Raw genomic sequence first — 55,589 nt, forward strand, 5'->3', positions numbered from 1 at the left:
AAGGCCGGCGCTTCTGGCGCGGCTTTCATCAGGCGCACATGGCTGACCAGGAACAGCGCGGCCTGGGTTACGCCCCAGATGCCCATCGCCACTGCCAGGCCGACGGGCGAATGAATGTTCGGCACCAGCGAGACCATGCCGGCGATCATGAACGCACAGAACAACACCGACGCCCCCAGCGGATGCCGATCCACCGCACGCCCACCGAGCGAGTTGCCGATCAGGCCGACTGCGCCGAAGGCCATCAGGCACCAACCGACCACAGTACCGTTGAAACCGGCGAGGCGTTCGAGGATGTCGGCGAGGTAGGTGTAAGCGGTGAACATGCCGCTGAACACCAGGATCGACAGGACGATATGGCCGATCATCAGCGGGCTGCGCAGGATCTTGAATTGCGAACGGAAGCTGACCTGATGCTGGTGCAGACTGGTTTTCGGCAGATAGACGAACAGCAGCAAGGCTTTGGCAAAGGCGATCAGCGCCAGAATGCCAAACGCGCTGCGCCAGCCGAACGCGTCGGAAATCAACGTGCCGACAGGTATGCCGAACACCGTGGCGCAGACAATACCGAAGCCGATCTTGGCAATCGCCCGACCAGCGAAATCCGGACCGACGATGTCCACCGCCGTCTCGCTGGCCAAGGCCCAGAACACCGGCAAACCCAGCGCCGGGATCAAGCGGGCGATGGCCATCACCCAGATGTTCGGCGCCAGCGCAGCCACGGTGTTGGCCAGGCCGAACATGATCAGAATGCTGATAAACAGTTTGCGACGTTCGAAACGGGCGAAATACGCGGTCAGGAACGGGCCGAACAGCGCCACGGTAAAGGCGAACAAGGTCACCAGCAGCCCGGCTTGCGGGATGGTGACTTCGAGGTCTCGGGCAATTGCCGGCAACAGGCCGACAATGACGAATTCCGTGGTCAGCACCGTGAATCCCGCGGCAGACAACAGAAGAATAGGCAACAGCATGCGCAACTCCAGCAAAACGACGACACCAGCGTTGACCCGAGGGCCCGCTGGCAGAACTTGAAAATGAGGATGGCGAATCTTAGCAGAGTGTGTCCGCACTGAGTTGCCCAAAACTGCCGATCTGCCCGCTCGATCCGGTGGCAGATCGTCACAGGCCTGAAGGTTGGCGCCTACGCTGTGATAAAGTCCGCGCCCTGAAAATCGCACAGCTGTTCAACGTGCCGTTTGGCGGCGTTGATGTCACTTCGACAGGCGTTTCGTGACTGCCCACGACGCTTCGCACCCTATAAAAAACAGAGATGCCGTTATGACCGCTTCGTCCCCTTCTCTTTTGCAACGCCTGAAAAACCTCAGTCTGGTCAGCCAGATCGTCATCGGCCTGATCGCCGGCATCGCCCTGGCGCTGTTCGCCCCGGAAGCGGCGAAGTCCACCGCGTTCATCGGCAAGGTGTTCGTCTCGGCGTTGAAAGCCGTGGCGCCGATTCTGGTGTTCGTGCTGGTGATGGCTTCGATCGCCAACCATAAGCACGGCCAGGAAACCCACATCCGGCCGATCCTGTTCCTTTATCTGCTGGGCACTTTCGCCGCAGCGGTGGTGGCCGTGGTTGCCAGCATGAGCTTTCCGTCGAATCTGGTGCTGTCGACGGAAAACGTTGCGGTCACCGCGCCCGGCGGCATCACCGAGGTCCTGCAAAGCCTGCTGCTGAGCGTTGTCGACAACCCGGTCAGCGCGCTGATGAATGCCAACTTCATCGGCATTCTCGCCTGGGCGATCGGCATGGGCATCGCCATTCGCCACGCCGGCGATACCACCCGCGAAGTGCTCGATGATCTGTCCAACGGCGTGACCCTGATCGTGCGCGTGGTGATCCGCTTCGCGCCGCTGGGCATCTTCGGCCTGGTAGCGTCGACGCTGGCCACTTCCGGTTTCGGCGCGCTGCTCGGCTATGCGCACCTGCTGGCGGTGCTGCTGGGCTGCATGCTGTTCGTTGCGCTGGTGATGAACCCGCTGATCGTGTTCTGGAAGCTGCGCCGCAACCCGTACCCGCTTACCCTGATGTGCCTGCGCGAAAGCGGCATCACCGCATTCTTCACCCGCAGCTCGGCGGCAAACATTCCGGTTAACCTGGAATTGAGCAAGCGCCTGGGCCTGCATGAAGACACCTACTCGGTATCGATCCCGCTCGGCGCCACCATCAACATGGCCGGCGCGGCGATCACCATCACCGTGCTGACCCTGGCGGCCGTGCACACCTTGGGCATCGCCGTGGACATCCCGACCGCGATCCTGCTCAGCGTCGTCGCAGCGATCTGCGCCTGCGGCGCTTCGGGTGTGGCCGGTGGTTCGCTGCTGCTGATTCCATTGGCGTGCAGCCTGTTCGGCATCCCGAGCGAGATCGCCATGCAGGTGGTAGCGGTGGGCTTCATTATTGGCGTGCTGCAGGATTCGGCGGAGACCGCGCTGAACTCCTCGACAGATGTACTGTTTACCGCGGCGGCTTGCCTGGGCGAGGAAGAGAAGGCTCAGCGTACGGCGTAATTTCTCGCGCAACGAAAAGCCCGCCTTGGTGTGAATCTTGGCGGGCTTTTTTGTGGCTGGAATCTACCCCCTCACCCCAGCCCTCTCCCCCAAGGGGGCGAGGGGGAAAGGGAGCCGATCTGTGTCGTTTTCACACCTGAGTTCGGCTTGATAGCTCACGTCAGCGTATCTCGGGCAAACACCACGGTCAGTCCCCTCTCCCTCCGGGAGAGGGTTAGGGTGAGGGGCTTTTGCAGGCTTAGAACGCGCCCATGTAATCGCGCTTGCCCACTTCAACGCCGTTATGACGCAGCAGCGCATAGGTGGTGGTGACGTGGAAGAAGAACTGCGGCAAGCCGTAAGTCAGCAGATACGCCTGACCACTGAAGCGCTTCTCTTTCGGCGTGCCCGGACGGGTCACGATTTCGATACCTTCCTTGCCGTCGATCTGCTCTGGCTTGATCTCGCCGATGAAGGCCAGAACCTTGGCAATCAGCGCTTGCAGCTCGGCGAAAGTGGTTTCAGTGTCGTCGTACTTCGGCAGTTCGACTTCCGCCAGACGCGCCGACACGCCTTTGGCGAAATCCACAGCGATCTGCACCTGACGCACCAGCGGGAACATGTCCGGGTACAGACGCGCTTGCAGGAAGGCGCTCTGGTCGATGTTTTTCGCGCTGGCGTGGGCTTCAGCCTTCTTCAGCACATCGCTCAGGGCGTTGAGCATTTGTTGAAAAACCGGGACGGATGCGGCGTACAGTGAAATGGTCATGGCAGTCTCATGTGATGGCTGGGTAATACGTGGTGGCGATTATAGCCATGCTTGATGAGCACACGGCTTGCCTTTTGTTTGGCAAGGATTAGGCTAGGCGGCTTCGACTGCAGAGGGAACGCGCGATGAGCAACGAACAAGAATCCACCTCCGAACAGCCTCGGCTCAATGCCACGGAAATCCGCATTCTCGGTGCGCTGATCGAAAAACAGGCCACCAGCCCGGAAACCTATCCGCTGACCCTCAACGCGCTGGTGCTGGCCTGCAATCAGAAAACCAGCCGCGAACCGGTGATGAACCTCAATCAGGGCCAGGTCGGGCAGAGCCTGCGTGCGCTGGAAGGTCGAGGTTTCACCCGGCTGGTCATGGGCAGCCGTGCCGACCGCTGGGAGCACAAGGTCGACAAGGCGCTGGAGCTGGTGCCGGCACAGGTGATTCTCACGGGTTTGATGTTTCTGCGCGGCCCGCAGACCGTCAACGAACTGCTGACCCGCAGCGGGCGCATGCATGAGTTCGAAGATACCGAGCAGGTCGTGCATCAGCTTGAACGCCTGATCGCGCGTGGGCTGGCGGTACTGATTCCGCGTCAGGCCGGGCAGCGCGAGGATCGCTATACCCATGCGCTGGGCGACCCGGCGGATATCGAGGCGATATTGACGGCGCGGCACAATCCTGGGGAGCGTTCGAGCAGTGGCGTTTCGCTGGAGCGTATCGAAGAACTCGAGGCCCGCATTGCAGCGCTGGAAGAACGCCTGGCCCGTCTCGAATAACCAACACAGGGCCATTGTGGGAGCGAGCCTGCTCGCGAAAGCGTAGTGTCAGTCACCTCTGATCTTGAATGACCCGCCGCCTTCGCGAGCAGGCTCGCTCCCACAGGGGACATCTGCAAATTTCAGATTTTATTCCCCATCCCAATAATCCACACCCTCCGCCTGCCGCGCGACGGCAACAAATCCCGACGCATTACCCTCCGCATCCATCGCGAAATTATCCATCACCGCATATTTATTCGAATCCGGATACTCGCAAATCTCCGGCTGCTGCTGAGTGCTGATCGCCAGATAACGCAATTCACCGGCGCTGGTATTGATGATTTGATGGGCGTTCTCCGACCCGCCCGGTGGACAGGCGATCACATCACCGGCGCGGATCGGAAAACGCTCGGCCCCCAACCGCACCTCGCCCGCCCCGGCCACCACGTAGAACATTTCCTCATTGACCCGATGGCTGTGGAATGGGCTGCCGCGCATGCCCGGCGGCAGCGCATAAAGGCGATAGCCGAGTTTCTGCGCACCCAGTTGCTGGCCGATCCGCGCAAATTGCTGCTGATAACGCCCGGCGGTTTCGCCTGGGGGGGCGAGCGCTTCGGGCAGGGATTGAAGTTCGACCTCGTTGAGGTTGAGGATGGGCGGATGCATGGGCGGCCTCGGTTGTGGTTTTTGTGGTGGGCACATCTGTGCGTGCTGGCGAGAATTATAGAGAGTGATCCAGAACCGCAGCGCGGCCTTCGCGAGCAGGCTCGCTCCCACATTCAATCGCATTCCAGCGCAACCTGTGGGAGCGAGCCTGCTCGCGAAGAGGCCCGTTCAGCCACTACAAAAATCAATCAGCTACGGGCAAAATCCACCGCCGCCGCAAACTGCGCCTCATTCGGACGCACGCCGGTGTACAGCACGAACTGCTCCAGCGCCTGTATCGCAATCACCTCAAGCCCGGTGATCACTCGCTTGCCTTCGGCCCGCGCCCGCACGATCAGCGGCGTTTCCGAAGGAATCGCCACCACGTCGAATACGGTATCCGCCGCTTTGATCACCTCAGGCTCGAACGCCAGTTGCCCCGCCTCAGGCCCGCCGTCCATGCCCACCGGCGTAACATTGATCAGCATCTGCGGGCGCTCGTCGCCGAGCTCGACCTGCCAGCGATAGCCCAGCGAATCCGCCAAGGCCCGTCCGGCCCGCTCGTTGCGGGCGACGATCAAACCGTTCCTGTAGCCGCCATCGCGCAGGGCGCTGGCCACCGCTTTGGCCATGCCGCCGCTGCCGCGCAGGGCGAACGTCGAATCTTTCGGCACCGCGTGGCTCTTCAGCAACTGCGCGACGGCGATGTAATCGGTGTTGTAGGCCTTGAGGTGGCCGCCAGTGTTGACGATGGTGTTGATCGACTGGATCGCCGCCGCCGAGGCATCCAGCTCATCGACCAGAGCAATGCAGGCTTCCTTGAACGGCATCGACACGCCGCAGCCGCGAATGCCCAGTGCACGGATGCCGCCGACCGCGCCGGTCAAGTCCTGGCTGCTGAACGCCTTGTAATAGAAATTAAGGCCCATCTGCTCATACAAATGGTTGTGAAAACGCAGACCGAAATTCCCCGGCCGCCCGGACAGGGACATGCACAATTGGGTGTCTTTGTTCGGGTTCATCTGCATGAAACTTCTCCTTCAAACGCACTTTCGGATGGACGGGATTGGCCAGCCCACCGGGTTCTGAATCATCATTGCGGCTTGTTCGAGGCGCCGCGCTGTCGAGTAAAAAAGCCGCTACAGACCTTACACAAAATTTACCCAGCGGCTGTGCTGAATTTCGCAAATTTGCTGTCTTAGCTGTATCCCCGCGACAACTGTGGGCCTGGTTCAGGCCCAGCCGCCGGGTCGAAGAACCGAGGACTTATCATGATTCGTAAACTTCCCATCATGGCTTTGTTGATTGGCGCACTCGCCGTCACCGGCCAGGCTGAAGCGGGTGGTGGCCATGGCTGGCAGGGCCCTGCAGTGTTTGGCGCGATCGTCGGCTCGGCCATCATCGGCTCGGCACTGATCAACCAGGATCGGCCGGTGTACGTGCAGCAACAGCCGGTTTATGTTCAGCCGCAACCGGTCTACGTGCAGCAACCGCCGCCACCGGTCTACTACCAACCGGCACCGGTGTATGTGCAGCAACCGGTTTACGTGCAGCCGGCCCCTGTTTACTACGGCCCGCCTCGCGGTTACTACGGTCGGCCCCATGGCTACTATGGCGGCCCGCATGGTTACTACGGCGGTCCACGCTGGTAAGCGCAACACAGAGCCCCGCTTTCGAGCGGGGCTTTTTTATGACCGCTGGTCGGCGAAGGTCCGAAAAAATCTCGCCGAGGTCGCTGTGAGGACAGTTCGAGCAGCTAAAGTCGGCATGATGGAATCGACCGTTGGGCTTTTTTTCATCAAACGGTCACCGCTTTGTCATGACGGAACCGCAATCTGAATCCGTCCGTAAACAACAGATCGATAACAACAAGGACGACTGTATGCCCACACAAAATCCGCACCGCATCGTCGGTTTGTGCACCTCGAGCAAAGTGTACAGCGCGCTCACCGAGCTCAAGCATCTGGAAGGCCATCGCTGCGCCAAGCTGCTGTCCCTGCTCGCCGAAAACCTTGTGCACAAGGGCCTGCTCAATGAACGCGAAGTCATGCACATGCTCGATCAGGTGGTCGAGTGACGCCAGACCTCACTGGCATCAATGACCACTATCGAAAGCGTTGATTGTCCGCAGCGCTGGCAAATCCCTAAGGTAGCCCCATCAGTTTGATGGAGGTTTTCCCATGGCTCAGGTTCAAATCATGTCGGTGATCGGCAGCGCAGTTCCCGCTTCGCTGCGCGCGTCGGGCTTGCTCGCCTGCTGGTATCTGGTGCGCGATGGCGAGCCGATCAGCGGCCCGCTCACCTCTTTGCCAGCCGCGCAGGCCCTGTCGCAACAAGTCACCAGCACCGCGTTCCGTGCCTAAGGCAGTTGCACCTTTGGTTTGGTCTCGACGAACAGCGCCCAGCTCGACAGGAATAGCGCGGCAATCAGCGGCCCGATCACGAAGCCGTTGAGGCCGAATACCGCGAGACCACCGAGGGTCGAAACCAGAATCAGGTAGTCGGGCATTTTCGTGTCCTTGCCCACCAGAATCGGGCGCAGCACGTTGTCGACCAGGCCGATCACAAAAACCCCGAACAAGCCCAGCACCACGCCTTGCCAGATCATGCCGCTGAGCAGGAAATACACCGCCACCGGCGCCCAGACAATCCCCGCGCCCACTGCTGGCAACAGCGACAGAAACGCCATCAGCACCGCCCAGAGCAACGCGCTGGGTATATCGAGAAACCAGAAAATTGCCCCGCCCAGCGCACCTTGGGTCACGGCCACGACCACGTTGCCCTTGACCGTCGCGCGCACCACGCGGTTGAACTTCAGTTGCAGGCGGCGTTTGTGGTTTTCCTCCAGCGGCACCGCGGTGCGCATCTTGCGCGCCAGCTCTGGGCCGTCACGCAGAAAGAAAAACAGCAGATAAAGCATGATGAAAAAGCTCACCACGAATTCGAACGTGCCCTGGCCGAAACTGAACGCCTGAGTCGCCAGCACCTGGCTGCCCTGCATCGCCGTCTTGACGATTTTCTCCCGCAGGCTGTCGAGTTCGCCCATGCCAAAGCGATCGAGCAAGTGCTGAAAGTACGGCGGCAGGCTGTGCTTGAACTGTGCCAGATACGCGGCGATGTCCAGCTCACCGCTTTCGATGTTCTTGTAGACCGTCGCCCCTTCCTGCACCAGCAAAATGCCGACGATGATCACTGGCAGAATCGCGATCACCAGACACAGGCTCAAGGTGCACAGCGAGGTCAAGTTGCGTGGCCAGCCGAATTTCAGCTGCACCTTGCGCTGCACCGGCGCAAACAGAATGCCGAGGATGACAGCCCAGAACACCGCGCCGTAAAACGGCAGCAGAATCCAGATAAAAGCTACCGTGACCAGCACCAGCAGCACCGTCAGGGATTTGAATTGCAGACTCTTTTCGTTCATATCCGGTCCATGTCAGTCAGGCGTCACGCACGCCCGCCCCACTTAGTCAGCCGCCGCGCGCGCGAGTGCCATGTTTATTCATGGAGCATAGATGCAGATCGATAAACCCTCGCGACAGCTGCCCTTCGAGTTGGCACCGGATGGATTTGCGCTTTGCGTTGCCTGATGCGGGATTTGGTGGGTACCTGAAAAGCCCCTCACCCTAGCCCTCTCCCGGAGGGAGAGGGGACTGACCGAGGTGTCTGGCGCCATACATCGACCTGAAATATCGAGTCGATTATGGATTCGCTAAAGCGCTTTCAGGTCGGCGTAACTCACTACAAATATCTCTCGGTCGGCCCCCTCTCCCTCCGGGAGAGGACTGGGGTGAGGGCCGCTTTGCTAGTGGGCAAACTCCTCCCGCAACATCCCCACAAACGCCTCCCGCGCCGGATGCACTCCGGCGTTTTCATGCCAGTAAAACAAATTCTCGATCGCCATCAGTTCGGCAAATTCATGACCCACGCAGCCCGCGCCTTTGGCGTATTGCTCGAACACCCCCTTGGGCACCAGCGCCACTCCGGCGCCGGCACTGACGCAGCCGACAATCGCCCCGTAACTGGCCAGGCTGACAATCGGCAGCGCGTGCCCCTGGCGCAGCAACCAATGCTCGAGCGCTGCGCGGTAAGGGCAACCCGGCGGCCACATGAACACGGTTTTGCCTTGCAAATCGCCTATGTCACGCACCGGCCCGAATGACGTCGAGGCGATCAGCAGCAATTCCTCACGATACATCGGCGTACGGTTGAGCTGAGCACGTTCGACATCCACCGCCACAATCGCGCCATCGAGTCGATGGTTGACGGTGTCGTCGAGCAACTGGCTCCAGGTTCCCGTGGTGAGTTCCAGCGCCACTTGCGGATAGCGCTTGTGGAATTTCGCCAACAGGCGCGGCAAGCGCCCGGTCGCCGAGGACTCGATGGCGCCGATACGCAGCGGTCCGGATGGCTCGGCGGCGGGGTCGAGCGCGCGTTTGGCTTCGACGGTCAGGGCCAGAATCTTTTCCGCGTAGACGAGAAAGGTCTGCCCCGCCGGGCTGATGCGCAACCCGCGCCCCTCGCGCAAGAACAGCGCCACGCCCAACTCGGCTTCCAGCGCTTTGATCCGCGCAGTGATGTTCGACGGCACGCAGAACAGCCTTTCAGCGGCCCGGGCAATGCTGCCGACCTCGGCCACGGTCTTGAACATGCGGATTTGCGCCAGCTCCATAATCATCACCCTGAGTGAACAGTCAGCGCAGTATAAGTCAGTTGTGGCGAATGATCGGGCGCCAGGATACTCGGCGCATCCACTGCTTTGGTGCCTCGATGATGTACTCGACTTCTGCCTGCAAAATTATCCTGGCCATGGTGTTCGTCATTGGCTGCTGGGGCTACTCGTCCACCGGTATTCATGTCGGCTTGCAAGCGTATGAGCCCGGCCATCTGGCTCTGCTGCGCTTTCTGCTGGCGTCGCTGTTGATGGCCCTGATTACGCTTTTCAAGGGCATTCGCCTGCCACAGACGCGCGATGTGCCGTTGTTGTTTGCCTTGGGCTTCTTTGCCGTCAGCCTGCACCACGTCGCCTTGAACATTGGCCAGCAAGGCATCAGCGCCGGCGCTTCCAGTGTGCTGGCGCAATCGAGCCCGTTGTTCAGCACACTGCTGGCGCGGTTTGTGTTCAAGGACTGCGTCAGCATCTGGCGCTGGGGTTGCGTGTTATTGGGATTTGTCGGCGTGGTGATCGTAGTCAGCGGTGACAAGGGCATGGGCGCCATCGATGCCCATGGCTTGCTGATCCTGCTCGCGGCGCTTTCCTGGAGCATATATTTCGCCCTGCAAAAACATCATGCGCGACGCTACGACGGCTTCAGCCTGGGATGCTACTCGGTATGGTCGGGGACGTTGCTGTTGCTGATTTATCTGCCGGGGCTGGCTGATGCGGTGATGGAAGCGCCGGCGCATGCACAGTGGGCGGTGCTGATGTTGGGCGTGTTTCCCAGCGCATTGGCTTATCTGGCCTGGGGTTACGTGCTCAAGCATGTGGATTTGAGCCGGGCGACGATGACCTTGTATCTGATACCGCCGACGGCCATGGGAATTGCGTCGTGGGGGTTGGGGGAACGGCCGACGGTGATGGTACTGATGGGGGCGGTGGTGGTGTTGATCAGTGTGCTGGCGTTGAATCTGGAGCGTGGGCTTGGGACAGTTCGGGCAGGTGAGACCAAGGCGTAAATCTGCGGTGAAGCCGATGCCGTCTTCGCGAGCAGGCTCGCTCCCACAGTGGATGTCTGTACCACACAGATTCCCTGTGGGAGCGAGCCTGCTCGCGAAGAGGCCGGCACACGCAACAAAAAACCCAGACCTCAGCGCATATCATCCGACAACGGCGTCGGCTCATCCGCCGGCGGCACATCCTCGTCATCTAGCGGATCCTTCCAGTCATCCGGCCGGTCGCCATCGCTCAATGGGTCGCGCCCCGGGTGCATGCCCGGCGGTACGTCATGGTCGCTCAATGTCGGCTCGTCGCTGCCGGACACGGGGCGGGTGTGGTCGGTGGACGTCATGCCACCGGGAACAAGCGAGTCATCAGCCATGCTGCACCTCACAGTACTGGCCCGGATTATCCGGGGCGTAATGTTTGGAAGCGCGGCCGCCGACGGCGTGCGAAACATCGGACCAGTGGCATCAACCCTGGGCGATAAAGCGATCACGACTGTTGGTCAGGTGCAGCCACATGGCGGCGCGGGCGGCATCGGGGTCCTGGCGTTTGATCGCATTCAGAATCGCCTCGTGTTCCAGATTCGCCAGGTGCCCGAGTTTGCTCAGATCCGCCGCGCCGCGCTCGGCAGCATTCAGCCGATTGCGCGGGATCATCGCGCTGCCCAGGTGCTGCATGATTTCGCTGAAGCAGGCGTTGCCGGTAGCTTCGGCGATCAACAGATGAAAACGCCGATCGGCCTCCACGCAACTGTCGTTGTTGGCCAGCAGCCGCTGATAGTCATCCAGTGCCTGACGCATCTGCATCAACTGCTGCTCACTGCGTCGCTGCGCCGCCAGCGCCGCGGCTTGCGTTTCCAGACCCATGCGCAATTCGAGAATGCTGCGCACGCCAAGCGCCGTGTCGACATTCAGGCGCAGGCCCTGCTCCGCTGCGCGTTCGATCACGAAGGTGCCGATGCCGTGGCGCGTCTCGACCAGCCCCGAGGCCTGCAGTTTGGAAATCGCCTCGCGCACCACCGTGCGGCTGACGCCGTGCTCCTGGACGATGGAGTTCTCCGACGGCAGTTTGTCACCGGGGGACATGTGCCCGAGCAGGATGCTCTGGGTGAGTTTTTCCACCAGGTCATGAGCGAGGTTGTGCGTGCGTTTACGCGCAGGCGCGTCGAGGTCTTCTTGCATGGTCGATTCCGGTGATCGGGCTTGCCGATCCTAGCACTGCGGGATGACGGTTGAGATTGATTTTAGTGGCTGGCGACCCACCAACTTGTATGACAACACTCAAATACTTCAGATCTCTTTGGCAGACCGTCTACGCGCATCACGCATAACCAGTGAAAGAGGAGCTCTGGACGACGTGCAAACCGACCAGCAAATACGGGACAAAATCCAGTTTTCGCATAAGAATTCGACCGATCAGAAGAATTTAATCGCCGCTCCCCACTTGTAGGACAAAAAAACCCAGTTGTATGATGTCTATCAACAACGCAGCACCCAGTCCTACCCGCGTAAAAATAATCAGTGGGAGAAAAACAAGTGAAAACCTCCGTCTCGGGGATGCAGGAAAGCGTCGATCCAACGCTCGCCTCGGCCATCTCGAAAGTCAAACGCCACGTCCTGCCGCTCTTCGTGATCATGTTCATCGTCAATTACATTGACCGGGTGAACATCGGTTTCGTCCGCACCCACATGGAAACCGATCTGGGCATTGGTGCTGCCGCTTATGGCTTCGGCGCAGGGCTGTTTTTCATCGGCTACGCGCTGTTCGAAGTGCCGTCCAATATGCTCTTGCAGAAAGTCGGCGCACGGATCTGGCTGACCCGCATCATGTTCACCTGGGGCATAGTCGCGGCCTGCATGGCGTTCATTCAAAACGAAACCCACTTCTATATCCTGCGTTTCCTGCTCGGTGTCGCCGAGGCCGGATTCTTTCCCGGGGTGATCTATTACTTCACCCGCTGGCTGCCAGGTGTCGAGCGCGGCAAGGCGATCGCGATCTTCCTCAGCGGCTCGGCCGTGGCCTCGCTGATCTCCGGTCCGCTGTCCGGTCTGCTCCTGCAGATCAATGGGCTGGGCATGCACGGCTGGCAATGGATGTATTTCATCGAGGGGATGTTCTCGGTGTGCCTGTGCGTGTTTGTGTGGTTCTGGCTGGATGCCAAACCCCACGACGCGAAATGGCTGAGCCGCGCCGAACAGGATGCGCTGGTCAGCGCCATCGACGACGAGCAAAAGGCCCGTGAAGCCGCAACGCCGATCCGGCCGTCGCTGGGCAAACTGCTCAAGGACCGGCAGATCATTCTGTTCTGCCTGATCTACTTCTTCATTCAGCTGACCATTTATGCGGCGACTTTCTGGCTGCCGAGCATCATCAAGAAGATGGGCGAGCTCAGCGACGTGCAGGTCGGCCTGTTCAACTCGATTCCATGGTTGCTGTCGATCGTCGGCATGTACGCCTTCGCCTCGCTGTCGGCGAAGTGGAAACACCAGCAAGCATGGGTCGCCACTGCACTGCTGATCGCCGCAGCGGGGATGTTCATGTCCACCACTGGCGGGCCGATCTTTGCCTTCGTCGCGATCTGCTTTGCGGCGCTGGGTTTCAAATCCGCCTCGTCGCTGTTCTGGCCGATTCCCCAGGCTTATCTGGATGCACGCATCGCGGCGGCAGTGATCGCGCTGATCAACTCGGTGGGCAACCTCGGCGGCTTCGTCGCGCCGACCACTTTTGGCCTGCTTGAGCAACACACCGGCTCGATCCAGGGCGGCCTCTATGGTCTGGCCGCGACCTCGATCATCGCCGCAATCATTGTCTTCGCCGCGCGCACCACGCCGAAACCCGCTGCTGAAAAGGCTGTGGCCGACGCCGCGCCGAAACACGCCTGACTACGTCTCGACAAGGAAAACAACAATGACTGTTCATGACACCGCCAAAGCTCCGATCATCACCGACATGCAGGTCATTCCGGTGGCCGGCCACGACGGCATGCTGCTCAACCTGAGCGGCGCCCACGGGCCGTTTTTCACCCGCAACATCGTCATCCTCAAGGACAACGCCGGCCACACCGGCGTCGGTGAAGTGCCCGGTGGCGAGCGCATTCGCCAGACCCTGGAAGACGCACGCAATCTGGTGGTCGGCAGCCCGATCGGCACCTACCAGAAGATTCTCAATCAGGTGCGCCAGACCTTCGCCGACCGCGATGCCGGTGGCCGTGGCCTGCAAACGTTCGACCTGCGCATCACCATTCACGCGGTCACCGGCCTGGAAGCCGCCCTCCTCGACCTGCTCGGCCAGCACCTCGACGTGCCGGTTGCGGCGCTGCTCGGTGAAGGTCAGCAACGCGATGAAGTGAAGATGCTCGGGTACCTGTTCTATGTCGGCGACCAGCACGAGACCGACTTGGCGTATCGCAGCGAACCGGACGCCGACAACGACTGGTTCCGCGTGCGTCACGAGAAAGCCATGACCGCCGAAGCGGTGGTGCGTCTGGCCGAGGCGGCGCACGCCAGGTACGGTTTCAAGGATTTCAAACTCAAGGGCGGCGTGCTCAGTGGCGATGCCGAGATCGAAGCGGTGACGGCACTGGCCGAGCGCTTCCCCGACGCGCGTATTACCCTCGACCCGAACGGTGCATGGTCATTGAAAGAGGCGATTCGTCTGTGCCGCGATCAGCATCACGTACTCGCCTACGCCGAAGACCCGTGCGGCGCGGAAAACGGTTATTCCGGTCGCGAAGTCATGGCCGAATTCCGCCGCGCCACCGGGCTGAAAACCGCAACCAACATGATCGCCACCGACTGGCGCGAAATGGGCCATGCGATCCAATTGCAGTCAGTGGACATTCCGTTGGCCGACCCGCATTTCTGGACCATGCAGGGTTCGGTGCGCGTCGCGCAGATGTGTCAGGAGTGGGGGCTGACCTGGGGCTCGCATTCCAACAACCACTTCGACATTTCCCTGGCCATGTTCACCCACGTCGCCGCTGCCGCACCGGGCGACATCACCGCCATCGACACCCACTGGATCTGGCAGGACGGCCAGCGCCTGACCAAGGCACCGCTGCAAATTGTCGACGGCTGCGTGCAAGTGCCGCAGAAACCGGGACTGGGCGTGGAACTGGACATGGATCAAGTGGCCAAGGCCCATGAGCTATACAAAGGCATGGGCCTCGGCGCGCGGGATGACAGCGTCGCGATGCAGTTTCTGATTCCGGGGTGGAAGTTCGATAACAAACGGCCGTGTCTGGTGCGCTGATGCCTCGCTGATATCTGTAGGAGCTGCCGAAGGCTGCGATCTTTTGATTCTGTTTTGAAGATCAAAAGATCGCAGCCTTCGGCAGCTCCTACAATCGGTGTTCAGCTTGAGATGTGCAGCAACCACTCCTTGAACGCCTTCATCGCCACCGTCTCAGCTCGCGACTGCAACCGCGTCAGCCAGTAACTGCCGGTGGTGATCTCGGTTGCAAACGGCTGGCAAATCGCATCTGCCGCCAGTTGCCGGGCGAACATCAGCGGGGGTGCCAAGGCCACCCCGCTGCCCTGTAATGCCGCCTCCATCATTGCCAGCGACGAATCGAACACGATGCTTTGCGGTGGTGCGGCCTGCGTTGCCAGACCCGCCGCGTGAAACCACTCCGGCCATTCATCGGTGCGATAGGAACGCAGCAAGGTCTGCTGCAACAGGTCCGCCGGCGAGTGCAATTGACGGGCAATCTCCGGCACGCACAGCACCGACAACGGCGCATCGAGCAAGCGTGTCGCCTCGATGCCATGCCACGCGCCGGCGCCGAAACGAATCGCGTAATCCAGTCCCTCCGCCGCCACATCGACCCGGTTGTTATTGGTCGACAAGCGTAAATCTATCAGCGGATATTTCGCCCGAAAGTCCGCCAGCCTCGGCAGCAGCCAGCCCACGGCAAACGTGCCCACCGCACCGACCGTTAACACGTCCCGATACTGGCCACCGGCCAAGCGCTTGAGCATCTGCGCAATATGATCGAATGAGGTAGTGAGCACCGGCAGCAAGGTCTCGCCTTCACTGGTCAGCATCAGCCCACGGGGCAAGCGTTTGAACAAGGTCAGGTTGAGTTGCGCTTCCAGGCTTTTGACCTGATGGCTGACCGCCGCTTGCGTAACACACAGTTCGACGGCGGCGCGGGTGAAGCTCAGATGCCGTGCCGAGACTTCAAACGCGCGTAGAGCGTTAAGTGGCAGTTGCGGTCGAATCATGCCCTATCCCGAATTTTTCTAATGGCTCGTGCGAGTTTTCATCGTTTGTCGAGGGTCGGCGAAGTGCCTAAATTAGCCGCGCTGATCAGCCGCCCGATGAAAAAATCACCCGCAGTGTAGCGGGATACAACAATCGACACTCATGGAGAGTGATTCAATCATGTGTTCTTTCAAGCCAAGCAAGGTCTTTTCCTACAGCGCTTTCGCACTATTCTTCAGCAGCATTGCCTGCCATGCCGCCACGCCGACGGATGCGCAATTGCAGGCACTGGTCACGCAAGCCGTCACCCCGGTGATGCAGCAAAACAACATTCCCGGCCTGGCGGTGGCCCTCACTGCAAGCGGCCAAACGCATTACTTTAACTACGGTATAGCCGCCAGGGACACCGGGCAAAAGGTCAGTGAAAACACCCTGTTCGAGGTCGGCTCAGTGAGCAAAACCTTCACCGCCACCCTCGCCGGTTACGCCCAGGCCACCGGCAAACTCGACCTGTCGAGCAAGGCCAGCCAGCTTTGGCCCGAGCTCAAGGGCAGCGCCTTCGACAACATCAGCGTGCTGCAACTGGGCACCTACAGCGCTGGCGGGCTGCCGCTGCAATTCCCCGCTGAGGCGGATTCTTCCGACAAGATGCTCGGCTATTACCAACAATGGAAACCGCAGTTTCCCGCTGGCAGCCATCGCCTGTATTCCAACCCGAGCCTGGGCCTGTTCGGTTACCTGACGGCGAAGAGTCTAGGCCAGCCGTTCGACCAGGCCATGACGCAAACCCTGCTGCCGAAACTCGGCCTGCATCACACGTTCCTAAGCGTGCCGCCGGCGCAATCGAAGCTGTATGCCCAAGGCTACGACAGCGCCGACCAACCGGTGCGCGTCAGCCCCGGTGCACTCGATGCCGAAGCCTACGGCATCAAAACCAGCGCCGCCGACCTGCTGCGCTACGTCCAGGCGCAGCTGAAACCGGCCAGCCTTGCCCCTGATCTGCACCAAGCCATCGCCAACACTCACATCGGTTATTACCGCGTCGGCGACATGACCCAAGGCCTGGGCTGGGAGCGCTACGCCTACCCGATCAGCCTGGAAAAACTGCAGAACGGCAATTCGACGCCCATGGCCATGGAACCGCACAAAGTCGAATGGCTGACCCCGCCGCAAGCTGAACCGGCCAATGTGCTGTTCAACAAAACCGGTGCCACACGTGGCTTTGGCGCCTATGTGGCATTCGTGCCGTCGCGGGACATGGGCATCGTGATTCTTGCCAACAAGAACTACCCGAACATCGAACGGGTGAAGATTGCGCATACGGTTTTCGCGGCGCTGGCGGATTAAAAGCGAAAAATCGTCCGATCGCGGCCCGAGCCTTCGGCAGCTCCTACGGGATCGGGTTTCACTCGGTCAATGTTGGCGCTGCCGCAGGCTGCGATCTTTTCGTTTCAGTGCTTAAGGCTGCGCCTGCAATTTCCAGCCGATGACATCCATCAGGTCGCAACTGTCACGCAGCACCGTCGCCGAGACCCGGGCCAGATCCTGCAGCAACAAGGCGTCGTGACCCTTGCCGTCACCCAGCGCCAGGGTTTCGAGCAATTGCGTTACACAGCGCAAGCGATAGGCCGCGGTGCCGTGCAGAACATCCAGTGGAGCTTCGCTGTCGATCAGCAGACAAGGGATCTTGCAGTCGATCCCGGTAATCGGTATGTAGCGCGCCATGGCAGAACCTCCCTGTTCAATGTTGTGTCGCCTTTGCTGGCGGATCGAGATTGTCCAGCGCGCGGTTGACCAGCAGCTCGCCGACTACCGCCAATTGCTGGATCGACAACGTCAGGCTGCGCTGCGCACCGCTCAATTCGCACGCCAGCTCAGTGGTCAGCACATTCAGTGAAGCCAGGGTTTCGCAGGCGTGGCTCAAGAGTGTCGCCGAATCGATGTCGGGGAGAATGGTGAAGACGTGGCTGATGGGATCGGGGTTGCCGGGATGGCGCAGGCGCGGGTTACTGGAATCGAAGGAGCCTGAATCCATAGGGGATTCGGGGGGATTTGGAGTGTGTTTTTTCATAAATAAACCCTCGGGACATTTAAAGAAAAAACTGCCGAACTCACTTCCACGAGAGGGTGGCAGCTTTGCGCAGGTGTGGAAGTCCGGGGAAACCCGAGGAACCCGGTGCACTCGAGAGTGCTCCTGCGCATAGCTGCCATAAGCAAACAATGTTGGCATAAAAACCACCAACATGTGTTTACAGGCGCAATGCGCGCTCGGGAATCACCGGACTTCCACATCCGACCACTGTTTGTTTCAGCGGCCAAAAGAGGTTATCCCCCTGCGCCACAACGCACCAGTTCACGACTGCCGCCGCGTCTTGCAGGAAAAATCCACCGGGTTTGAAGGGTGTTTGTGTCGGACATTTCGGCTGGCACATGCTGCAACGACTTTGATTAGCAGATGACTTGTGGGAGCGAGCCTGCTCGCGAATGCGCTCGATCAGTCACCTTTCAGCGCCTGAAAAACCGCTATCGCGAGCAGGCTCGCTCCCACATTTGAACTGGGCATTTCACAAAAAAATGTGGGAGCTGGTTTGCCAGCTCCCACAGGGATTTTGCTTCATTCAGTCAACGCGCAATCAATCATCCGGCATCTGCGGCGGCTTGCTCGGTTTTGCTGGTTTGCTCGGCTTGCTCCCCTTCGCGCCTTTGGCCGGTTCCGGCTCGGTGGCGGCAGGCGTTTGTGCGGCGGCGGCAGCGGCGGCTTCTTTTTCGGCCATGGGCATGGCGTCGATGGTTTCGAAGATTTTCGCCAGGCTCAACGCCTTGGCTTCGTCACCCGAGGCGGAGAGCTTGGTTTCGCCGTCCTTGCCCACCAGGAACACTTTCGGATATGCCCCGGCGCCCAGCTTCAGCGAACGCAGCAGCGCCATGGTGTCCTGCTGGCCCATGTCCTTGCCGTCGAGCTGGCCGGACATGCTGAGGATGGTGTAGACCTTGATGTTGCGGTCAGTGACGCCCTTTTTGTTGGCCGGGTCTTCCAGCGACTTTTTCAGGCTCAGCCACACCGGGTCGACGGGGCTTTGCGCAATCACGATCAGCGGGCGGGCACGGCCCATGTCCCCGGCCAGGGGTGAATCGCTGTCGGCGGCGAACAAGGGGCCGGCGATCGCCAGCAAGAGGGTCAGGGTCAGGGACCTGATGAGCATGCGCATCTCCTTTTGATATCCACGCACTACTGATTGCGCATCGTGGCGATTGTTCCGGCGGCGTCTGGCAAAAAGGCATTGCCCTGTCAGAAGCTTAGGTCAGGGCGCGCTTTGCGCAACATGGCGCGAGCGATCATCGGCACAGCCCTGCGGCCGCTGCATTGGAAGTGTTTCTCCAGGCTGAATCAGAACGCCAACTTGTAACCGATCAACACCAGCATCGTCGCCAGGCACGGGCGCAGGACTTCGTCGGAGATGCGTCCGGTCAGGTGGCTGCCGAGCCAAATGCCTGGCAGTGAGCCCACCAGTAAGAAACCCAGCACCCCCCAATCCATATTGCCCATGCTCGCGTGGCCGAGGCCGGCGACGAGGGTCAGCGGTACGGCGTGGGCGATTTCGGTGCCGACCAGGCGGCGGGTCGGCAGCAACGGGTAGAGGATGAAGAGCGCGACGGTGCCCAGTGCGCCGGCGCCGATCGAGGTCAGGGCGACCATGGTGCCGAGAAACAGACCGGTGATTACCGTCATCACGTTGAGCCGCGAACCGCTCGGGTTGTAGTTGCCGCCGGCGCGTTTGTGGGCGAATTCGAGCAAGCGTTTCTTGAAAAAGATTGCCAGCGCCGTGGCGAAGAGGACGAAGCCGAGCGCCTGTTTGATGATGGCGTTCATCGCGTCCGGCGCGGTGTGCAGGGTGCTGAGGAACCACAGGGTCATGGCCACGGCCGGCACACTGCCGAGGGTCAGCCAGCCGGTGATGGCCCAATCGATGTTGTTGTTTTTCCTGTGAACGAGGACGCCGCTGGATTTGGTGATCGCGGCATACAACAAGTCGGTGCCCACGGCGGTTGCCGGGTTGATACCGAACCACAGCAGAATCGGCGTCATCAACGAACCGCCGCCGACACCGGTCATGCCGACGATAAACCCCACCACCAGCCCGGCAATCACCAGGCCGAAATTTGCCAATTCCATTCAAACGTCCAGAAAACGACAGGAAAAATCTGGCCCGCAGCATAGCGATTTTTCATATAGCCACATATATCGATGCGGTCTATCGTTATGCCATATCGGCATTCAGCGAAGTACCTCTGTGGGAGCGAGCCTGCTCGCGAAGGCGGTGGGTCAGCAACCGATGATTTGAATGATCCGGCGCTTTCGCGAGCAGGCTCGCTCCCACAGTGGTGTGCAAGACTCACTGCACCGGCAGGAAATTCAAGAACAACAGGCTCTGCGCGTAATTCAAACCAATCCTGCGATAGCGCTCATCAAGCATCTGCGTGAGCAGATCGAGGCGCGCGACGATTTTGCTGAATTCGGTGGCGAAGCTGAGGTTGCTGCCCTCCTCCGAGATTTCGTTGGAAAACAGCAATGGCTGGCCTTCCTTGTTCTGCCGTTGCGAGAGGATCCACATGGCTTTTTCGATGTTACGCGCGGCGTTGTGCACGAACGTCGGATTGATCGCGTCGGTCATGTAGAACTCGGTGCGATTGCCGTGGGCGGTAACCAGCATGCTGCCGATCGCATAAATGAACGCGCCGACGCGGTCGCCGAGGAATTCCGGGCTCATCGCATAGCTCAGCGCCGCCAGATCCTTGCGCCCACCCAGGACGGGCAACGGCTGCTGTTGCTCAACGGCGAGGCGCACCTGTTTCACGGCGGTGTTGATGTTGAGGAAGCCGGATTTGCGCAGCTCTTCCGGGTTGCGCAGGTAGAGCTTGCCCATCAGCCGATAGAGGCTGTCGAGGTTGTCGCGCATCGCCAGAGTGGCCATACGATCGACGCTGGTCTGCAGAAATTCCTGCGGCTGCCCTTCACGCATCTGATTGAAGAAACCGTTGCCGTTCTGATGGCTGCAGCCGCTGAGCAACGGCAAGCACAGGCAGGCCAGCAGCAGGCACGGGCGGCGGTAAGCGGCGGTGATCAGGGCAAAAACAGTCGGCATGAAGTCTCGGACAGGCACATTCCTGTGCGGCGGGAGTCACCGCATCCTGGCCATGCATAGAGCCGCCGATTGCGAAAAAGTGCAGTGCCTGGGCGTTTAGCCGACCTTCGGTGACAGGCGACCCATCAATTAGTCGGACTTTATATTTGCCAACACCGGCAAATCCGCTATAAATCTTCTCTCTCGACTCAAATAGCATGACTAGTGACACATAGGAGCTGCCGAAGGCTGCGATCTTTTGATCTTGCTTCTAAAAATCAAATCAAGATCAAAAGATCGCAGCCTTCGGCAGCTCCTACGGTCAATACGAAAACAACAACAAAAAGGAAGGTCAACCATGCTTCAATCCCGTCACCTGCTCTCCGGCCTCGGACTGTCCCTGATGATCGCTACCCTTTCCGCCAACGCGGCGGGCCTGACCGTCGAACACAAAGCCTTCGGCAAAACCAATGACGGCACGCCCGTCGAGCAATACATCCTGCGCAACAGCCACGGCATGCAGGCCACCGTCATCACCTACGGCGCGACCCTGCAAGCGCTGAAAGTTGCCGACAAGCACGGCAAGTTCGACGACGTCGTACTGGGCTTCGATGATGTGCAGGGCTATCAGAAAGGCACCGCGTACTTCGGCGCGACCATCGGCCGTTTCGGCAATCGCCTGGCCGACGGCGCGTTCGAACTCGATGGCAAACGCTATCAAGTGCCGCAGAACGACAAGTCCAACGCGCTGCACGGCGGCCCGCAGGGTTTCGACAAGAAAGTCTGGAAGGCCAAGGAAACCAAGGACAAGGATTCGGCTGGCGTAACCCTGACGTATCTGTCGGCCGACGGCGAAATGGGCTTTCCGGGCAATCTGACTACCGAAGTCACCTATCGCCTGACCGACAACAACGAGCTGCGCATTGACTACAAGGCCAGCACCGACAAGCCGACCGTGCTCAACCTGACCAACCACAGCTACTTCAACCTGGCCGGCGCTGGCAATGGCGACATTCTCAAGCAAGTCGCCATGATCAACTCCAGCCATTACACGCCGGTCACCGCCAAACTGATCCCGACCGGGGAACTGGCGCCAGTCGCCGGTACGCCGATGGACTTCAGCAAACCGACGCCGATCGGCACGCATATCAAGGCTGATCATCCGCAACTGAAATTCGCCGAGCCGAAACAGGGTGGCTTCGATTTCAACTGGGCGCTCGACACCAAGGCCGATATCAGCAAAGTCGCCACTGAAGTCAGCGACCCACAATCCGGACGTGTCCTGCAACTGTTCACTACCGAGCCGGGCGTGCAGTTCTACACCAGCAACTTCCTCGACGGCACGGTCAAGGGCAAGGGCGGCAAGGTCTATCCGCACTGGGGCGCGTTTACGCTGGAAACCCAGCACTACCCGGATTCACCGAACCAGCCGGACTTCCCGAGCACGCGGCTTGATCCGGGGCAGACTTATGCCCACAGCGTGATCCTGAAATTCTCCGCCAAGTAAAAGCTGGAAGATCAAAAGATCGCAGCGTTCCGCAGCTCCTACAGAAAACACATCCCCCTGTAGGAGCTGCGGAACGCTGCGATCTTTTTTGCTTGTGGAACCCCGACGCTATTCTGCTGCCCACTAAAGATATCGACTCTTTAAGCCAGGAGGTTTGAATGCGTACCCTTGAGTTGGCCGGCGTGCAGGTCCCTGTGATTGGCCAGGGCACCTGGCGCATGGGCGAGGATCGTTCTGCGCACACCCGTGAAGTGGCGGCGCTGCGCACGGGCATCGAGCTGGGCATGACCCTCATCGACAGCGCCGAGATGTACGCCGAGGGCGGTGCAGAAACGGTCGTCGGCGAAGCCATTGCCGGTCAACGCGACAAGGTTTTCCTGGTCAGCAAGGTCTATCCGCACAACGCCAGCCGCCAGGGCATCCCGCAAGCCTGCGAGCGCAGCCTGCGTCGGCTCGGCACCGATTACATCGATCTGTATCTGCTGCACTGGCGCGGTCAGTACCCGCTGGAGGAAACCGTCGAAGCCTTCGAACGCCTGCGCGAGGACGGCAAGATCGGCCGTTGGGGCGTGTCCAATTTCGATGTCGATGATCTTGAAGAACTGTCCAGCTCGGCCTGCGCGGCCAATCAGGTGCTGTACAACCTCGAGGAGCGCGGCATCGAATTCGATCTGTTGCCGTGGTGCCAGCACCAGCGCCTGCCGTTGATGGCTTACTGTCCGATCGGCCAGGGCGGCGCGATGCTCGCCGAGCCGGTTCTGCAAGACATTGCCAGTCGTCACAACGCCACCCCGGCGCAGGTTTCGCTGGCGTGGATCCTGCGCCAGGATGGCGTGATTGCGATTCCCAAGGCTGTGCGCCCTGAACATGTGCAACTCAATGCCGAGGCGGCGCAGCTGCAATTGGACGCCGGGGATCTGGCGGCGCTGGACAAGGTGTTCCCGGCGCCACAACGCAAGCAGCGGCTGGCCATGGTCTGAGCCGCCGACTGCGAGGGCTTCGCGATGAGAAGCACAGATCTGCACGACCCGTTCGACCTGCAACGTTTTGTCCAGGCACAGGACCCGGTGTTCGAACGGGTCCAGCGTGAACTCGAAGAGGGCCGCAAGCGCAGCCACTGGATGTGGTTTGTCTTTCCGCAATTCGCCGGGTTGGGCGGCAGCGAAATGGCCCGGCGCTTTGCCATTGGTTCGGCCGAGGAAGCGCAGGCCTATCTGGCCCACGAACTGCTCGGCGCACGGCTACGCACCTGCACGCAGTTGGTACTCAGCGTGCCGCAGCGTTCGATTGCAGAGATTTTCGGCCATCCCGATGACCTGAAATTTCATTCTTCGATGACCCTGTTCGCCCAGTTCAGCGCCGAAGACAGCCTGTTCCATCAGGCGCTGGACCGTTACTTCCATGGCATTCTCGATGAATGGACGCTGCAACTGCTCGACTCAAAACAGACCCAGTTGCCCACCGATCAGGGTTGAGAAGTCGTCGTCGACAAACGGCAGAATCGCATCCGCCACCGGTTGCAGCTGGCGGGTGATGTAGTGGTCGTAATCGATGGCGGCGCGGCGCACCTCCAACGGCTCCGGGCCGGCCAGGGTGATGACGTAGCTGATCCAGCCGCCGCTCTGATATTGCCGGGGCCGACCCTGCTCGGCGTTGTAGTCGTCGGCCAGCCGCGCCGCACGGACATGCGGCGGCACGTTGCGTTCGTAATCGTCGAGGGTGCGGCGCAGACGCTTGCGATACACCAGCCGGTCATCGAACTCCCCGGCGAGGGTCTTGCGCACGTAGTCGCGCACGTAATCCTGATAAGGCCTACGCTGGAAAATCCGCTCATACAGTTCCTGCTGAAATTGCCGGGCCAGCAGTGACCAGTCGGTGCGCACGGTCTCCAGGCCCTTGTAGACCATTTCCTCGCTGCCATCGCCACGGGTGACCAGACCGGCATAGCGCTTCTTGCTGCCCTCCTCCGCGCCGCGAATCGTCGGCATCAGAAAGCGCTTGTAGTGAATCTCGAACTGCAATTCCAGCGCGCTTTCCAGCCCGTATTCGTCGCGCACATGGGCGCGCCACCAATCGTTGACGTGCCTGACCAGCGCATGGCCGATCTGCGCGGCTTCTTCCTGGCCATGCAGCCGGCGCAGCCAGACGAAGGTGGAGTCGGTGTCGCCGTAAATCACCGCGTGGCCCTGTTCCTCGATCAACTGGCGGGTACGCAGCATGATTTCGTGGCCGCGCAAGGTGATCGACGAGGCCAGCCGGGTATCGAAAAAACGGCAGCCGCTGGAGCCAAGCACGCCGTAGAAGGCGTTCATGATGATCTTCAACGCCTGGGACAGCGGTGCGTTGTGCTCGCGCTTGGCGGTCTCACGCCCTTCGGCCACCCGCGCCACGATCGACGGCAGACAATGGCGGGTACGCGAAAAACGGGCGCCACGGAAACCCGGCACCGAGTCGGCGTCGTCGGGATGTTGCAAGCCTTCGATCAGGCCTACCGGGTCGATCAGAAACGTGCGAATGATCGACGGGTACAGGCTTTTGTAATCGAGGACCAGAACTGATTCATACAATCCCGGCCGCGAATCCATGACAAACCCGCCGGGGCTGGCCTGCGGCGGGTTGGTGCCGAGGTTCGGCGCAACAAAGCCCTGACGATGCATCAACGGCATGTACAAATGGGTGAACGCGGCGACCGAACCGCCGCTGCGGTCGGCCGGCAAACCGGTGACGCTGGCGCGTTCGAGCAAAAACGTCAGCAGTTCGGTCTTGGCGAAGATCCGCGTGACCAGTTCACAGTCCTTGAGGTTGTATTTGGCCAGCGCCGGTTTGTCTTCGGCGAACATGCGGTTGATCTCGTCCATGCGCTGGTACGGATTGTTGATCGCCTTGCCTTCGCCGAGCAGGGTCTGCGCGACGTTTTCCAGGCTGAACGACGGAAAGCTCCAGGTCGCCGACCGCAATGACTCGATGCCATCGATGATCAGCCGCCCCGCTGCCGAGGCGAAGTAGTGATTGCGGCTGCCGTGCTCGCGCCACTGCATTTCTTCGCCGCCACGACCGATTTTCAGCGGCACGCCGAGACGCCGGGCGTGTTCGTGAAGGATGCGCAGATCGAACTGCACAACGTTCCAGCCGATGATTGCGTCGGGGTCGTGGCGAGCAAACCAGTCGTTGAGCTTCTTCAGGATCAGCGTGCGCGAATCGCAGTACTCCAGATCGAAATCGACAATGCTGGCGTCGCCGTTCGGCGCGCCGAGCATGTACACCTGCCGCTCGCCGCAGCCTTCCAGGGCAATCGAATACAGCTCACCGTTTTCCGTGGTTTCGATGTCGAGCGAGACCAGACGCAGTTTCGGCCGGTAGCCGGGGTCGGGTTTCAACTGGGCGTTGAGCAGAACGCCCTCAGCATCCGGCGTGCCGCCGAACAGCACGGGCGCGGTGATGAAGCGCTCCATCAGATAGCGTTCCGGCGGGCGCACGTCGGCTTCGAAAACATCGACGCCGGCGCGGTTCAGCGCGGTTTCCAGGCGCATCAACTGGCCGTGTTGCTGGCAATACAGACCGAGTACCGGACGATGCTGAAAATCCTGCAGTGCGAGCGGGCGCAGTTCGACATTGTTTTCGTCGTGCAACACACGCTCCGCCGATTCACGCTGTGCGGCGGGAATGAACGCTACCGACGGCTGATGCGCCAGGCGCACACGGCGTGGCCCGGCGTCGGTCGCCAGCCAGAACTCGACTTCGGTGCCGGCCGGCGTATCGCGCCAATGCCGGGTCAGGACGAAGCCCTGCTGTAAATCCACCACTGCGACCTCGAAAAATCAGACTGACCGGCATTCTACGCGGCATTACCACGCCTGGCCTCGGCAAAAAACACCGCGGATCTGCGGAAAAACCCGGCGAATGGCGTTTTTTGCACGCTAACTGCCGCTTTGCCGCCTTGCTCTGCGCGGCTGCGTCTACGATGCTTGATGAACAACGACAACACCTGAGTAACCGCCATGAAGACCGTCGCCCAACTGCTCAAGCTCAAAGATCAGAAAAATCAGGAAGTGCACCAGATCAAACCCGATCACATGGTGCTCGAAGCGCTGATGAAGATGGCCGAGAAAAACGTCGGCGCCTTGCTGGTGGTCGAAGACGACAAAGTGGTCGGCATCATCAGCGAGCGCGACTATGCACGTAAACTGGTACTGCACGGCCGCTCCTCGGTGGGCACGCCGGTGCGCGACATCATGGTCAAGGACGTGATCACCGTGGATACCCGGCAAACCGTCGACACCTGCCTGGGCATCATGTCGGACAAACGCCTGCGCCACCTGCCGGTGGTCGAGGACGGCCAGCTGATTGGTCTGCTGTCGATCGGCGACCTGGTCAAAGAAGCGATTGCCGAACAGGCCGAACTGATCAAACAGCTGGAGCAGTACATTCGCGGCGAATGAGCCCACCGCCGTGCCCCCTTGTGGGAGCGAGCCTGCTCGCGAATGCGCTGGGTCAGTCGAAACATCTTTGGCTGACAGACCGTTTTCGCGAGCAGGCTCGCTCCCACAAGGGGTTATTTGTCAGCCTTGAGAGGGCCAATGCCGCTCGAACACCGGTGCCAGCACCGGGTGCCGGTCAATCCTTTGCAGCCACGCATAAAAGCCCGGGCGGGTCTGGCGCAGGTGTTCGCGGCTGCCGGCCCAGCGGCTCACCACTGCCGCCAGCACATCCAGCGCGCCGGGGGTTTCGTCATCCAGATACAGCTCGCCGGAAAACTGGTCGGCAAACACCTCCCAACTGAAGTGCAGGCGCTGGCGCGTGCCGGCGATCAGGTTCTGCCGTGCGCTCTCGTCGGGCGTGATCAACCAGCGCTCGGGGTAATCGATGATGCCGACCGCCGCGTAGCAATTGCCGACGATATAGGCGAGGCCGCGAATCGCCTGATCACGATCGGCAACCTTGCTCGGCAGCAGGCCGGACTTGGGAAACGTCAGGCCCAGGTGAATCAGGATCGCCGCACTTTCGGTCAGGGCGCTGCCGTCCGGCAGTTGCAAGGTCGGGATCTGCTTCAGCGGATTGAGTTTTCCCAGCGCCTCGGCAGCCTCGGCGCTGGCTTCGGTATCAATGAAACGATAAGCGATCTGGCACAACTCCAGCGCCGCCTCGATGGCAGCCGCGCCGGAATTCTTGTGCCCGTAGAGCTGGTACATGTCCGTTTCCCCCGATAAGGCCTTTGCACAGGGTAGATGGCTGGCTGGCCTGCTGTAGAAAATTCTGTCAATGAATCGTTCAAGCCAGATGCAAAACCTTGTAGGAGTGAGCCTGCTCGCGATAGCGGTCCCCCAGTGACATAGATTTTGACTGACACAACGCCATCGCGAGCAGGCTCACTCCTACAAGGGATTGGGGTGGGTCATTGAATTATTTTTCATGACCCCTGCATCCAATCCCCTCCGCCACGGGTAGTCCCTGTAACAGCTCACTTTTGTGCTGTCAGTGCTCTACCCTTTTCGGAGAATCATCGGATGAACATCACCCAGCTGATTGGCTTCACCGGTTTGCTCGCTTTCACCGCGACCACCTTCGCCCAGAGCAGCTATCCCGACGCGATCAAGGTGCCGGACGGGCACAGGATTGCCCTGGAAACCACCGGGATCGGCGAGATCACATACGAATGCCGCGACAAGCCCAATATGACCGGGCAGACCGAGTGGACCTTTGTTGGCCCGAAAGCGGTGCTCAACGATCGCAGCGGCAAACAGGTCGGCACCTATTTCGGCCCGCCTGCTACCTGGCAGGCCAAGGACGGTTCGAAAGTCACCGGCACACAACTGGCCGTGGCACCGTCGAGCCCGGGCAACCTGCCCTATCAACTGGTCAAGGCCAATCCGGCCGAGGGCAAAGGCGCGATGACCGGGGTCAGCTACATTCAGCGTGTCGCGCTCAAGGGCGGCGTGGCGCCGGGCAGCGAATGCACGATGGCGAACAAGGGCAAGCAGGAAGTGGTGAAGTACCAGGCGGATTATATTTTCTGGGCAGCGAACTGATTTCGGACATGTCGGAAATTCCCTGTAGGAGCTGCGGCACGCTGCGATCTTTTGATTTGTCTTCTAAAAAGCAAGATCAAAAGATCGCAGCGTGCCGCAGCTCCTACAAGGGGATCTGTGTGATTCTGGGGAATGTGAGCTAGATTGCACGCCATGCCTTTAGCCGAATCCGTGTTCGATTACCAAGACCGCCTCCAAGCCTGTGCCCGGGGCGAGCGCGCGGCTCTGCGCGATTTGTATGTGCAGGAAGGCCCGCGCTTGCTCGGTGTGGCCAAGCGGCTGGTGCGCGATACGGCGCTGGCAGAGGACATTGTGCATGAGGCGTTCATCAAGATCTGGAACGGCGCCGCCGGATTCGACCCGGCGCGCGGTTCGGCGCGGGGCTGGATGTTCAGCGTGACCCGGCATCTGGCCTTGAATCAGTTGCGCAAGCAAAGTCGGGAAACGCCCTTCAACGAAGAACATGAGGCAGCGGCGCCTGATGAACTGGCCGATATTCACTCGGCACGCATCCATCGCTGCCTCGAGCAACTGGAGCCGCAGCGGCGCAGCTGCATTCTCCACGCCTACGTCGACGGTTATAGCCACGCGCAGATATCCGCGCGCCTCGACACGCCGCTGGGCACGGTCAAAGCGTGGATCAAGCGCAGCCTCAATGCTTTGCGGGAGTGCATGGGATGACCGGCGAATCAGCGCAGGAACGGGATGAACTGGCCGGCGAATACGTGCTCGGCACCTTGTCATTCGAACAGCGCATCGAGGTGCAACGGCGCCTGCCGAACGATCCTGAGTTGCGCGCGGCAGTCGACGCATGGGAGCGGCGTCTGCTGGAGCTGACCGATCTGACCGAACCTCAGCAACCGTCGGCGCAGCTGTGGCCTCGCATCGAGCGCAGTCTCGAGCGGCTGACGGTGAGAAAACCGCTGACCTCCTGGTGGAACCTGCTGCCGCTGTGGCGCGGTCTGAGCGCCGCCGGGCTGGCGGCGACCTTGATTCTCGGCACGATCCTGCTGACCCAGACCACGCCGAAACCGAGTTATCTGGTGGTGCTGGTGGCGCCGCTGGACAAGGCGCCGGGCTGGGTGATTCAGGCGAGCAATGCGCGTGAGATCCAGTTGATTCCGCTGGGTGTGGTCGAGGTGCCGGCGGACAAGGCGCTGGAATTCTGGACCAAGGCTGACGGCTGGTCGGGGCCGGTTTCCCTGGGGCTGGTCAAACCGGGGCAGGCTTTGTCGGTGCCGCTGGACAAATTGCCGCCGCTGCAACCGAACCAGTTGTTCGAGCTGACGCTGGAGGGCGCCAACGGCTCGCCGATCGGCAAGCCGACCGGGCCGATTCAGGCGATCGGGCGTGCGGTCAAAGTCTTGTAATGTGCTCTGTAGGAGTTGCCGAAGGCTGCGACCTTTTTTTAAGATCAAAAGATCGCAGCCTTCGGCAGCTCCTACAGTAATCATCATCGCCGTCGATGTTCACCATCACGGCAATGAAGTTCTCATAAAAAAATCCGGGCGTAACATCAGCTCCATACCAACCAACAACACCCCGGAGCACACCATCATGAAACGCCAGACTCTTCTCAGCATCGCCTTCTCGGTTTTTGCAGTAAACGCTTTCGCCGCCACCCCGGCGCACACCATGATCGCCGAAGGCGGTTCGGACAAACTGATTGAAAGCCGTCTGGCTGAAGGCGGTTCAGATCGCCTGATCGAACGCCGTGTTGCTGAAGGTGGTGCTGATCGTCTGATCGAACGCCGTGTTGCCGAAGGTGGTGCTGATCGCCTGATCGAACGCCGTGTTGCTGAAGGTGGTGCTGATCGCCTGATCGAACGCCGTGTTGCTGAAGGTGGTGCTGATCGCCTGATCGAACGCCGTGTTGCCGAAGGTGGTGCTGATCGTCTGATCGAACGCCGTGTTGCTGAAGGTGGTGCTGATCGTCTGATCGAACGCCGCGTTGCCGAAGGTGGTTCGGATCGCCTGATCGAACGTCGCGTTGCCTGATGCATGACTGCAAGCGCAACACCGCAGAGAAACCCGGCTCCCGCAGCCGGGTTTTTTATGTCTGCATGTTTTATCCGGCCTTGGCCATGCAGCGCTTGTAGCGCTCGTCCACGCGCTTGGCAAACCAGGCTGTGGTGAGTTTGCGGGTGATCTTCGGACTCTGCAGCACGATTCCCGGCAATAGCGCACGCGGTAGCGCCTTGCCTTCGGCCCGCTCCGCCAGTTCGAACACGCGCTGATAGAGTTTGGTCTCTTCGAATTCCAGGGTTTTGCCCTTCTCCAGTTGATCGCGAATCGTCGGGTTGCGCATGCCCAGCGACTTGCCGAGGGTGCGCACCGCCAGTTCGGTGCTGCCGGGCATGATCGAGTCGTAGCGAATCAGGTCGCCGTCCAGGGTCAGCGGAATGCCGGACGCGCGGCTGACCGCGTTCTGAAACGCCGCATTGCGGCTGGCGTACCAGCCAGCATTGAAATCGGCGAAGCGATACAGCGGCTCACGGTAGTTCACCGGGTAACCGAGCAAATGGGCGATGCCGAAATACATGCCACCGCGTCGGCTGAACACTTCACGGCGAATCGTGCCGTCCACCGGGTAGGGGTAGTCCTTGGCGTGCTCTTCGGCGAATTCGATGCTGACCTGCATCGGCCCGCCAGTGTGCACCGGGTTGAAGCCGCCGAACAGCGTACGGCCCATCGGCACCATGTCGATGAAGTCGTCGAAAATCGCGCTCAGTTCCTTTTCACTGCGCGCCGCATTCAGACGCTCGCTGTAGGTCTTGCCATTCGGCGAGCGCACCTGCAAAGCACCGCTGACCAGCAGGCCGGGGATGTGCACCTTGGCGGCGCGGCGATCGATTTCATCGCGGGCGATCTTGCCCAGACCGGGCACCGTCGGGTCGGCCTGGAATGTGGACTCCTGCTCGGCCACGGCCAGCACCGAACAGAGATTTTGCGTGGTGGTATTGATGCCCTGCGCGGCGAACGCGGCGTAGATATCCGTGGCCCAGCCTTGGCGATCGGCGGTTTTCGCCGGCAGCAGGCGGACGATTTCCGCCTTCACTTCGGCCGGCGGGCGCGGTGCCGGTTCGTGGCTGCGCTGGCTGGCGCAACCGGCGAGCAGCAGCAAGGCGCCGAGAGTAATGAGTAATCGCATGTTGCTCCATCCAATCAAATTAGCCAGGCCACCATACACAACCCGTGTAGGAGCTGCCGAAGGCTGCGATCTTTTGATCTTGTTCTAAAAGAAAAATCAAAAGATCGCAGCCTGCGGCAGCTCCTACGACGAATGACAAACTGATTGCATAACGTTACTGCGAAAACCTATCATTTGCGCCTGGAGTCGTATTAGCGCAAGGAGTTCCGCGCCGCCCTTATTTTATTCATTGGCCGCTCGCCTCCAGGTATCCGACATGCCCGCTTCAGCTCGACTCGGCGCTCCGTTCCGCCCGACTTTGCTTGCCCTGCTATGTTCCCTGACCGTTACCGCCCACGCCGCTGAAGACAACAGCAAAGAGCTCGTGCTCGACGACGTCAACATCAACGCCCAGGCCCCTGCACCCAACGCCCTGCCCCCGGTCTATGCTGGCGGTCAGGTCGCGCGCGGCGGCCAGCTGGGCGTGCTAGGCAATCAGGACATGATGGACGTGCCGTTCAGCGCGGCGTCCTACACCGAGCAACTGATCCAGGATCAGCAGGCGGAAAACGTTGCCGATGTGCTGCTCAACGATTCCTCGGTGCGCCAGGCCTCGGGCTTCTCCAACCAGGCGCAGGTCTTCATGATTCGCGGCCTGCCACTCAATGGCGACGACATTTCCTATAACGGCCTGTACGGCGTGCTGCCACGGCAGATCATTTCCACCGATGCACTGGAACGCGTGGAAGTATTCAAAGGCCCCAACGCCTTTATCAACGGCGTGACCCCGACCGGTTCCGGCATCGGCGGCGGCGTCAACCTGCAACCCAAACGCGCGGGCGACGTGCCGCTGCGCCGTTACACCACCGACATCAACAGCGAAGGCCGCATCGGTCATCACTTCGACATTGGCCAGCGTTTCGGTGAAGACAACCGCTTCGGCGCGCGGGTCAACCTGTCGCAGCGCGAAGGCGACACCGGCATCGATCACGAGAACCAGCGCTCGAAACTGTTTGCTATCGGCCTGGATTATCGCGGCGATGCGCTGCGGCTTTCCGGCGACTTTGCCTATCAGAAAGAACGCGTCAACGGTGGCCGCAGCTCGGTCAACCTCGGCACCGCCACGCACCTGCCGGATGCGCCATCGGCAGACACCAACTACGCGCCGAAATGGGGCTACACCGATATCGAAGACACCTTCGGCATGCTCCGCGCCGAGTACGACCTCAACGACAACTGGACCGCCTACGCCGCCGGTGGCGCCAAGCACACCCGTGAAGTCGGCCGGTACAACTCGACCACGCTGGTCGGCAACAGCGGCGCCTCGTTCACTACCGGCTCGTTCGTGCCCCATGACGAGGACAACACCAGCGTCATGGCCGGCCTCAACGGCAAATTCAACACCGGCCCGGTCAGCCACAAGCTGAATTTCGGCCTGACCGGAATCTGGGCCGAGCAGCGCAGTGCCTATGACTTCGACCTGACGCGCTACTCGAACAACATCTATCACCCGATCACGCCGCCGGCACCGGTCGGCAACTTCTCTGGCGGCGATCTCAATGATCCGGGCATCATCGGCAAAACCTTCAACCGCAGCGTCGCGATCTCCGACACCCTCGGTTTCTTCGACGATCGCCTGCTGGTCACCGCCGGCCTGCGCCGCCAGCAATTGGTCGTACAAGGCTACAACTACGCCAGCTGGGGCAGCGGCGACAGGAAGTCGAGCTACGACGAATCGATCACCACGCCGGTGTACGGCATCGTGTTCAAGCCGTGGGAGCATGTGTCGTTCTACGCCAACCACATCGAAGGCCTCGCGCAAGGACCGACCTCGCCGACCAGTTCCGGCGGTTTCCGCGTGACCAACGGCAACGAAGTCTACGCACCGAAACGCTCCAAGCAGACCGAACTCGGCGTGAAAGTCGACATGGGCACCTACGGTGCGAGCCTCGGCGTTTACCGCATCGAACAGCCAAGCGACGGCTACTGCGAAATCAACAGTCCGACCACTTGCACCTACGTCCGTGAAGGCGAGCAGATCAACAAAGGCGTGGAAATGAACGTGTTCGGCGAGCCGATCGACGGCCTGCGCCTGATCAGCGGCCTGACCCTGATGGACACCGAACTGAAAAACACCCTCAACGGTGCCAACGATGGCAACCACGCCATCGGCGTGCCGACCTTCCAGTTCAACGCTGGCGTGGATTGGGACGTGCCGGGTCTGCAAGGCGTCGCACTGAATGCGCGGATGCTGCGCACCGGCGGGCAATACGCCGACGCGGCGAACAACCTCAGCCTGCCGACGTGGAACCGCTTCGACGCGGGTGCACGTTATGCGTTCAAGGTCTCGGAGAAAGACGTGACGCTGCGGTTCGGCGTTGAGAACGTGGCGAACAAGAAGTACTGGGAGTCGGCTCAGGGCGGTTATCTGACCCAAGGTGAACCGCGAGTGGCGAAGCTGTCCGGGACGATTGATTTCTAAGCACTAAAAAGATCAAAAGCCCCTCACCCTAACCCTCTCCCAGAGGGAGAGGGGACTGACCGAGATGTTCTCTCGAACTACGCCGACCTGAAATATCCAGTCGAACTCAGGTCTTGAAAAGCCCCCGATCGGCTCCCTCTCCCTCGGGAGAGGGCTGGGGTGAGGGGTTGCAGCCGTGCAGCCCATTCCCAGGTATGCACAAAACAGCCGCCCCGTCCCGTCCGGCCGACCACACTGGCCACCCTCTCCCGCTGATCCATACTTGCTGCACAGCCAAAGGAGGACAGCCCCATGAACCGCAGCGACGTGCTGATCATCGGCGCCGGCCCGACCGGTCTGGTCCTGGCGCTGTGGCTAAGCAAACTGGGCGTACGCGTGCGGATCATCGACAAGACCTCGGCGCCCGGGACTACTTCCCGCGCCTTGGCCGTGCAAGCGAGAACCCTCGAGCTGTATCGTCAACTCGACCTGGCCGACACCATCGTGCGTCGTGGCCATCAGGTCGCGGCGGCGAACTTCTGGGTCAACGGCAAACCGGTCGCGCAGTTGCCACTCAAGCGCATCGGCGAAGGCCTGACGCCCTACGCGTTTGTCGAGATTTTCCCGCAGGACGAGCACGAACGGCTGCTGCTCGAGCGCCTCGAAGACTACGGCGTCAGCGTCGAGCGCAATACCGCGCTGGACAGCTTCGAGGACACCGGCGACACCGTCACCGCGCATCTGCGCCTGCCCGATGGCCAGCAGGAAGTCTGTCAGGCCTGTTATCTGGCCGGTTGCGACGGCGCCCGTTCGGTGGTGCGCAAGACCCTCGACACTGACTTCCCCGGCGGCACCTATCAGCAGATCTTCTACGTCGCCGATGTCACGGCCAGCGGCCCGGCGCTCAATGGCGAGCTGCATCTGGATCTGGACGAAGCGGATTTCCTGGCGGTGTTCCCACTGGCCGGCGAAGGCCGCGCGCGGCTGATCGGCACCGTACGTGACGAACGCGCCGAGCGTGCCGACACCCTGCAATTTTCCGACGTCAGCAGCCGCGCCATCGAACACCTGAAAGTGCATATCGAAGACGTGCACTGGTTCTCCACCTACCGCGTGCACCACCGCGTGGCCGAACACTTCCGTGACGGCCGGGCATTTCTGCTCGGCGATGCCGCCCACGTACACAGCCCCGCCGGCGGCCAAGGCATGAACACCGGCATCGGCGATGCGATCAATCTGGCCTGGAAACTCGCCGCCGTGCTCAGCGGTGGTGCCGAACCGAAACTGCTCGACACCTACGAAACCGAGCGCATCGCCTTCGCCCGCCGACTGGTCTCGACGACCGACAAGGTCTTCAGTTTCGTCACCGCCGAGGGGCGCATGGCCGACCTGCTACGGATGCGTGTGGCGCCGTTTCTGCTTCCGAAAATGGCCGCGTTCGAAGCAAGCCGCGAGTTCCTCTTTCGCACGGTGTCGCAAGTCACCCTCAACTATCGCGGCATGCCGCTGAGTCAGGGCGAAGCTGGCCATGTGCACGGCGGCGACCGCTTGCCATGGGCACATGATGGCGAAGGAGATAATTTCGGGCCGCTACGTCAGCCGTGCTGGCAGGTTCATGTGTATGGCGACACCAGCGACGAGATGATCGCCTGGTGCACCGAACATCACCTGCCGCTGCACGTCTTCGACTGGCGCCCGGCGTTTGAATCAGCCGGGTTGGGCCGAAACGGCTTTTACCTGCTGCGGCCGGATACCTATGTGGCGATTGCCGAAAACAGTGCCGATCCAAAAGTGATCGAACGCTACTTCCGCGATCACGGCATCCGCCCCTACTTCATCTGACACACAAAAAATTAAAATGTGGGAGCGAGCCTGCTCGCGAAAGCGGTATCTCGGTCAACATGGATGTCGGCTGACATATCGCCTTCGCGAGCAGGCTCGCTCCCACAGGGGTACGGGGTGCTGCTTAGATCCCGGCCAGTGCCAGATCCATCGCAAAGTAGGTGAAGATCAGATCCGCCCCCGCACGCTTGATCGCGCCGAGGCTTTCGCGGACCACGCGATCTTCATCGATCGCCCCGGCCTGGGCGCCGAACTTGATCATCGCGTATTCACCGCTGACCTGATAAGCCGCCAGTGGCAGGTTCGAGGCCTGACGAATGTCGCGGATGATATCGAGGTAGGCGCCAGCCGGTTTGACCATCAGCGCATCGGCGCCTTCCTGCTCATCGAGCAGCGATTCGCGCAGGGCTTCGCGACGATTCATCGGGTTCATCTGATAGCTCTTGCGGTCACCCTTGAGCGCGCTGCCACCGGCCTCGCGGAACGGGCCGTACAGCGCCGAAGCGAATTTGGTCGAGTAGGCCATGATCGGAATCTGGGTGAAACCGGCGGCGTCCAGCGCTTGGCGAATCGCGCGCACCTGGCCATCCATCGCCGCCGACGGCGCAATCACGTCAGCCCCGGCACGGGCGGCGGCCACGGCTTGCTTGCCGAGATTGATCAGAGTCTGGTCGTTGTCGACTTCGTGGTTGTGCATCACGCCGCAATGGCCGTGGTCGGTGTACTCGCAAAAGCAGGTGTCGGACATCACGATCATTTCCGGCACGGCGTCCTTGGCAATGCGCGACATGCGCGAGACCAGACCGTCTTCGCGCCAGGTGTCGCTGCCGTTGGCGTCGAGATGATGGGACACGCCAAAGGTCATCACCGACTTGATGCCGGCGCGGGCATAGCGCTCGATTTCACTGGCCAGTTTGCGCTCGGGGATGCGCTGCACACCGGGCATGCTGGTGATCGGCACGAAGTCGTCGATCTCTTCCTCGACGAAGATCGGCAGGACCAGATCGTTCAGGCTGAATTCGGTTTCCTGGAACAGACTGCGCAGGCTCGCATTGCGGCGCAGACGGCGGGGACGTGCTTCGGGGAACTGACTGGACATGGGGCCTTTCCTGAAAACAGCGGATGAGACGAAAGTCGTAGGGGGCGCAGCTTATGCCTTGCGGCGGGTGCGGGACAAACCTGGATCGATCAAGAGAGCGTTACCGCAGGTGCAACAATCCTGCTGATGATGCAGTTCCCCTGTGGGAGCGAGCCTGCTCGCGAATGCGGTGGGTCAGTCACAGAAAGGTTGCCTGGGCCGACGCTTTCGCGAGCAGGCTCGCTCCCACAGGGGCATATGTTGGGTCAGGAAGGAATGGTCAGGCCACGAATGACCGCCGGGCGAGCTAGAAACCGCTCCAGCACCCGGGTGACGTTGGGGAAATTCTCAATCCCGACCAGATCCCCTGCCTCATAGAAGCCGAGCAGATTGCGCACCCACGGGAACGTCGCGATATCGGCGATGGTGTAGCGCTCGCCCATGATCCAGTCGCGGCCTTCGAGGCGGGTGTTGAGCACGTTCAACAGGCGTTTGCTCTCCTCGACATAGCGGTCACGCGGTCGCTTGTCTTCGTAGTCCTTGCCAGCGAACTTGTTGAAGAAGCCGAGCTGGCCGAACATCGGGCCGATGCCGCCCATCTGCCACATCAGCCATTGAATGGTCTCGTAGCGCAGCGCGCCTTCCTGAGCGAGCAACTGGCCGCTCTTGTCGGCCAGATAAATCAGGATCGCGCCGGATTCGAACAGCGCCAGCGGCTTGTCTTCAGGGCCATGCGGGTCGAGGATCGCCGGGATCTTGTTGTTCGGGTTCAGCGAGAGAAACTCCGCCGAGGTCTGGTCGTTGGTGTCGAAGCCGACGCGGTGCGGCTCGTACGGCAGGCCGATCTCTTCGAGCATGATCGACACTTTGACGCCGTTGGGGGTCGACAGGGAGTAGAGCTGAATCCAGTCCGGGTACTGCGCCGGCCATTTCTGAGTAATCGGGAATGCAGACAGATCGGTCATTGGAAGCATCCAGTCACAAATTGAGAGCCGATCATAATGTAGGCCCGGGTTGGCGCCTACACGAACCGTAACATCCTGTCGCTAACCTGCCTGCATGCCCGCAAAGGTTGCCGTTAGAGTGCTGCGCACGGCCCGGATCGAACCAAACGGGCATTACAGGACTCTGAGCTATGCCTTTCTCGCAGAGGAAGCTGTTCACGACAGGGAAACACCCGGTGCTGGGAGCCCGCGGTGCCAAGGTTTGTCAGCCTTAACCGATTTTGCTGAAGAATCTTCGAATTGATGACGAACCTGATGAGTTTCGCCAAACGTTTCAAACATCGCGCGTACGTGGCCCTGCCCTCCCTGCTGGCAGTCAGCGCGCTTTTTCTGTCCCTCGAATCCAGTGAAAGCCGCGCACAACCGGCCGACGGCACGCAGACCCTGGTGTTCCTGCGTCATGCGGAAAAACCCGAAGGCGGCCTCGGCCAGCTCAACTGCCAGGGCCTGAACCGTGCCATCGATCTGTCGACGCTGCTGCCGGAAAAATTCGGCAAGGCCGATTACGTGTTCGCCGCCAACCCGACGCGCAACGTCGAGGAAGGCGAACTGGACAACTCTTACAGCTACATTCGCCCGCTGATGACCATCAGCCCGGCCGCGATCAAGCTTGGCCTGCCGGTGAACATCGAGTTCTCCGCCAACGACACCAGCGATCTGGCCCGCGAGCTGTTGGACGAGAAGTACCACAACTCGACGATCTACACCGCCTGGTCCCACGGCTATCTGCCGGAGCTGATCAACAAGGTCGCCGGCAATGCGGTCGGCAAAAAACAGAACATCACCGAAGACTGGGCGGGCAACGACTTCGATTCGCTGTATGTGCTGACCCTGAAATGGCACAACGGCAAAGCGAGTTTGCAAAGCCATAGCTACAAGCAGGGGCTGGATAACGGCAAGGCCACCTGCCCGACCTGAGATTTGTAGTGCCTGACCTTGCGTCTTCGCGAGCAGGCTCGCTCCCACAGGGGAACGCATTTCAACTGTGGGAGCGAGCCTGCTCGCGAAGAGGCCAGTTGCTTGCACCTCAAGCCTTCTGGCTCACCCGCTCGCGCAAATACTCGATAACCGCCCCACGCTCCCCGGCGAACTCGATCCGCCCGCCCTTCTTTTCGCGCTGGAAGACATACATCGGGTCGTAATATTCACGCAGCAATACGGCGATCCACTCACGGAATAGCTCGACCGAACCGCTACGCGCCTGTTCAGCCAGCGCCGCTTCCATCTGCAGATACATTCGCTGATAGCGCTCGCCACCCAGTCGCCGCTGAATATTGTTCAGGCTGGCAATCAAGCGCTCGGCATACAGCGCAAAGCCCTGCTCGCCATGCACGGCGACGAACTCGGCGTGCAGGTCAATCACGTAATCCTGCAGGATTCGCTCGACCCGATTGTCGAGGCTGTCTTCGAGCCAGACCAGCGGTGCCGCTTGCATGCCCCGGTACAGCGGCAACGGCAAGGCACAGCTGCCGACCACCCGACTCTCGTCTTCCAGGACAAATTGCCCGATCCCGCGGGCGCGTTTTTTCAGCACATCGACCGCCAGGCGATTTTCGAAATCGATGTTGCCCGGTTGCCCGGTGGCGCGCTTGCCGAAACTCGAGCCCCGATGATTGGCATGGCCTTCCAGATCCAGACCATTGCGCAACTGCACCAGCACTTCAGTCTTGCCAGTACCGGTCATGCCACCGAGCAGAACCAGATCGCATTCGGCCACAGCCTGATCGACCGTTTCCAGGAGGAACGTGCGCATGGCCTTGTAGCCACCGCCGACACGCGGGTAATCGATACCGCCCTCGTCCTTGATCCATTGCTGGACGAGCTGTGAACGCAGGCCACCGCGGAAACAATAGAGATAGCCATCGGGATGGTTACGGGCAAATTCGACCCAGCCTTGAATGCGCTCCTCCCGAACCTCGGCCGACACCAGCCGCTCACCCAATGCAATCGCCGCTTGCTGGCCGTGCTGTTTGTAACAGGTGCCGACCTGTTCGCGCTCACGGTCATTCATCAGCGGCAGATTGATCACACCCGGGAATGCGCCGTGGGAGAATTCGATCGGCGCACGGACATCCATCATTGGCCGGTCGTTGAGGAAAATGTCGCGGTAGTCGGTGCAGTCGCGGAGCATCAGATCACCTCGACTGCGTTCGTCTGTCGCTCAACCAATTCGCCGATCGGCTCAAGGTTCAGGCCCAGTTCGGCAGCAACGCCGAGGAACTCGTCATTGCCCTCAGGCGTGACCGCAATCAGCAGACCGCCGCTGGTTTGCGGATCGCACAGCACGCGCTTGTGCAGCTCCTGTACGCGGCCGACCTTGCTTGAATAACTGTCGAAATTGCGCAGCGTACCGCCCGGCACACAGCCCTGATCGAGGTAGGACTCGACGCTGTCCAGACGCGGCACGCGGTCGTAGGCGATGCGCGCGGTCAACTGGCTGCCATCGGCCATTTCCACCAGATGCCCGAGCAGGCCGAAACCGGTGACGTCGGTCATCGCGGTGACGCCGGCGAGCTTGCCGAAACGGCTGCCGGGCTTGTTCAGAGTGCACATCCAGTCACGGGCGACACCGACGTCTGCAACGCGCAATTTGCCCTTCTTTTCGGCAGTGGTGAGGATGCCGATGCCCAGCGGTTTGGTCAGGTACAACAGGCAACCGGCGGTAGCGGTGTCGTTGCGTTTCATGTGGCGTTTTTCCACCAGACCGGTGACCGCGAGGCCGAAGATCGGCTCCGGCGCATCGATCGAATGCCCGCCCGCCAACGGAATGCCCGCCGCGTCGCACACCGAGCGACCGCCACGAATCACCTCGCGCGCCACTTCCGGCGCCAGCACGTTCACCGGCCAGCCGAGGATCGCAATCGCCATCAACGGATCGCCACCCATCGCGTAGATATCGCTGATCGCGTTGGTCGCGGCGATGCGACCGAAGTCGAACGGGTCATCGACAATCGGCATAAAGAAATCGGTGGTCGAGACCACACCACGCTCGGCATCTATCTCATACACCGCCGCGTCATCGCGCGACGCGTTGCCGACCCAGAGTTTCGGATCGAGGTTTTGCGCGCCGCTGCCGGCAAGGATCACTTCCAGCACCTGCGGGGAAATCTTGCAGCCACAACCGGCGCCATGGCTGTATTGGGTCAGACGAATCGGCTCGCTCATGGGAGAGTCTCTGGCAATGAATGGGGCGGATTCTAGCAGAGCGCGAGAGCGCAGATTTCAGTGCTGATCGAGCGGCCCCTTCGCGAGCAGGCTCGCTCCCACATTTGTACCGTGGTCTCCTGTGAGAGCGAGCCCGCTCGCGAAGGCAATCGACCCTGCCCGCACCGCCCCGTCAACCCCGTCTGCAAACCTCAGCGAAAATCTGCGTAATCGGCCGATGCGGCTGGCGCTTGTGCATCTGCCGCACTTGTTCGCTCAGCCGCAACAGCTCTTCGCTGGGCTTGGCCCATTGCTCTTTTGGCAATGGCTCGGACCATTCGCGCATGACTTCCGGCAGCGCCTGTTTGCCGATTGTTTCCAGACGGCGCACTTCCCATTCGACCAGACGGTTGGGAATCGTCCATAAAGTCATGACGTGATACAGGTACCAAAAGAACCCCGACAGCCGCGAGCGGCGGCCTTCACGTATCTGCTGATGCATCCGCGCGCGGGCGTTACGGAAAGTGTGCAGGCCTTCGTGAGGCGGGTCGTCCGGGCCTTGCAGGTCTTGCAGGTCCTGAATCGATTTGAGGTCGTTGACTTCGTACTCCATGTAACCGCGAATCGCTTCCCAATGGCTGATCGCGAGCTCCAGGCCGGCGCATTGGAATTCCTGGCTTATGAGATTTTCACCTTGATAGAAACCGATGCCCATGCCGTATTGGCGGTGGATGCCAAACTGGGTGGCGCCTTTGGCTTCGATGATCCAGGCGCTGAGCGATTCCCATGGGATGAAGACTGGTTCGGTGGCGCCCTCGGGCATGAAGCAGACTTCGCGGCGTTGACGGTTGAAGCGGGTTGGAATGAGGGAGAGGCGTTTTTTGTGGACGTGGTGCCAGACGCCTAGACAGATAAGCAAAATCAAGGGGCTGCTGATTAATTCATTTTCCAATGCCACTTCGAATACACCTACCATTGACTCCCAAATTGCCTCGTTTCCATAGCCAAAAAGAATTCCTAGCAAGCCCGTGAACAAAGGAAATAAAACGAGAACGATAAAAGTGCCTGCGGTCGTTCCGCCGATAATTAGCTGCCATGGGAATACCTCCAGTGAGCCGAGACCAAAGTCCATGTATCCGTCATTGAACGCTCCGATATGAGGTCCGTAAGGCGGCATTGCTGTAGGTAATGGCAACGGTGCGAGATAGGTAATCTTCCCGCTTGGGAACGGCTCAATATCGCCCGCTTTTCTGATCAACTCACATTGCGCATCAACAACAGGCTCATTGTGATTATTCAGCATGGTCAGCCCATTCGAGGTATTGAATTTCTACCAGCAGTACCGGAGGGTTTTCCTTGACCGCCCCGGTAGCAACAACCGAAAAATGGCCGGCCCGAGGGTCTCCCACCTCGGCCAAGATCAACCGAAACATCCGCATCCAACGCGGTCCCCTGTGGGAGCGAGCCTGCTCGCGAAGGCGCTCAAACAGGCAAAAAACCTTCCTCCCGCTGGTCAAAAAACTGCTCTGCATCAGTCCACAGCCCGCCTGCAAACCTCAGCGAAAATCTGCGTAATCGGCCGATGCGGCTGGCGCTTGTTCATCCGCCGCACCTGTTCACTCAGTCGCAACAGCTCTTCGCTGGGCTTGGCCCATTGCTCTTTCGGCAATGGCTCGGACCATTCGCGCATGACTTCCGGCAGCGCCTGTTTGCCGATTCTTTCCAGACGGCGCACTTCCCATTCGACCAGGCGGTTGGGAATCGTCCATAAAGTCATGACGTGATACAGGTACCAAAAGAACCCCGACAACTGCGAGCGGCGGCCTTCATGGATCTGCTGATGCATCCGCGCCCGGGCGTTACGGAAAGTGTGCAGGCCTTCGTGGGGCGGGTCGTCCGGGCCTTGCAGGTCTTGCAGGTCCTGGATCGATTTGAGGTCGTTGACTTCGTACTCCATGTAACCGCGAATCGCTTCCCAATGACTGATCGCGAGCTCCAGGCCGGCGCATTGGAATTCCTGGCTTATGAGATTTTCACCTTGGTAGAAACCAAATGCCCATGCCGTATTGGCGGTGGATGCCAAACTGGGTGGCGCCTTTGGCTTCGATGATCCAGGCAGACAGCGATTCCCATGGGATGAAGACTGGTTCGGTGGCGCCCTCGGGCATGAAGCAGACTTCGCGGCGTTGACGGTTGAAGCGGGTTGGGATGAGGGAGAGGCGTTTTTTGTGAGCGTGGTGCCAGACGCCGAGACCAATAAGAAGGATCAAAGGGCCGCAAATTAATTGGTTCTCGTACCCCGCTTCGAACACACCAACCATTGACTCCAAAATAGCCTCGTTTCCATAGCCAAAAATAATGCCTAGTAACCCTGTAACTAAAGGAAATAAAACCATGATCATAAAGGCGCCTGCGGTTGGCCCACCGAAAATTAGCTGCCACGTAAATACCTCTGGCAATCCAAGCCCAAAGTCCATGTATCCGTCGTTTAACTCTCCAATATGAGGCCCATAAGGCGGCATTGCTGTAGGTAATGGCAACGGTGCGAGATAGGTAATTCTTCCGCTTAGGAACGGATCTACATCGCCCGCTCTTCTAATGACCTCTCTTTGCGCATCAACAAGAGGCTCATTGTGATTATTCAGCATGGTCGGCCCATTCGAGATATTGAATATCTACCAAAAAAAACCGGAGGGTTTTCCTTGACCGAGCCGGGAACTACTACAGCGAAATGGCCGGTATCCCGGGGGGCGATATGAATCACACGGGTTCGTGCCTCCGACTCGCCTCTGCCATTGACGGACTGAATACATACGGCAAGTTCTAACGTTTCCTTTGCAGGCGCGTATTCAGAATCGGGACGGATGGGGTACTGAAGACAAAGCACCAAACCATCTGGCGATGACTTCACGATTCGCAGACTGCTCAATATCTCCTCACTGATGACTTCCTTGCGTACTTGCGGCACACCGCGACCATGCAGCGGTGCAACAAGTCGATGGGCACCGATTCCCAAGCGATGACTCGGTTTACCGTTTAACGGCGGCAGGAGATCATTTAGCGCAAGCCTCGGCAGAACCAAATGAATATCACTGGGTTTGGCGTCAAATAATAAAGTCTTCAGCCATGTGTCACTGGGATCAGGTCCTGATTGGGCATAAGGAGCGTGTATTAAAAACGCCAGATAACTTTGATAGTCATCCAGGGAGTGGTCACCTCGCATCTCGTCATCACGGCTCCAGGGTGTGATTTTCAACCACTTGTCGTGGGCGGAGACGTTGTACCGATTGAACAGCCAAGTACCGACAAACTCCAGAACAGTGAACAATGCGCCGGCTAAATTGAAGCGAAAAAACACTAAAGAAAGACGTGTACCAGCGGCAGCCCAAGCGGCTGTTCGTGCAGAACTATTCGGTGCTGCTAAGACTTTAATGGAAGCATAAATGGTGTTACCAAACCCATAGCCATTAGTTGCAATCATGCCTGTCGCGCCCAATGTCGCCATCGCAGCTGCAGTCTGCTCAGCTTGAGTGCCACTTCGAATCGCATCTTGCCACTTTCGATTTTGTTTTCCGAGGCTGGCACCAGAGGTGCTTAAACCCAAAACATAAGTAAAAAAGCCCAAACCAACATGCAACTTACCCACCTGCACACGAACATGCTGCAACGCTTCAAGCTGCAAACTCCCGACAAGGCTCGTGCTGCGAGCCTTCAAAGCTGTATCAGCAAGCCCCTGCGCAGCGGTAAAACCCGCCGCGCCTGTCGCGGCAAGGGCCGCAGAAAACTCCGCCCGTTTCTTCCTGTCCCTCGTCTGCTTCATCACCTCCCGATAAGCCCCCACCAAATTCACCACCTGCACCATCACCACCAACAATCCCATCCCCTCCGTCCGCACCAGACTCGCCTTCGAAACCCCCGCCACCCCTGCACGAATATTTTCCAGCAACCCACGCAATTCCCCTTGCTGCGCCGGCGGAAACACCACCGTCACGCCCGCTTTCGCCGGGGTGGCGCCATACAGCCGGGCCGAACGATCCGGCAGTTCGTCGATCGGGCTTAGCGCTGCCGCGAGGCGGCCTTCGAACAGCGCCAATTGCGTACGCACGCGGACGATTTCTTCCTGCAATTCCACCGCCCGGGCGGTTTTGTGGCCTTGGCGGTTTTTGTTGTGGGTGAGCTGGTTGCGTTCGCGGTTGAGGGTTTTCAGATAGTCGCGTTCGCGCAGCACTTCCTTGATCGTGGCTTGCAGCGCCGCTTGTTCCGCCGGGGTGGACACGGTGAAGGTCACGCCGCTGGTTCGCGCGGCGTCGAAAACGCGCAGGCGCAGGGCTTTGGGCAAGCGCTGGAACAGTTCGTCGAGGTCGGGGATTTTCTCGCCGGCAAGGTCAAAACCTTCCAGCGCCCGGCTCAGGCCGAGGTTCAGCGCCGGGCTGTAGGTGTCTTGCACGGCATCGGCGAGGACGCGGCTGTGTGCCGGCAGATCGTCGAGGGCCGGCAGTTGCGGCTGCTCGATGCTCTGCAATTTGGCCAGCCAGTCCGGCAGGTTGTTGAACATCGCCATGCCGGCGTTGAACAGCGTTGAATATTGCCCGGCCTGCTCGGTCTGCAAGCGCAGCGGCAAGGTGTAGAACAGCGGGCGGGTCAGTTGCGGGTGTTGCTCAAGGTAACCGAGCATTTGCTCATTGGCCGCGTCGCTGCGGCCGATGTCCTTGAGGCAGGCGTATTCGCTGGCGAAAGCTTGATCGATCTGCACTTGCCCGTCGAAATACCACGCCGAGCAATGGAAACGCCCGGCGCACAGCAGTTGCGCGCGGTCGGCGGTGATGCGTTCGAGCAGGCGATTCCAGCGTCCGAGGTTGTCGCGATGACTGTTCAGCACCTCGTCCATGGCCGGGCGGTCGATCAGGTCGTTGATGCCGCGCTTGCCGCTGAGCAGCGGGCCGTCGAGCACGTCTTTCATGCGCCGGCTCTGATCCTTGCCGAGGTCGACCAGTGTGCTCAGGTGGCGCTCGACGAAGTCGGCCGGGGCGACTTCAGCAAAATATTCACGGGTGTAAAAGCGTCGATCCGCCTCGGCGGTGACGCGAGCGTGCGCGGTGAAATCCGGGGCGACGCCATCGAAACGGTTCAGCGCCAGTGATTCGTCCAGTGCCTTTTCGCGCTGTTGCTGCAGTTCAGGTCGAGCCTGAGTATCGGTCGGGACAACCTCACCACCTTTGTTCAAATAGTCGAGCAGCGCCTGCCGGGTGTTTTCCCGATCCGGCTCGGGCAATTGCTCCAGTTCAGCGAACAATGCCTGGGCACGCGGATCATCGCTGGCCTTGGCCAAGGAGTCGAAGTCCTGAGCGCCGAGCTGGCTCAGCGATTCGATGTAACTGGCGAGCAGATAGTCGCGCTCGTTGTTGTCGGTGTTGCTCCACTGCTCGATCCAGCCGACTACCAGGTCCTGATAATCGGCCAGGTCGCGCATCACCCCGAGGTCGTCGTTGACCAGCAGAAACAGCGTGTCGTCCTGATATGGCCCGCGCACCCGACCGAGAAACTCGCCGATATGAGCCTCGCGAAAACGTCGCGGGTTTTCCCACAAATAAAGTTCACGCTCATGCTCCGGCGCATCACTGACCTGCACCGCCGGCATCCGCGTCGCGTCCGCCTCGGCCAACGGTTTCGCTGTGCAGGCCACTTCCGCCAGCCACTGTTTCGCCTGGGCCACGGTGAGCAGATGCTCGCCGCCGATCAGACAATGCACGGGGCCAAGATCGACCGCCTGCATGAAGTGCTCGCGTTCCTCCGCACTGTCCAGCACCTGTCGGCACTTCGCCGCGCTCAACTGCACGTCGGCGAAGGTCACATAGAGAGTGCTTTTGCGCGAAAAGATCAACGCCGGACGTTCTTCGATGGCGCTGCGCTGATCCCCGCTGACGGTTTTGCCGCGATGCAGCAATGCGCTGATGACGCCGTCAAGCACGCGGTATTCGTAGAGCTCACCGCTGAGACTGTCGACGATGTACAGCCAGCCATCGCGCAGGCGGCGAATGCCCATGGGGCGCGTGGTCAGGGTGTACGGCAGCGTAAGTTCGGTGCTGGGGTCGAGGGGTTTTTCCACCAGGCCGTAAGCGAGGGGCAGCAGTTGCACGTGGGTGTTGCGCAAGGGGCAGGCGGCGGGGCCGATGATCGGGGCTTTGGACGCGGCGGCTGCCGCAAGGTCGGCGGGATGGTTCATGGTCGGACTCTTTCAGACGCCCATTGGCGGGCCATTGAAACGGCCAGCGTCAAGCGCTCACCGATCGGTTGCAGGGAGGGCTCGTGTAGCAAGTGCTGGATCTGCGGATGCTGATCCTGATCAGCACCATTGAGAGACGCGACAAGGTTGGCGAAGTAAAGCCATTCCGATTGGCTGCTCAGGCCGAGCGCGCTGCCTTTTGCCTCGATTTGTTCCAGAAGCATCCAACGTTCAGCGATGGTTTCCCCGGTATGAAACCGGGGAAAATATTCAAGCAAATACGCATCGACTTGCAGCAACACCCGCCGCCGATCCACCCGATCCAGCGCGGCATCCTGCTCGGCACTCAACCGATACGGCGCCACCAGCGCCCCACCCTGCCCGTGCCGAGGTCGCTGACAGTGCCAGACTCCCCCCGCACCATCCGCCGTGACCACACACCGCAGCGGCCCGAACAGACTCGCATCGCCGCTGGCAAACAGCGCCTGCGTCACGGCGGCATCCGCCAGCCGCAACAACACCGGCGAGCCGACCGGCAGCTCGACGATCAGCAACTGGCGCAAGTGCGCGACGATTTCATGCGCCGGCGCGGCGCTGAACAACAGCACGCCCCACTCCTGTTGGGCATGCTGCAGATAAAACCGCGCCACCGGATCGTCAGCGTCAGCGAGCGCCACCAGCAGCGGCGAGATGTCGCGCAGGGCCGAAAACGGTGGCTGGTCGAACAGCGCAAAAGCGTTGGCGGCGGGGTCGAGCCTTCGCAGTTGCGCTGGCAAATCCGCGATCGTCGCACCGTCGAGCAGCACAAACGCCTGCTGCTCAGCCCACGGCAAACCTTCAGGCCAATCCGTCAGAAGGCTCATGCCTGAGCCGCCTCGCAGATCAGGCAACGCGAGGTCCGCGTGGTCAGTAGCGCATGACGTTGCTGCACCGCATCGAATGTCGCTTTGAGCAGCGGCGTGGCGCCCGGCAGCAACGGTTCGGCTGGCAGAGACACCGCTGGCACCCCGCCCTGCACAATCGGCGTACTGCTGAAGATCCCCGCCGCCCCCACCGTCAGCCAGTGTCCGCCGGCCGCCAGGGTTATTTGCATGCCGCTGTTGAAAACCACCTGCTCGCCTGCGCCGAAATGCAACTGCTGCGCGGCACTGACGCGCTGGCTGGCAACCCGCACATGCCGCTCGCCCTGTACCCACAGATGATCGTCCTGCTTGAGTTCAGTCAGGCGATTGCCGTGGGTCAGGTGATGTTCTTCATCGCGCAACTCAAGGCTGGAGACGCCGCCAATCACCTGGCTGTGCAGGTTGTCGACCTGCACACGCAAGTCGTTGAGCACGTGCTGAACGAAGTCGCGCTGCGCCCTGATCGAGATTTCTTCCGCGCCTTGCCGATCCTCGATGCGCAGTTCGTTGTAACCACCGCCACCGGGGCTGCTCTGGCTGCGCCAGATACTGCGCGTCTGTTGCGCCGGCAGGTCCAGCGGCACCGGGGTTTCGGCGTTGGGCAGGCAGGCGAGCAAATGCGGTTTGTCCGGATCACCCTCGGTGAACCCCACCAACACTTCCATGCCGACCCGTGGAATCTGCACGCTGCCGTAGCGGTCATGTGCCCAGGCGGTGGCCACGCGCAGCCAGCAACTTGACTGTTCATCGCGCTGGCCGTCGCGATCCCAGAGCATTTGCACTTTCACGCGGCCGTAGGCATCGCTGTAGATTTCTTCGCCGGGCGGGCCGGTCACCACCGCCAGCTGACTGCCGCTGACGCGCGGTTTGACATGCTTGATCTGCGGGCGAAACACCACGTCCCACGGTGTCGCGACGAAATGGTTGCGATAGCCCTGACTGAAACCATCAGCGTCAGCCTGCTCGGTGAACGCTTCTTCGAGCACTTGCGGCTGCTTGCCGATGTGTTGGACCTCAGTCAGCAGCCATAAATCGTTGCAATCGGGGCGCGAGTAATCCGCCATGGTCATGAAACTGCCGCCGCGCATCAGCGCCTGATTACTGCGCCCGTTGGCCAGACGATAATCGGCACCATGGCGCTCCAGCGCGCGCTGGCTGAGGTGCTTGCCGCGCTCGCGATGGGTGAACTGCCCGGGAAACTCGTAATCTTCAAGCAGCGGAACCCGCGCTGAACTGGCCCTGGCATCCAACTGCACGGCGGGCTTTTCGAAGTGATAGTCGCGGCGCTCGACGAGGTTGCAGCGTGGCTCCAGGCGCACAGTGAACTGGTCGATAACCGGCGCATCGGCAACCAGGCCGTTGCCCTGCAAATAGCGGGTCGTCACCTCGTGTTTGAGGAACGCCGTTTGATCGTCGCCGAACACCAACAAGTGGGCGTCACGGCGGTGGCGGAAGTGAAAGTGCAGGCCTTCCTCCTCGCACAACCTCTGGATGAAGTGCAGATCGGATTCCTGGTATTGCACGCAATACAGCCGCGCCGGGTACTCGGCACTGAGCTGAAAACGCCAGGCATCGGCCTGCATGCCGTGATCGCCCAACACATTGGCGATGATCTGCGGCACGCTCAGGTTCTGGAAAATCCGCTGATTGCGCCGATGCGCGAGGTAGGCAAGATGCGGCGCCAGCGTGATCTGGTAACGGCTCAGCCGAACACCGCAATCACCCTGGCCGACCCGATAGACCAGCCCGTGCATGCCGCTACCGTCGGCACCGAAACAGAGAAAGGCCGGCCGGTGCAGCAAGCCTTCCAGATCCAGATCGGGACGCTCGCTGACCAGCTCGAGATCAAGTTCGTAGGTCTGGTTGAGCACTTCCCGGGTTCGAAAGCCGAACACTTGAAGATCGTGGGAAACGCCTTCTATCTCGAGGGTGAAAACAACTGGCTTGCCAGCAATGCGCATCCACTTGTCCCTGTGTCTGATTTGAAGACGGGACTGTGCAACGGCACGCTGCAATGGGTGAAGTCAGACCTTTCCCTGTGTTGCCGGTCTGCGAGCGAAAAGGACGTGGCTCACAGAGAAACGGACAGATTCCTACGGAAATGATCCCGGACCGCCTGCAATTTCAATGTGGGAGCGAGCCTGCTCGCGATAGCGGTGTGTCAGTCGCCGAATATTTAACTGATACACCGCCATCGCGAGCAGGCTCACTCCTACATGGGTTCCATGTGTCTGGGAATGAGGGTCAGGGAAGCAAGATGATCTTGTCTCCGCCACCCTGATTGACCTCTGCATAACGCGCCAGCCCTTCCGCCAGCGGCACTTGCACCAGGCCCTGCGGCAGCGGCAAGCGATCCTCATCGAAGAACCGCCCGAACTGCTCAAGCATCGCCGCGCATGCCTCGACGCCGTACAACAAGGAGTTGATGCCGACTACCGAGCCGCCCTTGCGGTACAGCGCCAGTGCCGGCAGTTGCACGTGGCCGTCGACCGGTGCGGCGATGATGGCGATGCGGCCGAAAGTGGCCAGTGCTGCCACCGAGGCGGGCAGCCAGAAACCGGTGGTGTCGAAGATCACATCGGCGCCGCCGCGATATACCGCGTTGACCTGCGCACCCAGCTCGTCAGGCTTATCCAGTTGAATCGTCTGATAGCCCTGCCTCTGCAAATCCGCCACCTGCTCGGGCCGGCGCGCTGCCGCCAGCAACTGCGCGCCGCGCACTTTAGCCAAGGCCAACGCCGCCGTCGCCACTGCCCCGCCGCCAATGACCAGCAAGCGCGTGTCGGCGCTCACCAGGCTGCGTTCCAGCGCATCCCACGCCGTGGTGTACGGCACGCCTAGGCTGGCCGCCTGGGCGAAACTCAGATGCGCCGGTTTATGCGCTACGCCGCTGGCCGGCAACTTGACGAATTGCGCATGGGCGCCGTCGGCGAAGAAGCCCAGCTCGCGCCCGGTACCCCAGACTTCCTGACCGATCATTGCTTGCGGCCCCTCGACCACCACCCCGGCAAAATCCCGCCCCGGAACCCGCGGCAAGGTGGTGTAGGGAAAACGACCAAGGACGTTCTTCACATCGCTGGGGTTGAGGCCGGCAGCCTTGATCTGCACCAGCACTTCATCGACGCCGGGCACCGGGGTCGGCACGTCGACGAAACGCAGGGAAGACAGGTCGCCGGTCTGATCGAATTGCAACGCTTTCATGGGCACATCCACCGAAAAGAAAAAGGGAAATTCAGGACAACCAGCCAACGACCAGTTGCCGGCCCATCGGCCACAACTGCTCACCGGCCAACATGCCGAGCAGACCAACCAGCGCGATGGCCGGTGGTGCGGGAGAACGGAAATCGAGCGCGCCGTAGAGCAGGCCGACGCCCAGGCCAATGGCCAGAGAAATGAGGTAGTTCATGAGGGAACTCCGCCGTGGTAAGTGATGGGCAGAGTCTAGGGAATGAGACGGAACGCTATCGGCCAAGGACTTCGGAATTTCGGACAAATCGAAAAGGTCACCACAGTTCCCTGTAGGAGTGAGCCTGCTCGCGATAGCGGTCTTCCAGATGTTGATGAGCTGACTGACACTCCGCTATCGCGAGCAGGCTCACTCCTACAGGGGGCTGCGTTCAGGCCGGGATAAATTGCGAAGGCGCGACGCCAAGCTCTCGGCGAAACATGTCACTGAAGCTGCTCGGTGAATAGCCCAGCTCGCGAGCGATGACGCTCACCGCCACGCCCTGAATCAATGCCGCCACCGCCGTCGCCAGCTGCACTTGGCGCCGCCATTCGGCGAAGCCCATGCCGAGGCTGTCCTTGAACAAGCGCGCCAATGTGCGCACGCTGGCCCCGGCGTTTTCCGCATGCTGCTCGAACGGTATCTCCAGCGACGGCGCGGCCATCACGGCCTGACACAGATTCATCAGACGCCGGTCGGACTCATCCGGCAGCGGAATCTTCAACTGCGAACGCCTTGCCCGCCGCAGCTCCAGTAACGCCAGCCCGACCAGTGCCTCGTAATATTCAGGCTCGCCGTCATCACCCTGCGCCACCAGCCCGACGATCAACTCGCGCAGCAACCCCCCGACCTCGATCACCTGCACGGTCGCATCCAGCGTCGCCGCCAGCGCTGGACGCAGGTAGATATTGCGCATCTGCAGGTCCGACACCACGCGAATCCCGTGCGGCACTCCCGGCGGCAACCACACCGCCCGCTGCGGCGGCACCACCAGTGCTTCATGCGGGGTTTCCACCCACATCACCCCGCTCATCGCATACAGCAACTGCCCCCAGACATGCTCGTGCGGCTCGATGAACAAACCACGCGGGTACGTCCGCGCCAGCGGTTGCACGGGCACATCGGTGTCGGTCAGATCAGGGGGCGCGGCGAGGGCCATGGCGAGCGTTCACAGGGGGTTGGCGAAGCCGCCATGGTAACCAGCACGCCCCGCCCTCGCCAACGATAGATACCGTCGGACAATCCAACTGAATTTTCTCGGCACAGCGCGATCCGTTTAATACCACAGGGAGGAATACGGGCTTTATGAACAACGCAAAACTTTACGTCATCGACTACACACTGCATGGCACCCCCAAGTCGTTCATTATCCGCTCGGACAAAATGGACAACGCCGAAGCCTGGCACTGGGCAAGCTGCGACGCGGGCGTGGGTCGCATTCCGCGCTTCGGCCGCGAGAAAGTACAAAAGACCAGCAAACCGATGGCAGAAAAATTCGGCCTGGAAAACGTCACCTGGCGCCAGACCAACTGACCCCATCGCCTTCACCGCAGGCTTGGCATTCGAAAGGGGAAGCGACCGATGACCGACACTTATCACCCGGCCCGACTGGATTACGGCCTGACCACCTTCTTCGGCCAGATCACCAAAACGGTGGATTGCGAGGTCGCACTGGAAACGGTGGCGGATGACCCTTACCGCTTTACCTTGTGTGTCCAGGCACCGGTGCCGGAAGACCTCGACCAGGCCAGGATCGTGGTGATCAAGGTCGAAGGGCGAACATTGCAAGGCACGGTGAGGCACTTTGAGCGCCGAGAAGACGACAGTCTGAAAATGGAAGTGGAGCCTGATTAGGCTCCACTTTTTTTGCCCTGATTATTTCGGATGGGCGCAACCGCAGCCCTTCATCGCACATTCTTCACCGTCCTTGTGGTGATGAGCGCAGGCCTCGCAGCAATAGTGTTTACCGTGCACAGCGTAGGAATGCTCACCCTCTTTGAGGGTGCAGTTGCAGCCGGGGCAGTCGCATTTTTTATCGGACATGGGACAGACTCCTTGCGTGGTGGTTGTCTGAGGCTTGAGTGGTAAGCCGTAAGAGACAGTGTAGGAGGTGGTTTTGCAGGCTGGGCAATTGATGCGAGATTGGGGGACAGGAAGATGGCTTTCGCGAGCAGGCTCGCTCCCACAGAAAAGCAAAAGCAAAGCAAAGCGAGATCAAAAGATCGCAGCCTTCGGCAGCTCCTACACACGATGAGCGTTAGCTCGAGTACCGCTTTTGATCTTGATCTCAGAGCCCGTCGGCAGGCTGAGTGGAGGGATCGATCCGGGCGTGGGAGCGCAGCGACCGTCTGGCGCAGCCAGACACAGCGGAAGGAGGTGCAGCGAAGCAAACCGGAGCCGCTGCGCCAGGATCGGTCCCGGAACGAAGGAACCCCGAGCCCCAGCGAGCGGGCCGAATGTCAGGGCGAAGCCTTTTTGGGTACTTTTTCGGCGTCTGGAAAAAGTGCCTCGCCGTAAGGGCGAAACCGTAATCAGCAACACCCGCAGCAACGGATATGTACACAATCAAACAAATAAAATCACCGCGCCTGCCGCGAACTCCGATACATGAAAACCAAAGCCACCGCCAAACACCCCATCGCCAGCATCCGACTCGAAGACAACCCGATCGCCGGATTCCCCAACCAGCCAAAATTGTCGATCAACATCCCCATCCCCAACTGCCCGACAATCACCGCCACCGTCGCCACAGCCGTCCCCACCACCGGCACCGCGCCGACCATCACCATCATGTACACCACGCCGAACAGCGCCCCGGTCAACTGCCACTTTGGCACCTCCAGCAGACTCACCGCCTGCGCCGGCTCGAAAAACAGGATCAACAACCCGGTCACCACCGCACCCACCGCAAAGGTCAGCAGACTGCTACGCAGTACCCCCACCGTCTCGCCCAAGCGACCATTGATCGCCGCCTGAACACTCAACACCGCGCCGGCCAACACCACCACCGCCAACAAAATCACCAGACCCATCATTCACCCCCGCGCAATCAGAACCAAAGCCACCACAATCAAACCCAACGCCAGCCAGCGCTCGCCGTTGACCTTCTTGCGCGTCGCGCCGAACCAGCCGAAATGGTCGATCAACACACTCTTGCCGACCTGACCGGACAAAATCGCGATCATCGTCATGGCAATGCCGATGTGCGGCGTCGCCAGCGTCAGCACCACCACGTAGATCGGCCCTAGAAATCCACCAATCAACTGCCAGCGCGGCAGTTCGGTCAACGCCGGCCCTTTTTGCGGACCGGCGAACAGCAGCAGCAAAAACAGAATCGCCGAACCCACGCCGAAGATGCTCAACGTCGCCCACAAATGCCCGACCTGCTCGCCCAACGGCCCGAGCAAGCCCGCCTCCACCGACAAGCCCATGCCGGCGAGAATTACCAGCGGCAGCAACAGCAGACGCAACACCGATCTTTTCACCGGTGCCGCGACCACCCCCTCATCCAACGTCTGCATACACAACCTTCCACGCTCATAAACAATGGCTGGGATTATCGGCTGGCGCCGCTGTGCGATAAATGGGAGCATCCGGACAACACTTTTGCGCAACACGCACAGCGAGACATTGCATGAATGGGCTCAACGAACTCGGATTCAAGGCGTTACGGCTGTTCGTGGCGGTCCTCGACCAAGGCAGCTTTTCCGAAGTCGCCCGCCGCGAAGGCGTCGCGCCCTCCTCTATTTCGCGGCAGATCCAGCTGATGGAGCAAGCGCTGAACCAACAATTGCTCTACCGCCACACCCGCGCCGTCACCCCGACCGAAGCCGGGCGCACGCTCGGCCACCATGCACGCCTGCTGTTAGTGCAACTGGAAGAAGCCGAACAGGCGTTGCAGGAGCAACAAAGCGAACCCACCGGACTGGTGCGCATCAACGCGCCAGTGGTGTTCGGCCAGCGCCATCTGACACCGTGGCTCGGTGAGCTCTGCGCGCGCTATCCGAAGCTGCAACTGGATATCCAGCAAACCGACCATTACGTCGACCCGCTACAGGAAGGCGCCGACCTGCTGTTTCGCATCGGCGCGCTGCACGACTCGAGCATGCAGGCACGGATTCTGGCACCGCACCGCTTTCAGGTCGCCGCCAGCCCGGCCTATCTCAAACGCCACGGCACTCCACAGCATCCCGACGAACTCGCGCACCATCAGTGCCTGGCCTACAAAGGCGCGGCCGGTCAGCAGCGCTGGTTTTTCCGCCGTGATGGCGACGACTGGACGCCCTGCACCGTCAGAGGCCCGATCACCGGCAACCACGCCGACACCCTGACCCAGGCTGCTCAGCAAGGGCTGGGGCTGGTGATGTTTCCGTCGTGGCTGATTGGCGAAGCAGTGCGCGAAG

56 protein-coding genes (2 of these 56 cut by a window edge) are annotated in these 55,589 nt (G+C 60.5%); 23 read left to right on the plus strand and 33 right to left on the minus strand.

What is annotated here, in order from left to right:
• Positions 1–971: the 5' portion of an MFS transporter gene (locus AC0Z4S_RS12610; RefSeq protein ID WP_471879639.1), read on the minus strand. 187 nt of this gene lie to the left of the window's left edge; 971 of the gene's 1,158 nt are visible here — the first part of the coding sequence; it begins with the start codon at positions 969–971; its stop codon lies beyond the left edge, outside the window.
• Positions 972–1,278: 307 nt separating this feature from the next.
• On the opposite strand from AC0Z4S_RS12610, the gene sstT reads away from it, so the two are divergent.
• Positions 1,279–2,511 carry a serine/threonine transporter SstT gene (gene sstT, locus AC0Z4S_RS12615; protein ID WP_253503492.1) on the plus strand — a complete coding sequence of 411 codons (1,233 nt, stop codon included), beginning with the start codon at positions 1,279–1,281 and terminating at the stop codon, positions 2,509–2,511.
• Positions 2,512–2,749: 238 nt separating this feature from the next.
• Here the strand turns inward: sstT and AC0Z4S_RS12620 are convergent, their stop codons facing one another.
• Complete coding sequence (locus AC0Z4S_RS12620) at positions 2,750–3,259, minus strand: DUF1993 domain-containing protein (protein WP_253503494.1); 510 nt, start codon at positions 3,257–3,259, stop codon at positions 2,750–2,752.
• A gap of 125 nt (positions 3,260–3,384) precedes the next feature.
• Between AC0Z4S_RS12620 and AC0Z4S_RS12625 the strand changes: the two genes are divergently transcribed.
• Entirely contained in the window at positions 3,385–4,029 is a 645-nt protein-coding gene (locus tag AC0Z4S_RS12625; protein ID WP_485623228.1) for a YceH family protein, read from the plus strand.
• A gap of 129 nt (positions 4,030–4,158) precedes the next feature.
• On the opposite strand, the gene AC0Z4S_RS12630 is transcribed toward AC0Z4S_RS12625, so the two are convergent.
• Both AC0Z4S_RS12630 and AC0Z4S_RS12635 read right to left on the minus strand, forming a co-directional pair.
• Complete coding sequence (locus tag AC0Z4S_RS12630) at positions 4,159–4,677, minus strand: cupin domain-containing protein (RefSeq protein WP_485623364.1); 519 nt, start codon at positions 4,675–4,677, stop codon at positions 4,159–4,161.
• Positions 4,678–4,865: 188 nt separating this feature from the next.
• Entirely contained in the window at positions 4,866–5,684 is an 819-nt protein-coding gene (locus AC0Z4S_RS12635; RefSeq protein ID WP_485623229.1) for a shikimate 5-dehydrogenase, read from the minus strand.
• Between the two features lie 243 nt (positions 5,685–5,927).
• On the opposite strand from AC0Z4S_RS12635, the gene AC0Z4S_RS12640 reads away from it, so the two are divergent.
• From AC0Z4S_RS12640 to AC0Z4S_RS12650, 3 genes are all read left to right on the plus strand, one after another.
• A complete protein-coding gene (locus AC0Z4S_RS12640; RefSeq protein ID WP_024013471.1) occupies positions 5,928–6,308 on the plus strand; it encodes a hypothetical protein in 381 nt (126 codons plus the stop codon).
• A 230-nt stretch (positions 6,309–6,538) separates the two neighbouring features.
• Positions 6,539–6,733: a hypothetical protein gene (locus AC0Z4S_RS12645; RefSeq protein WP_016770691.1), complete on the plus strand. Its 195-nt coding sequence runs from the start codon at positions 6,539–6,541 to the stop codon at positions 6,731–6,733.
• A 103-nt stretch (positions 6,734–6,836) separates the two neighbouring features.
• A complete protein-coding gene (locus AC0Z4S_RS12650; RefSeq protein ID WP_485623230.1) occupies positions 6,837–7,019 on the plus strand; it encodes a hypothetical protein in 183 nt (60 codons plus the stop codon).
• Here AC0Z4S_RS12650 and AC0Z4S_RS12655 read toward each other — a convergent pair.
• Complete coding sequence (locus tag AC0Z4S_RS12655) at positions 7,016–8,077, minus strand: AI-2E family transporter (RefSeq protein ID WP_485623231.1); 1,062 nt, start codon at positions 8,075–8,077, stop codon at positions 7,016–7,018. The two genes, AC0Z4S_RS12650 and AC0Z4S_RS12655, sit on opposite strands and share 4 nt — an antisense overlap.
• 381 nt (positions 8,078–8,458) lie before the next feature.
• On the minus strand, positions 8,459–9,325 hold the full coding sequence (locus AC0Z4S_RS12660) for a LysR family transcriptional regulator (RefSeq protein WP_485623232.1): 867 nt from the start codon (positions 9,323–9,325) through the stop codon (positions 8,459–8,461).
• A gap of 101 nt (positions 9,326–9,426) precedes the next feature.
• Between AC0Z4S_RS12660 and AC0Z4S_RS12665 the strand changes: the two genes are divergently transcribed.
• Positions 9,427–10,329 carry a DMT family transporter gene (locus tag AC0Z4S_RS12665; protein ID WP_485623233.1) on the plus strand — a complete coding sequence of 301 codons (903 nt, stop codon included), beginning with the start codon at positions 9,427–9,429 and terminating at the stop codon, positions 10,327–10,329.
• A 131-nt stretch (positions 10,330–10,460) separates the two neighbouring features.
• Here AC0Z4S_RS12665 and AC0Z4S_RS12670 read toward each other — a convergent pair whose 3' ends face one another.
• Complete coding sequence (locus tag AC0Z4S_RS12670; RefSeq protein WP_485623234.1) at positions 10,461–10,691, minus strand: hypothetical protein; 231 nt, start codon at positions 10,689–10,691, stop codon at positions 10,461–10,463.
• 91 nt (positions 10,692–10,782) lie between these two features.
• Positions 10,783–11,496, minus strand: coding sequence for a FadR/GntR family transcriptional regulator (locus AC0Z4S_RS12675; protein ID WP_485623235.1), 714 nt, complete (start codon positions 11,494–11,496; stop codon positions 10,783–10,785).
• A 354-nt stretch (positions 11,497–11,850) separates the two neighbouring features.
• Between AC0Z4S_RS12675 and AC0Z4S_RS12680 the strand changes: the two genes are divergently transcribed.
• Together AC0Z4S_RS12680 and gudD are read left to right on the plus strand one after the other, a co-directional pair.
• Positions 11,851–13,197 (plus strand): MFS transporter, encoded by a 1,347-nt coding sequence (locus tag AC0Z4S_RS12680; RefSeq protein WP_065615983.1) that lies wholly within the window; start codon positions 11,851–11,853, stop codon positions 13,195–13,197.
• Positions 13,198–13,222: 25 nt separating this feature from the next.
• Positions 13,223–14,566: a glucarate dehydratase gene (gene gudD / locus AC0Z4S_RS12685; protein WP_485623236.1), complete on the plus strand. Its 1,344-nt coding sequence runs from the start codon at positions 13,223–13,225 to the stop codon at positions 14,564–14,566.
• A gap of 101 nt (positions 14,567–14,667) precedes the next feature.
• On the opposite strand, the gene AC0Z4S_RS12690 is transcribed toward gudD, so the two are convergent.
• Positions 14,668–15,540: a LysR family transcriptional regulator gene (locus AC0Z4S_RS12690; RefSeq protein ID WP_485623237.1), complete on the minus strand. Its 873-nt coding sequence runs from the start codon at positions 15,538–15,540 to the stop codon at positions 14,668–14,670.
• 160 nt (positions 15,541–15,700) lie between these two features.
• Between AC0Z4S_RS12690 and ampC the strand changes: the two genes are divergently transcribed.
• Positions 15,701–16,867: a class C beta-lactamase gene (gene ampC / locus AC0Z4S_RS12695; protein ID WP_485623238.1), complete on the plus strand. Its 1,167-nt coding sequence runs from the start codon at positions 15,701–15,703 to the stop codon at positions 16,865–16,867.
• A 111-nt stretch (positions 16,868–16,978) separates the two neighbouring features.
• Here ampC and AC0Z4S_RS12700 read toward each other — a convergent pair whose 3' ends face one another.
• From AC0Z4S_RS12700 to AC0Z4S_RS12720, 5 genes are all read right to left on the minus strand, one after another.
• The gene (locus tag AC0Z4S_RS12700; RefSeq protein WP_485623240.1) at positions 16,979–17,245 is read right to left on the minus strand and encodes a hypothetical protein; all 267 of its coding nucleotides are present in this window, start codon (positions 17,243–17,245) and stop codon (positions 16,979–16,981) included.
• A 16-nt stretch (positions 17,246–17,261) separates the two neighbouring features.
• Positions 17,262–17,555 (minus strand): DUF6124 family protein, encoded by a 294-nt coding sequence (locus AC0Z4S_RS12705; RefSeq protein WP_485623241.1) that lies wholly within the window; start codon positions 17,553–17,555, stop codon positions 17,262–17,264.
• Between the two features lie 598 nt (positions 17,556–18,153).
• Positions 18,154–18,723 carry a DUF4174 domain-containing protein gene (locus AC0Z4S_RS12710; RefSeq protein WP_485623242.1) on the minus strand — a complete coding sequence of 190 codons (570 nt, stop codon included), beginning with the start codon at positions 18,721–18,723 and terminating at the stop codon, positions 18,154–18,156.
• A 185-nt stretch (positions 18,724–18,908) separates the two neighbouring features.
• Positions 18,909–19,694 (minus strand): sulfite exporter TauE/SafE family protein, encoded by a 786-nt coding sequence (locus tag AC0Z4S_RS12715; RefSeq protein WP_485623244.1) that lies wholly within the window; start codon positions 19,692–19,694, stop codon positions 18,909–18,911.
• A gap of 220 nt (positions 19,695–19,914) precedes the next feature.
• On the minus strand, positions 19,915–20,664 hold the full coding sequence (locus AC0Z4S_RS12720) for a hypothetical protein (protein ID WP_485623245.1): 750 nt from the start codon (positions 20,662–20,664) through the stop codon (positions 19,915–19,917).
• Positions 20,665–21,001: 337 nt separating this feature from the next.
• Here AC0Z4S_RS12720 and AC0Z4S_RS12725 point away from each other — a divergent pair, with 337 nt between their 5' ends.
• From AC0Z4S_RS12725 to AC0Z4S_RS12735, 3 genes are all read left to right on the plus strand, one after another.
• Complete coding sequence (locus AC0Z4S_RS12725; protein WP_485623246.1) at positions 21,002–22,150, plus strand: aldose epimerase family protein; 1,149 nt, start codon at positions 21,002–21,004, stop codon at positions 22,148–22,150.
• A gap of 158 nt (positions 22,151–22,308) precedes the next feature.
• Entirely contained in the window at positions 22,309–23,130 is an 822-nt protein-coding gene (locus AC0Z4S_RS12730; RefSeq protein ID WP_485623247.1) for an aldo/keto reductase, read from the plus strand.
• A gap of 24 nt (positions 23,131–23,154) precedes the next feature.
• Positions 23,155–23,625 carry a DUF1810 domain-containing protein gene (locus tag AC0Z4S_RS12735; RefSeq protein ID WP_485623248.1) on the plus strand — a complete coding sequence of 157 codons (471 nt, stop codon included), beginning with the start codon at positions 23,155–23,157 and terminating at the stop codon, positions 23,623–23,625.
• On the opposite strand, the gene AC0Z4S_RS12740 is transcribed toward AC0Z4S_RS12735, so the two are convergent.
• Positions 23,590–25,950, minus strand: coding sequence for a DNA polymerase II (locus AC0Z4S_RS12740; protein ID WP_485623249.1), 2,361 nt, complete (start codon positions 25,948–25,950; stop codon positions 23,590–23,592). The genes AC0Z4S_RS12735 and AC0Z4S_RS12740 overlap by 36 nt on opposite strands.
• A 198-nt stretch (positions 25,951–26,148) precedes the next feature.
• Here AC0Z4S_RS12740 and AC0Z4S_RS12745 point away from each other — a divergent pair, with 198 nt between their 5' ends.
• Positions 26,149–26,589: a CBS domain-containing protein gene (locus AC0Z4S_RS12745; RefSeq protein WP_016775372.1), complete on the plus strand. Its 441-nt coding sequence runs from the start codon at positions 26,149–26,151 to the stop codon at positions 26,587–26,589.
• 120 nt (positions 26,590–26,709) lie between these two features.
• Here the strand turns inward: AC0Z4S_RS12745 and AC0Z4S_RS12750 are convergent, their stop codons facing one another.
• Positions 26,710–27,339: a glutathione S-transferase N-terminal domain-containing protein gene (locus AC0Z4S_RS12750; RefSeq protein ID WP_485623250.1), complete on the minus strand. Its 630-nt coding sequence runs from the start codon at positions 27,337–27,339 to the stop codon at positions 26,710–26,712.
• A gap of 315 nt (positions 27,340–27,654) precedes the next feature.
• Here AC0Z4S_RS12750 and AC0Z4S_RS12755 point away from each other — a divergent pair, with 315 nt between their 5' ends.
• The 4 genes from AC0Z4S_RS12755 to AC0Z4S_RS12770 all read left to right on the plus strand — a co-directional run bounded on the left by AC0Z4S_RS12755 (position 27,655) and on the right by AC0Z4S_RS12770 (position 30,174).
• The gene (locus tag AC0Z4S_RS12755; protein ID WP_485623252.1) at positions 27,655–28,176 is read left to right on the plus strand and encodes a DUF3455 domain-containing protein; all 522 of its coding nucleotides are present in this window, start codon (positions 27,655–27,657) and stop codon (positions 28,174–28,176) included.
• 153 nt (positions 28,177–28,329) lie between these two features.
• Positions 28,330–28,857 (plus strand): sigma-70 family RNA polymerase sigma factor, encoded by a 528-nt coding sequence (locus AC0Z4S_RS12760; RefSeq protein WP_485623253.1) that lies wholly within the window; start codon positions 28,330–28,332, stop codon positions 28,855–28,857.
• Positions 28,854–29,546, plus strand: a complete 693-nt coding sequence (locus tag AC0Z4S_RS12765) for an anti-sigma factor (RefSeq protein ID WP_485623254.1) — start codon at positions 28,854–28,856, stop codon at positions 29,544–29,546. Before AC0Z4S_RS12760 ends, AC0Z4S_RS12765 begins: the two co-directional genes overlap by 4 nt.
• Positions 29,547–29,733: 187 nt before the next feature.
• Complete coding sequence (locus tag AC0Z4S_RS12770) at positions 29,734–30,174, plus strand: phage infection protein (RefSeq protein ID WP_253503584.1); 441 nt, start codon at positions 29,734–29,736, stop codon at positions 30,172–30,174.
• Between the two features lie 70 nt (positions 30,175–30,244).
• Here the strand turns inward: AC0Z4S_RS12770 and AC0Z4S_RS12775 are convergent, their stop codons facing one another.
• Positions 30,245–31,327, minus strand: coding sequence for a DUF1615 domain-containing protein (locus AC0Z4S_RS12775; RefSeq protein ID WP_485623255.1), 1,083 nt, complete (start codon positions 31,325–31,327; stop codon positions 30,245–30,247).
• A gap of 256 nt (positions 31,328–31,583) precedes the next feature.
• Here AC0Z4S_RS12775 and AC0Z4S_RS12780 point away from each other — a divergent pair, with 256 nt between their 5' ends.
• A complete protein-coding gene (locus tag AC0Z4S_RS12780; protein WP_485623256.1) occupies positions 31,584–33,788 on the plus strand; it encodes a TonB-dependent receptor in 2,205 nt (734 codons plus the stop codon).
• 291 nt (positions 33,789–34,079) lie between these two features.
• On the plus strand, positions 34,080–35,609 hold the full coding sequence (locus tag AC0Z4S_RS12785) for an FAD-dependent oxidoreductase (protein WP_485623257.1): 1,530 nt from the start codon (positions 34,080–34,082) through the stop codon (positions 35,607–35,609).
• Between the two features lie 124 nt (positions 35,610–35,733).
• Here AC0Z4S_RS12785 and hemB read toward each other — a convergent pair whose 3' ends face one another.
• Positions 35,734–36,708, minus strand: a complete 975-nt coding sequence (gene hemB / locus AC0Z4S_RS12790; protein WP_042609118.1) for a porphobilinogen synthase — start codon at positions 36,706–36,708, stop codon at positions 35,734–35,736.
• 245 nt (positions 36,709–36,953) lie between these two features.
• A complete protein-coding gene (locus AC0Z4S_RS12795) occupies positions 36,954–37,652 on the minus strand; it encodes a glutathione binding-like protein (RefSeq protein ID WP_485623259.1) in 699 nt (232 codons plus the stop codon).
• A 282-nt stretch (positions 37,653–37,934) separates the two neighbouring features.
• On the opposite strand from AC0Z4S_RS12795, the gene AC0Z4S_RS12800 reads away from it, so the two are divergent.
• Positions 37,935–38,609, plus strand: a complete 675-nt coding sequence (locus AC0Z4S_RS12800) for a histidine phosphatase family protein (protein WP_253503600.1) — start codon at positions 37,935–37,937, stop codon at positions 38,607–38,609.
• A 109-nt stretch (positions 38,610–38,718) separates the two neighbouring features.
• Here the strand turns inward: AC0Z4S_RS12800 and mnmH are convergent, their stop codons facing one another.
• The 11 genes from mnmH to AC0Z4S_RS12855 all read right to left on the minus strand — a co-directional run bounded on the left by mnmH (position 38,719) and on the right by AC0Z4S_RS12855 (position 52,345).
• Positions 38,719–39,822, minus strand: coding sequence for a tRNA 2-selenouridine(34) synthase MnmH (gene mnmH / locus AC0Z4S_RS12805; protein ID WP_485623260.1), 1,104 nt, complete (start codon positions 39,820–39,822; stop codon positions 38,719–38,721).
• A complete protein-coding gene (gene selD / locus AC0Z4S_RS12810) occupies positions 39,822–40,856 on the minus strand; it encodes a selenide, water dikinase SelD (RefSeq protein WP_485623261.1) in 1,035 nt (344 codons plus the stop codon). The genes mnmH and selD overlap by 1 nt, the downstream gene beginning before the upstream one ends.
• 172 nt (positions 40,857–41,028) lie before the next feature.
• Positions 41,029–42,138 (minus strand): hypothetical protein, encoded by a 1,110-nt coding sequence (locus tag AC0Z4S_RS12815; RefSeq protein ID WP_485623262.1) that lies wholly within the window; start codon positions 42,136–42,138, stop codon positions 41,029–41,031.
• A gap of 228 nt (positions 42,139–42,366) precedes the next feature.
• Positions 42,367–42,918: a hypothetical protein gene (locus AC0Z4S_RS12820; protein ID WP_485623263.1), complete on the minus strand. Its 552-nt coding sequence runs from the start codon at positions 42,916–42,918 to the stop codon at positions 42,367–42,369.
• Positions 42,869–43,483 (minus strand): hypothetical protein, encoded by a 615-nt coding sequence (locus AC0Z4S_RS12825; protein ID WP_485623264.1) that lies wholly within the window; start codon positions 43,481–43,483, stop codon positions 42,869–42,871. The genes AC0Z4S_RS12820 and AC0Z4S_RS12825 overlap by 50 nt, the downstream gene beginning before the upstream one ends.
• Positions 43,477–47,058: a toxin VasX gene (locus AC0Z4S_RS12830; protein ID WP_485623265.1), complete on the minus strand. Its 3,582-nt coding sequence runs from the start codon at positions 47,056–47,058 to the stop codon at positions 43,477–43,479. The genes AC0Z4S_RS12825 and AC0Z4S_RS12830 overlap by 7 nt, the downstream gene beginning before the upstream one ends.
• Positions 47,055–47,921 (minus strand): DUF4123 domain-containing protein, encoded by an 867-nt coding sequence (locus AC0Z4S_RS12835; protein WP_485623267.1) that lies wholly within the window; start codon positions 47,919–47,921, stop codon positions 47,055–47,057. The genes AC0Z4S_RS12830 and AC0Z4S_RS12835 overlap by 4 nt, the downstream gene beginning before the upstream one ends.
• Positions 47,918–49,921, minus strand: coding sequence for a type VI secretion system tip protein TssI/VgrG (gene tssI / locus AC0Z4S_RS12840; RefSeq protein WP_485623268.1), 2,004 nt, complete (start codon positions 49,919–49,921; stop codon positions 47,918–47,920). The genes AC0Z4S_RS12835 and tssI overlap by 4 nt, the downstream gene beginning before the upstream one ends.
• A gap of 283 nt (positions 49,922–50,204) precedes the next feature.
• Positions 50,205–51,161, minus strand: coding sequence for a quinone oxidoreductase family protein (locus tag AC0Z4S_RS12845; protein ID WP_485623269.1), 957 nt, complete (start codon positions 51,159–51,161; stop codon positions 50,205–50,207).
• Between the two features lie 31 nt (positions 51,162–51,192).
• Positions 51,193–51,366 (minus strand): DUF1427 family protein, encoded by a 174-nt coding sequence (locus AC0Z4S_RS12850; RefSeq protein ID WP_485623270.1) that lies wholly within the window; start codon positions 51,364–51,366, stop codon positions 51,193–51,195.
• Positions 51,367–51,577: 211 nt separating this feature from the next.
• Complete coding sequence (locus AC0Z4S_RS12855; RefSeq protein WP_253503628.1) at positions 51,578–52,345, minus strand: AraC family transcriptional regulator; 768 nt, start codon at positions 52,343–52,345, stop codon at positions 51,578–51,580.
• 146 nt (positions 52,346–52,491) lie between these two features.
• Between AC0Z4S_RS12855 and AC0Z4S_RS12860 the strand changes: the two genes are divergently transcribed.
• Together AC0Z4S_RS12860 and AC0Z4S_RS12865 are read left to right on the plus strand one after the other, a co-directional pair.
• On the plus strand, positions 52,492–52,719 hold the full coding sequence (locus AC0Z4S_RS12860; RefSeq protein WP_016775403.1) for a DUF6555 family protein: 228 nt from the start codon (positions 52,492–52,494) through the stop codon (positions 52,717–52,719).
• A 48-nt stretch (positions 52,720–52,767) separates the two neighbouring features.
• Positions 52,768–53,040 carry a hypothetical protein gene (locus AC0Z4S_RS12865; RefSeq protein WP_485623271.1) on the plus strand — a complete coding sequence of 91 codons (273 nt, stop codon included), beginning with the start codon at positions 52,768–52,770 and terminating at the stop codon, positions 53,038–53,040.
• 21 nt (positions 53,041–53,061) lie between these two features.
• On the opposite strand, the gene AC0Z4S_RS12870 is transcribed toward AC0Z4S_RS12865, so the two are convergent.
• The 3 genes from AC0Z4S_RS12870 to AC0Z4S_RS12880 all read right to left on the minus strand — a co-directional run bounded on the left by AC0Z4S_RS12870 (position 53,062) and on the right by AC0Z4S_RS12880 (position 54,707).
• Positions 53,062–53,229 carry a metallothionein gene (locus AC0Z4S_RS12870; protein ID WP_253503634.1) on the minus strand — a complete coding sequence of 56 codons (168 nt, stop codon included), beginning with the start codon at positions 53,227–53,229 and terminating at the stop codon, positions 53,062–53,064.
• Between the two features lie 536 nt (positions 53,230–53,765).
• Positions 53,766–54,218: a DMT family transporter gene (locus AC0Z4S_RS12875; RefSeq protein WP_485623272.1), complete on the minus strand. Its 453-nt coding sequence runs from the start codon at positions 54,216–54,218 to the stop codon at positions 53,766–53,768.
• A 3-nt stretch (positions 54,219–54,221) separates the two neighbouring features.
• Positions 54,222–54,707: a DMT family transporter gene (locus AC0Z4S_RS12880; RefSeq protein WP_016775407.1), complete on the minus strand. Its 486-nt coding sequence runs from the start codon at positions 54,705–54,707 to the stop codon at positions 54,222–54,224.
• A gap of 113 nt (positions 54,708–54,820) precedes the next feature.
• Here AC0Z4S_RS12880 and AC0Z4S_RS12885 point away from each other — a divergent pair, with 113 nt between their 5' ends.
• Positions 54,821–55,589, plus strand: the 5' portion of a protein-coding gene (locus tag AC0Z4S_RS12885) for a LysR family transcriptional regulator (RefSeq protein ID WP_485623273.1). Its footprint extends 167 nt past the window's final position; only the first 769 of its 936 coding nucleotides appear in the window; the start codon lies at positions 54,821–54,823; the stop codon falls past the right edge of the window.

Source organism: Pseudomonas sp. 1L-B-1-E-C1 (assembly GCF_057291835.1).

Coding starts and splice junctions, on each gene's coding strand:
- sstT (WP_253503492.1), top strand. CDS start 1,279: ATGACCGCTTCGTCCCCTTCTCTTTTGCAACGCCTGAAAAACCTCAGT.
- AC0Z4S_RS12620 (WP_253503494.1), bottom strand. CDS start 3,259: ATGACCATTTCACTGTACGCCGCATCCGTCCCGGTTTTTCAACAAATG.
- AC0Z4S_RS12625 (WP_485623228.1), top strand. CDS start 3,385: ATGAGCAACGAACAAGAATCCACCTCCGAACAGCCTCGGCTCAATGCC.
- AC0Z4S_RS12630 (WP_485623364.1), bottom strand. CDS start 4,677: ATGCATCCGCCCATCCTCAACCTCAACGAGGTCGAACTTCAATCCCTG.
- AC0Z4S_RS12635 (WP_485623229.1), bottom strand. CDS start 5,684: ATGCAGATGAACCCGAACAAAGACACCCAATTGTGCATGTCCCTGTCC.
- AC0Z4S_RS12640 (WP_024013471.1), top strand. CDS start 5,928: ATGATTCGTAAACTTCCCATCATGGCTTTGTTGATTGGCGCACTCGCC.
- AC0Z4S_RS12645 (WP_016770691.1), top strand. CDS start 6,539: ATGCCCACACAAAATCCGCACCGCATCGTCGGTTTGTGCACCTCGAGC.
- AC0Z4S_RS12650 (WP_485623230.1), top strand. CDS start 6,837: ATGGCTCAGGTTCAAATCATGTCGGTGATCGGCAGCGCAGTTCCCGCT.
- AC0Z4S_RS12655 (WP_485623231.1), bottom strand. CDS start 8,077: ATGAACGAAAAGAGTCTGCAATTCAAATCCCTGACGGTGCTGCTGGTG.
- AC0Z4S_RS12660 (WP_485623232.1), bottom strand. CDS start 9,325: ATGGAGCTGGCGCAAATCCGCATGTTCAAGACCGTGGCCGAGGTCGGC.
- AC0Z4S_RS12665 (WP_485623233.1), top strand. CDS start 9,427: ATGTACTCGACTTCTGCCTGCAAAATTATCCTGGCCATGGTGTTCGTC.
- AC0Z4S_RS12670 (WP_485623234.1), bottom strand. CDS start 10,691: ATGGCTGATGACTCGCTTGTTCCCGGTGGCATGACGTCCACCGACCAC.
- AC0Z4S_RS12675 (WP_485623235.1), bottom strand. CDS start 11,496: ATGCAAGAAGACCTCGACGCGCCTGCGCGTAAACGCACGCACAACCTC.
- gudD (WP_485623236.1), top strand. CDS start 13,223: ATGACTGTTCATGACACCGCCAAAGCTCCGATCATCACCGACATGCAG.
- AC0Z4S_RS12690 (WP_485623237.1), bottom strand. CDS start 15,540: ATGATTCGACCGCAACTGCCACTTAACGCTCTACGCGCGTTTGAAGTC.
- ampC (WP_485623238.1), top strand. CDS start 15,701: ATGTGTTCTTTCAAGCCAAGCAAGGTCTTTTCCTACAGCGCTTTCGCA.
- AC0Z4S_RS12700 (WP_485623240.1), bottom strand. CDS start 17,245: ATGGCGCGCTACATACCGATTACCGGGATCGACTGCAAGATCCCTTGT.
- AC0Z4S_RS12705 (WP_485623241.1), bottom strand. CDS start 17,555: ATGGATTCAGGCTCCTTCGATTCCAGTAACCCGCGCCTGCGCCATCCC.
- AC0Z4S_RS12710 (WP_485623242.1), bottom strand. CDS start 18,723: ATGCTCATCAGGTCCCTGACCCTGACCCTCTTGCTGGCGATCGCCGGC.
- AC0Z4S_RS12715 (WP_485623244.1), bottom strand. CDS start 19,694: ATGGAATTGGCAAATTTCGGCCTGGTGATTGCCGGGCTGGTGGTGGGG.
- AC0Z4S_RS12720 (WP_485623245.1), bottom strand. CDS start 20,664: ATGCCGACTGTTTTTGCCCTGATCACCGCCGCTTACCGCCGCCCGTGC.
- AC0Z4S_RS12725 (WP_485623246.1), top strand. CDS start 21,002: ATGCTTCAATCCCGTCACCTGCTCTCCGGCCTCGGACTGTCCCTGATG.
- AC0Z4S_RS12730 (WP_485623247.1), top strand. CDS start 22,309: ATGCGTACCCTTGAGTTGGCCGGCGTGCAGGTCCCTGTGATTGGCCAG.
- AC0Z4S_RS12735 (WP_485623248.1), top strand. CDS start 23,155: ATGAGAAGCACAGATCTGCACGACCCGTTCGACCTGCAACGTTTTGTC.
- AC0Z4S_RS12745 (WP_016775372.1), top strand. CDS start 26,149: ATGAAGACCGTCGCCCAACTGCTCAAGCTCAAAGATCAGAAAAATCAG.
- AC0Z4S_RS12750 (WP_485623250.1), bottom strand. CDS start 27,339: ATGTACCAGCTCTACGGGCACAAGAATTCCGGCGCGGCTGCCATCGAG.
- AC0Z4S_RS12755 (WP_485623252.1), top strand. CDS start 27,655: ATGAACATCACCCAGCTGATTGGCTTCACCGGTTTGCTCGCTTTCACC.
- AC0Z4S_RS12760 (WP_485623253.1), top strand. CDS start 28,330: ATGCCTTTAGCCGAATCCGTGTTCGATTACCAAGACCGCCTCCAAGCC.
- AC0Z4S_RS12765 (WP_485623254.1), top strand. CDS start 28,854: ATGACCGGCGAATCAGCGCAGGAACGGGATGAACTGGCCGGCGAATAC.
- AC0Z4S_RS12770 (WP_253503584.1), top strand. CDS start 29,734: ATGAAACGCCAGACTCTTCTCAGCATCGCCTTCTCGGTTTTTGCAGTA.
- AC0Z4S_RS12775 (WP_485623255.1), bottom strand. CDS start 31,327: ATGCGATTACTCATTACTCTCGGCGCCTTGCTGCTGCTCGCCGGTTGC.
- AC0Z4S_RS12780 (WP_485623256.1), top strand. CDS start 31,584: ATGCCCGCTTCAGCTCGACTCGGCGCTCCGTTCCGCCCGACTTTGCTT.
- AC0Z4S_RS12785 (WP_485623257.1), top strand. CDS start 34,080: ATGAACCGCAGCGACGTGCTGATCATCGGCGCCGGCCCGACCGGTCTG.
- hemB (WP_042609118.1), bottom strand. CDS start 36,708: ATGTCCAGTCAGTTCCCCGAAGCACGTCCCCGCCGTCTGCGCCGCAAT.
- AC0Z4S_RS12795 (WP_485623259.1), bottom strand. CDS start 37,652: ATGACCGATCTGTCTGCATTCCCGATTACTCAGAAATGGCCGGCGCAG.
- AC0Z4S_RS12800 (WP_253503600.1), top strand. CDS start 37,935: ATGACGAACCTGATGAGTTTCGCCAAACGTTTCAAACATCGCGCGTAC.
- mnmH (WP_485623260.1), bottom strand. CDS start 39,822: ATGCTCCGCGACTGCACCGACTACCGCGACATTTTCCTCAACGACCGG.
- selD (WP_485623261.1), bottom strand. CDS start 40,856: ATGAGCGAGCCGATTCGTCTGACCCAATACAGCCATGGCGCCGGTTGT.
- AC0Z4S_RS12815 (WP_485623262.1), bottom strand. CDS start 42,138: ATGCTGAATAATCACAATGAGCCTGTTGTTGATGCGCAATGTGAGTTG.
- AC0Z4S_RS12825 (WP_485623264.1), bottom strand. CDS start 43,483: ATGCTGAATAATCACAATGAGCCTCTTGTTGATGCGCAAAGAGAGGTC.
- AC0Z4S_RS12830 (WP_485623265.1), bottom strand. CDS start 47,058: ATGAACCATCCCGCCGACCTTGCGGCAGCCGCCGCGTCCAAAGCCCCG.
- AC0Z4S_RS12835 (WP_485623267.1), bottom strand. CDS start 47,921: ATGAGCCTTCTGACGGATTGGCCTGAAGGTTTGCCGTGGGCTGAGCAG.
- tssI (WP_485623268.1), bottom strand. CDS start 49,921: ATGCGCATTGCTGGCAAGCCAGTTGTTTTCACCCTCGAGATAGAAGGC.
- AC0Z4S_RS12845 (WP_485623269.1), bottom strand. CDS start 51,161: ATGAAAGCGTTGCAATTCGATCAGACCGGCGACCTGTCTTCCCTGCGT.
- AC0Z4S_RS12850 (WP_485623270.1), bottom strand. CDS start 51,366: ATGAACTACCTCATTTCTCTGGCCATTGGCCTGGGCGTCGGCCTGCTC.
- AC0Z4S_RS12855 (WP_253503628.1), bottom strand. CDS start 52,345: ATGGCCCTCGCCGCGCCCCCTGATCTGACCGACACCGATGTGCCCGTG.
- AC0Z4S_RS12860 (WP_016775403.1), top strand. CDS start 52,492: ATGAACAACGCAAAACTTTACGTCATCGACTACACACTGCATGGCACC.
- AC0Z4S_RS12865 (WP_485623271.1), top strand. CDS start 52,768: ATGACCGACACTTATCACCCGGCCCGACTGGATTACGGCCTGACCACC.
- AC0Z4S_RS12870 (WP_253503634.1), bottom strand. CDS start 53,229: ATGTCCGATAAAAAATGCGACTGCCCCGGCTGCAACTGCACCCTCAAA.
- AC0Z4S_RS12875 (WP_485623272.1), bottom strand. CDS start 54,218: ATGGGTCTGGTGATTTTGTTGGCGGTGGTGGTGTTGGCCGGCGCGGTG.
- AC0Z4S_RS12880 (WP_016775407.1), bottom strand. CDS start 54,707: ATGCAGACGTTGGATGAGGGGGTGGTCGCGGCACCGGTGAAAAGATCG.